This is a genomic window from Haliscomenobacter sp., assembly GCF_041740695.1.
Lineage (GTDB): Bacteria > Bacteroidota > Bacteroidia > Chitinophagales > Saprospiraceae > Haliscomenobacter.
Window position 1 is genome coordinate 1 of record NZ_JBGSLK010000038.1, and the last position, 57,671, is coordinate 57,671.

The window sequence follows — 57,671 nt, forward strand, 5'->3', positions numbered from 1 at the left end:
GGCCGCCATTTGGTCGCAGTTGTAGAATACTACTTTGTCCGTCCACTTCAGCGTAACCCGGCAACCACAATCGCGGCAGTTGTCGCGGAAGTAAGCATAGCCCAAGTTTTTGATCGCGTCAGAAACCAAACCTGGAGGAACCAGATTTGCTGCGCAAACAGGAAGTGCTGGTCCAACACCAACCACACCTTCAGCGTTAAGGATGGTCTGGTTGCCAGTAGCAGCAGGACGTGGAGAGCTAGTGGCACCTACGTTACCAATCGTCAAACGATTGTTCAAAACGTAGTTTACATCGTAGCAATCCAGGGTTACATCGAGAGGAGCACACACCAGGATGGGTGCCGTTTTGTCCTCAGCCGTGATTTTACCCCAGCAAGGAGTAAACACGAAACATCTTTCGTATTCTGGCTTCAGTTTCACCACATAAGTATAGGTACCTGCACAAGTGATAATGTTGCTGTTGCTGCCGCTCACTACTACTTCCAATGCCTCACGCAAAACTTCGCCATTTTCACAACGCGAAAAGTCGATTACGTGATTAGGGAGTACTGAAAATTTGCAATTGGCATCCAAGCTCACGTTCACCTCGTTCATACACGCAATACATGCTGGTTCGGTTGGCGCCAACACGGTAATGGTAATGTAGAACGGTTCACCTACACAGCCACCACCTACACTGGTAGGTACCACGCGGTAGATGATCGTTTGATTGACTGTAGTGGTATTGGTCAACAGATCGTTGATGGTGCTGCTAGTCCCGGCAGGGGCAACGGTTTCACCATCTACATTAGGGTTGTTGTACGCTACAGCAGAACCTACCGATGCTACGCTGTACCAACTGAAAGTGCTGGGCAGGTTACAGTCGATTTGGTTTTGTAGATCAACGTTCACCCGGTTACAGCTGTAAATGGTTTTGGCAAGTGCCTCACCAACTGGTTTGGCGTAAATGGTGAATTCAACATTGTCATCAGTGCCAGAACAGCCATTGGCATCGATAACGGTACCGCCAAAATTATAGGTACCCGCCGGAGATCCAGTAAAGCTAATTTCGAAGACACCGGTCTGACTGATCGCATTTCCAGTTGGACCATTGGCTAAGGGCTCACAATTTTCACCAACAAAAACGCGGGTATACCCAAAAGCAAGTGCGTAAGGTGCCGTACCACCGGTAGCAGTGACCACCACAGTGAGTGTACTGCCATCACCTTCACAAGAGTTTGCAGGGCCGGTGATCGTAACAACGGGTGCAGCAGCTACCGTAATATTGATAAAGTTGGTATCAGCATTACAATCGTTGATACCTATTACCCTGTAAGAAGTAGCAGGGCTTGCCGCAGTAGGTGTACCACTGATGGTACCCGTGGCGGCATCAAAACTCAAACCAGCGGGTAAAGCTGGCGTGATGGTAAAGGTTGTACCCACACCGCCCGCAATGGTTGGTGCCAGCGGCGTAATTGCCGTGTTTGCACAATAAACAATGGTATCAGGGCTATAAGAGAACGAATCAATCTCGGAATTGATGTTCAAGGTTATGATCATACTGGTGTCAGCAGTACCGCAGTAAGCATTGTTGGTAATAATGCGGCGGAAGTAATAGACACCAGGAGTATTGTAATCATCTAATACGTTGTTGTAGACTTGGTCGTCCGCTTCACCAGCATTTGCGCCCGCTACAAAGGGGCCAGCCGGAGTGGTAGTCGACACTTCCCAGGCATAGGATTGACCACCACTGGGGTCGCCACCTTCCAGGTTATCGGTCAACAAAACCAAAGGATTATCCACTTCATCTTCACAAAGCGTCACTTCGTTGAGGGTGGTCACAAAAAAACCAATGTTGTTGGCATTGGGTAAAACAGCCAGCAATCTTGGTGCGCTAGAGCCACAAGTATTGTTGGCTACAACGCTGACCGCACCACCTTCAAAAAGTGCACCTGATGTAACTGTAATGGAAGTGGTACCTTGTCCAGTAGTAATCTGCCAGCCAGTAGGCACCGTCCAGGTATAGCTGGTTGCTCCTGCAACTGCAGCAACAGAATATACCAGCCCAGGAGTATTGTCACAAACGCTTGTACCACCAGTAATGGCACCCGGTTGAGGTGGGCCATCATCCACTACAAAACTATCGGTATTGTTGCTTGGGACAGCACAACCCAGCAAATTGATGGTAATGGTTGTGTTGCCATCATTATTCAAGGGTGCAGTGGTAAAAGAACCAGTACCACCAGCGAAGGTAACCGAAGTATTCACATTGCTGGCAGTATTTGCACCAGAAACACTGTATACCACACTATAAGTACCGTCAGGTACAGTATTCGAACTCAGCGTTACCGTGGCAGGTGCATCTTCGCAAGCGGGTTCGGTTATGGCTACCGAAAAGTTGGAAACAACAAGTCCACAAGCCCAGCTGACCACTACGCGGCCATCGGCACCGTCGCCAGAGTCACTAAAAAGGCTTTCGGACATGCCGCCGCCGCCACCACCTGGGGCGAAGCCATTTTGTGCATCAGCAGCAAAACTATCATCAGCACCATTTCCACCGTCGCCGGGTTGGCCAGTTCCAGCACCAACGTTGCCATTGCCGCCAAATTGGCCGCCTGCACCAGGAGTACTGCTGGTACCTGCTGCGCCATTGCCACCATTGGCTGTAGAACTTGCAGCTCCACCGCCGCCGCCGCCAGCATCATCACCACCAGCTGCAACAGAACCGCCACCATTTCCGCCCGAAAAAGCGCCAAGGGTAGGAGTAGAAGCACTGGCTAAACCACCAGCACCACCTACGAGGCCACCTGGAGCGGCACTACCGCCTGCGGCAATGACAACAATGCCAAAGCTGGAATTTCCGCCATTGACCCCCGGTGCACCACCTGAGCCTACGGTAACCGTATAGCTGGCGCCGGGAACAACGGCAAAAGTACTGGTGGCAAAGGCACCGCCGCCGCCGCCGCCTCGGTTGGCACTACTACCGCTAGCACCGCCACCACCAGCTCCCCAGCTCTGTACGGTAATGCTGGTCACGCCGGTCGGAACGATAAAAGTGCCGCTGGAATTGAAAGTAAGGGATTGTGCATCGAGGCTGGTGACTAAACCACAGCAGGCCAGGATAAACAAGGGAATGCTCTGAAAGAGCAAGGACGGAAGTTTAGTCCATAAGGACAAACTCCTTCCATCAGGAAAGGTGTAATCTTTTTTCATTTAGGTCGTCGTATTAAATGTGTTCTAAAAAATTGACGTAAAAACATCAATATCAAAACCCAAAAAGCCGCTAATCGGCTAAAAGACAATGAGATTTGGGTCAAAGGTAAGCTAACTTTGGCGTTATTCCATCCAATTGCATTTAGGTTTTTGGGATGAAAACAAAAAAAACACGTGTAAGCATAATGGTAGTAATGTTTTCGGGATAAAACTCTTTTTCATTTACCTTTACCCCATTATCTTTCACCAAAATAAAGCAAATGGTTACCGTCTTGCTGGCCTTGGTATTGGCACTCTTTGCTGCCATGCTTTTTTTGAATGTCTACTTTCGGGTCAAAGTGTTCAAAGTGTACAAAATTCTGGTGCAAAACCGGGTTGAATTCGGTGCTGCCCACTTGTTCAACAAGCAAAAAATGGAAGAGGAGGTCATCTCCCGCTACCCGCACATGCGGGAGCACATTTGGGCTTTTGTCAACCACATTCAGTACTCCATGCGGATGGCCACGGTGCTCATTTTTTTAATCACGCTTTTCGGGGCTATTCTGATGTATTTCAAATAATTCGCTATGCTAAAAATAGGTGTACTTGGCACTGGCCATTTGGGTAAAATCCATTTAAAATGTATCCAACTGGCCGTAGAAACCTATGAACTGGTCGGTTTTTACGATCCCAATCCCCACATGGCTCAAAGTGTGGCCGAACAATTCCAGCTCAAAGCTTTTGACTCGGTAGAAGCGCTCATTCAGGCTGTAGACGTGGTGGACATTGTCACGCCTACCACGACCCATTACGAATTGGCACTAAAAGTCATTCAAGCAGGCAAACACGTTTTTATTGAAAAACCGCTCACCCATACCATTGCCGAAGCCGAGGAACTCATTCGTTTGAGCAAGGAAAAGGGGGTGCAGGTGCAAGTGGGGCACGTGGAACGCTTCAACCCGGCGTTTTTGGCCCTGGAAGACATGCCGCTTAAACCCATGTTCATCGAAGCCCATCGCCTGGCCGCCTTCAACCCGCGGGGTACCGATGTATCGGTGGTACTCGATTTGATGATCCACGACCTGGATATTGTTTTGAGTATGGTTGACGCGGTGCCGACCAAAGTAAGCGCCAACGGAGTTGCGGTGGTCAGCGAAACGCCGGATATTGCGAACGCACGCATCGAGTTTGCCAATGGTTGTGTAGCCAACCTTACGGCCAGCCGCATTTCGATGAAACAAATGCGCAAAGTGCGTTTCTTTCAACGCGATGCCTACATCAGTCTGGATTTTTTGGATAAAAATGCACAGATAGTGCGCCTCTACGACCAGGATGCACCCAATTTGCCACAAGAGGCAAACCTGCTGGAATGGCATACCCCCCAGGGCGTAAAAATGCTACACATTGATATGCCACCCATCGAATCGGTCAATTCCATCAAAATGGAACTGGAGTCTTTTGCGGAGAGCATTGTCCATCAAACTACGCCCAAAGTGAGCATTGAGGATGGTTATCAGGCACTGAAGTTGGCGTATGAAATCATTGCGGAGATTGATCGGGGGCCCTGGAAGGTGTAGCATGGCTGCTGACAACTCCACTGGGTCTGAAAAACAAAAATGCCCGTAGTGTGCTTACTGACTTTACATAAGCATAAACATTTGATCATATAGCCTTAACCTCAAAAAATGAGTACTCAGGAAAAAAAACCTGACTTTGCGGCTCTAAACCGAGTTCAATTGTTAGCCTGCTTTTTTTTGTGGTTGAGCGCAAGTGCCTGCGATCTGATCAATCCAGAAGAAGAAATTCCTTCGTACATATGGGTAGCTCCCTTCGAGGTACAAACCGCGGTGGGGACCCAAGGTAGCGCTTCGGCCAAAATCACCGAGGTATGGGTGAGTGTCGACGATGCATTTTTTGGGGTCTATCCATTGCCTGCAAAAATTCCCATCCTTAAAACCGGGAACAGCAAAATCAAACTGGAAGCGGGGATCAAAGACAATGGCATCAGTACTGCGCCAGAGATTTATCCTTTTTTTCAAGCTTTGGAGTACAACATCACGCTCAAAGCCAATGAAGTAGACAGCATTCGGCCCAAAGCCACTTACCGTAGTGGCATCCGTTTTGCTTTGCTTGAAAATTTTGAAAACAATTCACACGTTTTCCAAACCCTGGTCACTGGCAATGAGTCTAACCGGATGAGCATTGCCAACGACGGAGCTTTTGAAGGCAGTGGATCTGGTCTTATCCAACTCAGTACCCAATACCCGGCGGTAGAGCTTGCTACCCGCAATACCTACACCGGCCTGCTCGCCAAAGGGACGGCAGTGTATTTGGAACTCAACTACAAAGCGGAGGTTCCGCTGGTCGTAGGCGTAATTGCTTACAAGGCTGGAAACTTAAACGCAGGGGGGCAAATCCTCTATGCCGCCGGGTTTAACGCCAGTGAAAACTGGAATAAAATTTATTTTAACCTAAGTCAGGTAGTTGCAGACAGCAGATTGGACGAATACCAGATCATACTAAAAACAGAAATACCCAAAAACGCAGATGGTACAATCAATCGATCCAACGCGAAAATCTGGCTTGACAACGTCAAACTCGTCCATTTCTAAAGTTGACTACCTCAACACTACTCGCATCCGTAGGTGGGATACCCTGGTGTACAAGTTTGCCGATTTTTTGTCAGCCATGCTGGTTTGGGCGCTTTTTTTTAGCTATCGCAAGGTATTGGTTGAAAGTGGTACTTTCCCAGCAGATGTGGTGGCCGATGAAAATTTTTGGTACGGCATCGTGTTGATTCCACTGGGCTGGGTGGCCTTTTATTCGGTTTTTGATCAGTACAAAGACATTTATCGGCTTTCGCGCTTGTCCACCTTGGCGCGGACACTCTTTTTGAGCTTTTTTGGTGCAGTATTTCTGTTTTTTGCGGTCATTCTCGATGATGTCATCATCAGTTACCGCACTTATTACACTTCTTTTTTTACCCTTTTTACCTTGCATTTTTTAATTACCGCCACGATAAGAATGATCCTGTTGACCCGAGCCAGCAAACGCCTGAAGTCGGGAGTAGTAAGTTTTAATACCTTGATCATTGGAGGCAATACCAGCGCATTGGAACTCTATGAGGATTTAAAAACCCGCAAAAAAAGCCTGGGTTACAAGTTGTTGGGCTTTATTGATGCCAATGTTAAAAGCAATAACCCTTTGCACAAACATTTACCCAAATTGGGGTATGTCAACACCATTCCAGCCGTAGTGCGGGATTGCAACGTGGAAGAGGTCATCATCGCCATCGAAACCAGCGAACACAACCGCATCCGCGAAATCCTCAATACCTTATTTGAATTTACGCCGCCCGTACAAGTCAACATCATCCCGGACATGTACGATATTATGCTGGGTACCGTAAAAATGAACCACGTTTATGGGGCTGTATTGATTCAAATTCGGCAAGATCTTTTGGCCAACTGGCAAGTCATCATCAAACGGATGATTGATTTGGTGGCTTCTTCTTTGTTTTTACTGGTGTTTGCGCCACTTTATGCCTACATCGCACTACGGGTGAAAATGTCTTCACAAGGCCCAATTTTTTACGCTCAGGAGCGGGTTGGGCACAATGGCAAACCCTTTTTTATTTTTAAATTCCGTTCCATGTACACCGATGCGGAAAATCAAGGGCCCCAATTGTCCCAGGATGGCGACAACCGGGTTACGCCTTGGGGAGGCATCATGCGCAAATACCGCTTGGATGAACTGCCCCAGTTCTGGAATGTCCTGCGTGGGGAAATGGCCCTGGTTGGTCCACGCCCGGAGCGACAGTTTTACATCGATCAGATTGTATCGCGTGCTCCACATTACAAACACTTGCTCAAAGTACGCCCCGGTATCACTTCCTGGGGACAGGTTAAATACGGCTACGCTTCTAACGTAGACCAAATGATTCAGCGCCTGAAATTCGATTTGTTGTACATCGAAAATATGTCGCTTGCCTTGGATTTCAAAATCCTTTTTTATACGGTTCTGGTCTTGATTCAAGGAAAAGGAAAGTAGCTTTTTTAGTGCGCCAATGAACCAAACTAACGATTGGAATGTATATTTATGCAAGTCATTGCAAAGCATTATCTTTGCGCTTGATTTGATTGAATTTTTCATAAAAAACAACTTAACTGACACGATATGTATCCAATCGAGATTGTAGCGCCAATGTCCCAGGACCTGACTTCCTTTGGGTTCAAAAGCTTAGCTACTCCAGAACAAGTTATTGAGGCATTGGATCAGGCAACGGGCACCACCATGATTGTGGTGAATTCCGTATGCGGCTGTGCGGCAGCAAATGCTCGTCCGGGAGCAAAAATGGCACTGCAAAGCGCAAAAAAACCAGATAATTTGGTGACTGTTTTTGCAGGGGTTGATCAGTCTGCTACGGCTAAAGCCCGCGAATACCTGCTGCCTTATCCACCCTCTTCTCCTTCGATTGCGCTGTTTAAAGATGGCAAACTGGTGCACTTCCTGGAAAGACACCACATCGAAGGCCGCTCAGCTGAAATCATTGCCGAGAATTTGAAAATGGCTTTTGAAAGATATTGTTAAATGTAGAGACGCACCGCCGTGCGTCTCCCATTTTGGCGCACAACTGTAAGATGTTCAGTTGTGCGCCCATCCTTTCGCAAAGACGCACGGCCGTGCGTCTCTATATTTCCCTGTAAAGTTTTAAGATAATCTTGCCCTAAATCGCTTTTTGGTGCAATCCACTTTGTAACTTAGCATCAAATTCCACCGATGGCTAAGTCACTTATTAGAGTTATAACCTGCATCATTACCCTGCTTTGGAGCGTCTTTACCTTCGCTCAAGGCCCACTCAAAGTTAGTCCCAATCAACGTTATCTCGTCAAAGCCGATGGCTCAGCATTCTTTTGGCTGGGTGACACCGCCTGGGAACTGTTCCACCGCCTGAACCGGGAAGAGGCTACTCAATACCTGAACAATCGGGCCGCCAAAGGTTTTACCGTGATTCAGGCCGTAGCCCTGGCCGAAATGGACGGACTCAATACCCCGAATCCTTACGGGGACAAGCCCTTGCTGAACAATGACCCAAGTACCCCCAACGAAGCATATTTCAAACACGTCGATTTTATTGTGGACAAAGCAGCCGAGCTCGGCCTCTTCATTGGTTTATTGCCCACCTGGGGCGATAAGGTTTTTAAGGACCGCTGGGGAATGGGGCCAGAGGTCTTCAATCCGGAAAATGCAAAAACCTATGGCCAATGGATTGGTGCACGCTACAAAGACCGCAAAAACATCATCTGGATCATGGGGGGCGACCGCAATCCGCGCAATGAGCAGGACCTGGCGACATGGCGCGCCCTGGCCGCAGGGGTAACCGATGGAGTAGGGGGCGCAGATAAAGCCTTGATGACCTTTCATCCCCAACCTAATGACCTGCAAGACGGCGGTTCCGCCAAATGGTTCCACAACGATGCCTGGCTGGATTTCAACATGTTTCAAACCGGGCACTGCCGCGAAAACAACGTCTGGGATCGCATCCAGGTGGCCTATAAAAAGACGCCCATCAAACCCGTATTGGATGGGGAAACGATTTATGAAGACCACCCCGTTTGTTTCAATGCCAAAGACCTGGGGACTTCCAGCGCCTACGACGTACGCAAACACGCGTATTTGAATGTGTTTGCTGGAGCTTGTGGCCATACTTACGGCTGTCACGATATCTGGCAGATGTACGACAAAACCCGCGAGCCGGTCAATGGCCCGCATTTTGTCTGGCAGGAAGCAATGGATTTACCGGGTGCTGGGCAAATGCAATTTTTACGTCGCTTGATGGAATCCCGCCCCATGCTGGATCGGATTCCTGACCAAAGCCTGATCACCAGCGCCCTGGCGGAACACGATCGGGTGCAGGCCACCCGGGGTAAGGATTATATTTTTGTCTATTCATCTCAGGGCAAACCCTTCACGGTCAATTTGGCGAAAATCAGTGGCAAAACCCTCCAGGCCACCTGGTACAATCCGCGCAATGGGGAAACCAAAGTAGCCAATAAGTTGCCCAACGTAGGACAAAAAGTATTCACTCCACCCAGCAGTGGTTACGGCCAGGATTGGGTATTGTTGTTGGATGACAGTACCAAAGGGTATCAAGTACCAAAACAAGACCGCTATGGGCTACTTTGGAACAAATGAAGACCTACCTGCAACGACTTCATTCCGGGCAGGTGCCTGGACTGGCGTTTACGAAGCGGGCAAACTGCGCTACCTGAGTGTGGGCAATTGTGAAGTGCTGCGCATGATTTACCCGGCCATCCGCGACCAATACTGGCGCACCGCTCCGGCGCAAATCCTCAGTGAAAAGATCCAGATCGAAGCCCAATCCTTTTCCATTGAATACACGGCCCGTTACCAATTGGAAGCAGTAGATTTTCAGGCGCATTATGTGTTCGAAGGTGATGCAGAAGGTCGCTTGAGTGTAACAATGCGCGGGGAAGCACTAAGTGATTTCCAGCGCAACCGCATTGGCCTTTGTGTACTACACCCCATTGATTCCTGTATGGGAAAACCCGTGTCGATTATCCATCCGGATGGAAGCCGCGAAGCTTCAACTTTTCCCATCTTGATTGGTCCTCATCAGCCTTTTATCGGGGTGCAAGGCATGGAATGGAGCCCAGCTCCTGGCCTGCAAGTACAACTGCACTTCGAGGGAGAAATTTTTGAAACGGAAGACCAGCGCAACTGGACGGACGGCTCGTACAAAACTTACAGCACCCCTTTGTCGATCCCTTACCCGGTGCAGGTGCAAAAGGGGGAAACGATGTTGCAAAAACTCATCCTGCAAGCTCAGACCGAAGCCGTAGCAACACCTGAAACTACGCAAGTTGAAATAAAAGTGCTGGAACAGACCTATGCTTTTCCCAAGCTAGGAACAGACTGGAACCTAGATATCAATGAGTATACTCCAGCATTGCCCCTGGATTTTTTGAACTTGCTGTTGAAATTGAACGAGTCAACTTGGGCAGAAACCCTGGACTCAGCTTTGCAGACGGTAGCGTTGAAAAACATAAAAATTGGACTAAGTGTGGCCCTGACTTCCAATGATGATGTCTTGCAGTTGGTACAAGTATTGGAACCTGTTGTTGGCCAAATCCAACAACTTTGTGTGCTGTCGGCCACTGATCCGGTACCTGCGGCGGACTTAATGGAGGCAGCTTACAAGGCATTGAAAGCTCATTTTCCCCAAATCCCAATTGGTTTTGGCACCGACGGCTACTTCACCCAACTGAACCGCAATCGGCCCCAAACCACGGCTTTTGATTTTTTACAGTTTTCGCCCAACCCCCAGGTGCATGCCTTTGATACCCGCACGATCATCGAAAACCTGAGTGCCCAGCGGGATGTTGTGCGTACCGCCCAAAGTTTTGCCCCCGGAAAAGCCATTCATGTTGCGCCGATTACCTTGCGCTCGCGCTCCAATCCGAACCCAGCGGATGCGATTGATCCTCGGCAACATAGCTTGATGACTGCGGCCTGGACCTTGTTGAGTATAAAATACCTGGCACCTTGTGCGGCCTTGAGCTATTTTGAATGGGTGGGCGAAAAAGGGATTTTGCCCAAAAAAGGTACTTCGCCCTTGGCTGATTATTGGCAGCAAATTGCCGAATTTCAACCTGTACGTATCGTGGATACGCATTCCAGCGATCCGCTGAAGAAGGATTTACTGTTGTTGGAAAATGAGCGGAATGAACGATTGGGGTTTGAGGTGGATTTTGAACAGGGGGAAATTCGGGTGCTGTAGCAACGAGTACCTAAACTGGCATCGCCTTAAAATACAACTGCGCATACCGCGCAATGTACTTCCCGATCACATCAAACTCCAAATTCACTAAGTCCCCTTCACAGATTGATTTAAAGGTGGTGTGCTCATACGTATAAGGAATGATCGAAACTGAAAACAGATCATCCACCGGACTCACCACCGTCAAACTCACCCCATTGATACAAATCGAACCTTTGTCCACCAACAAATGCTCCTGGGTCGGTTTGTAGCGGAAATGAAAATTCCAACTGCCGTCGCGATCGTCCACTCGGGTACACACACCCGTGCCATCCACGTGGCCTTGTACGATGTGCCCATCCAGGCGGCCATTGGAGCGCATGGCGCGTTCCAGGTTGACCAGGCTGCCCACCTGCCATTGCCCGAGGTTGCTGCGTTTCAAGGTCTCTTCGATGGCTGTGACGGTATGGATGTGGTCTTCGATGGCTACCACAGTGAGGCAAACCCCATTGTGCGACACACTTTGGTCAATTTTGAGCTCGGAAGAAATGCTGGAGGCAATGCTGAAATGCACATTGCTGCCTTCCTGACGGATTTGTTTGATTTCGCCCAATGATTCGATGATGCCTGTGAACATACAGATTGAATTTGTGTGCAAACATAAGGAACGAGAACAAAATAAGTTGCCGAATTTACCGAAGCTATTTTGAACTTAGCCGAGTACCCGCTAGTCCAAGTCTTCTAAGCTCAGCAAATTTTTTTTGTAATTTTAGACGCCTATAAAAACCTGCATTAAGATGAAAAAGACCCATTTCTATGTTTTGTTTGTACTTGTATCGATTCTAATCAACTGCAAAACAAGCAATAAGATTGCCAGTCGTCTTTCTGTAAACGACGGGCCAGCTATCGAAAAAAATTTGGATCATGCAGGCTTTATCAGCGATTTTGACAATAAAGCATTGGCGCGGGGGGAAAGAATCTACAATGCCAACTGCATCAATTGTCATGGAGATGAAGAAAACGAAGGCTCTATTCCGATGTCCTTAAAGTTTTGGGCAGAGCCCTTTAAAGCAGGCAATGATGCTTATGCCATGTATCGAACCATTACCGAGGGCTATGGTGCCATGCCGCCGCAGGTGGTACTTACTCCCCAGGAGAAATACGACGTAATCCACTACATTCAAACCGATTTTGTATCAAAAAACAAAACTTCACCGCTTGCACAAGTAACCCCCGAATACCTTTCTGCGCTGCCCAAAGGTACATCGAGAGGCCCCGCCACTAAACCTTACCAGCCTTGGGCAGACATGGATTATGGGAATTTCTTGATGAACACTTACGAATTAGCAGACGAAAAAACGGGGATTCCACGCTATCATTCCCCCGGCCCTTCCCCTTTCCGCGACGAAGACTACTCGAAAAACAATTTTGCCTACAAAGGTATTGCGGTACGTTTGGACAAAGGTGCAGGTGGAGTTTCAAAAGGCAAAGCATGGATGATTTTTGACCATGACCTCATGCGCGTGGCGGGAGCATACACAGGCGCAGGTTTTATAGATTGGAACGCAATATTGTTAAACGACAAGCACGAGACTTACCCACGAACCATCGGTAAGCTACACTTTGAAACGCCCGTAGGCCCGGGTTGGGCAAATCCAAGCACCGGACAATTTGACGACCCTCGCTTTGTCGCTCGGGATGGAAGAAAGTTTGGCCCATTGCCTAAATCCTGGGCAAATTATCAAGGCCTTTATCATTTTGAAGACCAAATCATCATTGCTTATACCGTTGGTGAATCGGCTATTTTAGAAAAATTTGGGTTTGTCAACTCAGCCATTTTTACCCGCACACTGAATGTTTCGCCTTCCAACTCTATTTTAAAAATGCGGGTGGCCAATTTACCCGCCAAAGTAAGTATCGCGGGTAAAGGAGCTACCCTGGTAGAAGAAAATGGGCAAATTTTCATGCACATCAATGCCAAAAACCCGGTAAAAGTTTGTGTGATGATTGGAGACAAGGATGCCGACTTGTCTAAGCAGAATTGGGCTGAGCCCGAATCCTTGGTCAAATACACTTTGGGAAAAAGCCGTGCTCATTATCCCGAAACAATTAAAACCGCTGTGATCAAAGGGAAAGAAGATGGCCCATTTGCCATTGATCAACTGACCCCACCTTTCGAAAATCCCTGGGCTTGTCGCATGAAATTGAGCGGGATTGATTTTTTTAAAGATGCCAATACCGCCGCTGCATGTGCCACCGATGGCGACATTTGGTTGATCAAGGGACTTTTAGATCCCAAAGGTGTACTGACCTGGCAACGAATTGGTTCGGGGCTGTTTCAACCTTTGGGGATTAAAATAGTGGAGGAAAAAATATACGTCACTTGTCGAGACCAGTTGGTGCGCTTGCGGGATTTGAACGGAGACATGGAAACCGACTTTTACGAAAGTTTCAACCATGACCATCAGGTAACCGATCATTTTCATGAATTTGCCATGGGCCTGCAAACCGACCAGGCAGGCAATTTTTATTATGCCAAAAGTGGAAGACACGCCAGGGAGGCGCTCATTCCGCAACACGGTACTTTGCTAAAAGTCAGTGCCGACGGCTCCAGAACAGACATCATTGCCACGGGTTTTAGAGCAGCAAATGGTGTTTGTATCAATCCTGACGGCAGCTTTATAGTGACCGACCAGCAAGGATATTGGAACCCGATGAACCGAATAAACTGGGTTAAAGGGGTAGGGAAATTTTATGGCAATATGTGGGGGTACAATCCGCCCAAAGACTCGTCAAGGGCAGCCATGGAGCAGCCCTTGGTCTGGGTCGATATGCAATATGACCGCTCGCCCTCTGAAATGGTTTGGGTAGAAAGTAAAAAATGGGGCGCATTGAATGGTGGCCTGCTGAGCCTTTCTTATGGCTACGGCAAGATTCAGTATGTTTTAAAAGAAACCGTAAATGGACAAGAACAAGGGGCGGTGATAGATTTACCTGGAATTAAATTCCTTACGGGGGTCATGCGTGGCAGGTTCAATCCAGCCGATGGCCAACTGTATGTTTGCGGGATGTCGGCTTGGGGTACCAACCAAATGATGCGCGGGGGCGGGCTGTATAGGGTTCGGTATACGGGCAAAACACTCCCGATCCCGGTTAAAATGAAGGTACTCGAAAAGAGTATAGTGCTGGACTTTGCTACCCAATTAGACCAAACAGCTGCCGCCGATTTGACCAATTTTGAAGTAAAAACCTGGCAATTGTTGAGAAGTAAAAAATATGGTTCAGAACGATTAGACCAGAAAGTTTTGGAAGTAACCAAATCCCAAACGGAGGGAGGTAGTTTGACATTAAGCATTAAAAACTTGGAAAAAGTAGACGTAATCACCATCGATTACAACATCAAAAATTCCAAAGGTGAGCCGTTGAAAGGCTCAATACAAGGTACTATTCATCAACTTGGGCAATAGGATGATTTTACAATAAACCGATAAATGAGGAATTGACTTTGCTTGCCAACACAAACAAGCACAATGGAGAAAATAAGCAAGTGCAAATTTTAAGTAGGAAGAAAAAAAACCCTGCGGTGAGGATGAGATAGGGAGAAGATACTTTGATGTTCTATTGTTGCACCGCAGGGGAAGGAGGGAGGTGTTTGGTTTTACAAAAGTCAAACGGTTAATGGGAATTACATGTAGGGATCAGTGGTGTTTTAGCTCGATTAACTGGTGATTTAGCGTTACCTGAACTGGAGTCCTGGTTTCACTAGGTTTGAGATTTAGGTGTTTGGCGTCAGTTGTTTTTGACAATTCAAAAGTAAGTCATGTAAATAAGCATTTCTGTAAAAAGGGACAATTGCACGCAATAGCATAATGGTTGAAGTGTTTTTTAAAACACAATATATTTACGAAAAATAATACTAAGCGGTGTAGGCATCCAACCAGATCAAAAAATCGCGCAAACGCTGCTGTGCCACGGGTACTTTAGCCCCGGTGCTTAGTACGATACAAGACTCACGATTGTCGTATTGCCGGATGTATTTGTAGTTGACCAAGTAGCCATTGTGAACCCGGAAAAACCCTTTGCCCGCCAGCGAGCGCTCAAAAATACCCAGGTTTCTGCCCGCGCCTACCGGTTGGTTGTCGGATAGGAAAAAACGCGTAATGGGCCCATCTGCCTTCAAATAACAGATGTCGTCGATTTTTAGCAGGTCAAAACCCGACTGGCTGGAAATGCGGATAAAAGTGGGGGGCTTTTTATTCAATTCTGCAATCTGCCCTTCCAGGTTGTGGGTCATGAATTTTTCTACTGCCTGCCGCAAACGATCCGATTCAACGGGCTTGATCAGGTAATCCACAGCATCCACCTCAAAAGCTTGTGCGCCAAACTGTGGATAGGCCGTCACAAAAATAATGGCAGGTGCAAACCCTTCCGCCTTTAAACTTTTGGCCAAATCAACCCCCTTGATTTCGGGCATTTCAATGTCGAGAAAGACCAGGTCAGGTCGCAACTCCAAAATGCCTGCCTTGGCTTCAAGGGCCGACTGATACTGTTTGATGACCACCACATCCGGGCAATAGTTGCTCAGGTCGCGCTCTAGCACTTCCAGTGCGTCTTTTTCGTCATCTACCAATATGGTTTTGATCATCATAATATGCGGGTTTTGGGGGTGGAAAATGAATTTCAACGCGGGTGCCCGTGGTGGTTCCACGATCGGCAAGGTCCACGATATTGATGGCTGCGTCTTGGTTAAAACGTTCGTTGAACAATTTGAGGCGGTCGGCACACAAACCCATACCAACTCCGGAGCTAGCTAGGGACAGTTCTTTGCCCTTTTCACTGCTGGCTTTGCGTCCGATACCGTTGTCTTCGATGGCGAGAATGACTTCGCCGTTGAAGTTCATGTGTACCGCAACAACTAGGGCTTGGTGCGGTGAATTATCATTGAACGCGTGTTTGATGGCGTTTTCAGCATAAGGTTGCAACAAAAGTGGCGGCAACTGAATGGCATCAAGGTTGATCTCTCCATCAATGTCAAAAATGACTTTAAAACGATCCCGGAAACGCAACTGTTCCAGATCGAGGTATAACTTGAGCAAATCCAGCTCTTCGCGCAGCGAAATGGTTGATTTTTCGGTCAACTCAAAGATTTGTCCCAATAATATGCCCAGTTTGGACAGGTACAAACTGGCATCCCCGGCTTTGTCACGGGCAATGAGGTTGCGGATGGAATTGATGCAGTTGGCAACAAAATGGGGCTTGAGCTGCTCGCGCAGAGCGAGCAATTCCGTTTCTGCCAGGGCCTGTTGTTTTTGGGTTTCAATGACCTTGAGTTGCTGTTGGATGAGCCCTTTGCTTTGTGCTTGCAGATCCGATTTTCTTTGATCCAGTTCCAATTTCTTCGCAACGCTGAGAGTCTTCGCGTGTTTGGCGTTTTCTTTGGCCGTTTTTAAAGCGATGTTTTGAGCTTCATTGCGATCGCGTAAAATGGTGTGGTGTCGAAAACTCAGCGCGACCGCCAGACAGAGTACATCTACCACGATGGCTACGTGCAAGGGCATATCCCCCATGTGCAAAAAAGTCAGTGGGCTTTCACCTCCGAGTCGGGTGCCGATAAAATTGCCAAGAATGGTACCCACCGCCGCCAAAAACGAGCCGAACAAGACCCAACCTACCATCACGCCCAACTTGCGTTGGTACAACTTCACAAAATTCCAAATCCAAAAAATGGCCAGGGGCGCCAGCGCAGCCTGCATAAAATCCAGGCGCTCCCAATACAACTTCGTCAAGTAATGCACCGGAATCAGGCAGACCAGGGCCACATTGCTCCAAAGGATGAATTTTTCCAGCCACTTCAAATGTACCCTATCACGGAGCAGGTAAAAAATGAAAATTTGATAGGCCACAAAAGAAAGCAAATACGCCGGGGCCCGCAAGTGTTCCCACCACCAGGAAGTAGCTGGGAAGTAAAAACCCAGATCGAGGAAGGGGTTGATTTTTTCCAAGCGGCGAAAAATCAAAAACCACATCAAACTCAGGTAAATCACGTAGTAAATAAAAGCCACATCCCGTTGTTGCACGTATTGGATGATTCCCAACAGCATCGAAAAGCTTAAAAAACTCAACAAAGCGACATAAAACATCAGGTAATGTAAGGCGGGTACTCCGGTGAGTTGCTGATACCCCTGCGCACTGTACAATTGGAATTGGTGTTTTTTGGCCACCTTACACAGCACAAAGATGGTATCGTTTTGCTGCGGAAGAACCGTCAGTAGGACTTTGCCTGCTTCAGGGCGATAAACCAATTCGTGATGGGATTGCCGATCCCAACTATTGATTTCGTTGTAAAAATGTACCGATCGACCACTTTCACGCCGGATCATGCCAAATTTCAACTTGGTTTTCAGCGTGGGAAGAGGGAAAATGAGCCTGGCTGTATCCTGCCCTGGATTGTGGAGCACAAAAACGCTCAACACACTTTTGCCATCGGCCGGGAATTCATGGGTTTGGGTCTGGGGCGAATGGGCATTGGCCAGGTACCAATCCTTGATCGATGATGAGGTCACCTTGAGGTCGGCGGGAAAGTTTAATACCAATGGTTGAAAAGGAAAACCCAGGTCTTCTTGGGTCGTGGGGCGTTCCAATACCGCTTGTACATTAACCAGGGGTTGAGCAGGCAAAAGCTGAACCAACCCGCAGAGGCACAAACACAGCAGCCATTGAAGAGCCCCGTTCATATTGTATGTTTTTTGCTATGTTAAGCGATTTCGAGCGCTTGTGTTTTGGTTTTTTAACAACCGAGTCCTTTTATTGAATAAATCCCCGGTATCATCTTATGGTTGTTTTTTGCGAATGATCACCGTCCATCCACCCGGGCTTTGCTGTAATGCTCCACTAAAATCAGCACCCAGGTTGTAGTTTTTCAATTGCTCCTGGGCATCCATCCAAATTTCGGGCTGGACCTGGGCCAGATCAAAACCCAGGCTATTGCTTTGTAAACTGATTTTTATCCAACTTTCCGCTTCTTCCTGCACCAAACGCGGCCAGGGTTTGGACGGGGGCAAAGACTTCGCACTGTGGTACAACAAGGACAAAAACAACAAGGAAGGGCAACGCCACTGTGGCGGCAAGGGCAGCTCGGGCAATTCGATGGAAAAATCGTTGAGTTGTACCAACCGTTTGCACAGTTGTAATTCGGTTTGAATGGCAATGCTCGGTTCAGCAGCAAAAAACAATAAATCGCGCACAAAACCTCCAAAGCGAGTGAGTTGTTCATCCGCAGCTTGTACTTGGTCATTGGCCAGATGCTGGTTGAGCTGTTGTAGGATGTCATCGCTGGTTTTGGCCAAAAAACCGTAGCGCAAGGTGCGCAGTTGTAGTCGCTTGTAGGCCAGTTCACGCTGGTTTTTTGAATCCAGTTCCTGATTGCTGACAATGGCTCTTTCCTGCACTTCGAGTTGGCGTTTTACTTCTCCCAGTTCTTGTTCCAGGGCTACTTGTAAACGGTGCTCGTGGATGTGGCGGCGTTCCAGGGCCTTGGTTTCCCGCTCGCGAAAAGCGAGGTGTTCTTGCAACCAGTTTTTTTCCTGCTCGCCCAAACTCACCAAAAAGAACACACTTTCCAATAAACCGCCGATCCCAATGGGCAAAAAGCCCAATTCAACACCCTTGACGCTACTCAGTTGTTCTTCAAAAAAAGTAAAAGCAAGTAAAGACAGAAAAAAACCACCAATCAAGGCAAAAGCGCTGCGGAGGATAAACTTGGTGGGAGTATAATTGACTTTGCTCAAAAACCAGATGGCGCGCATGCTGAATAAAACCACGATCCACAAAAAAACATAAAACAAGACCCAACTGAAATACAATTGATTGAACCAGAGTAAAACCAGATCCAGGCAAAAATAGCCGAGCAAAAATAACCTAGCTTGCCCCTGCATGGATTCAATCCATTCCGCGCCAACCCGCTTTTTAACAAAGGTATGGATGAATTGTAAGTAGGTAAAAAAAATGGCCACCATAAGCCCAGCCTTGGTATAATTCCAATCGACCCAAGGCGCTTGTGCACTTTCGGTCGCATTGTGATCAATGATTTCTTGCAAAAAGTACAGCGCCAGGCTCCATTTGAAGGCCATGTACCAACCAAACACTTCGCGTCGGCGAGACAAGTAAAAAATAGAACTGACAATGGCTAAAGTAAAAAATAGGCTGACAAAAATGGTTTGGCCAAAAGCCAGGTTTTTTAGTTTAGTCGCCTGTGCGATCCCGAAAGTATCTAGGTTCCAAAGGGTGGGGGCAATGTCCAAACCCAGGCGATTGTCTTTTAGCAACAGGTAAAAAATCCCGGTTTCCCCGGCGGGTAAGGTGTATTGATAAACCTGATTGGCCGCCAAATTGAAGCCAATGTTTTGTTGCTTTTCGGCTTTGGGCTTAGATAGGATATAACTGCGTTGGTCCACTTCCACCCAGGCATTTTTGATGAAAGCCTGTTCAATGCCGAGAGTGAAATCTTTTCCACTGCGGTTTTCAACCCGAAAGGCCAGCCAATATTCGTACAAACCGCGTTGAAATTTCCCCTTAGGTCGGAGGCGATTGGGCCCCTGCAAAGGCAGCCCTTGGCCTCCGCGCAACCTGGTTTTGGTCAGACTAAAGGGAATGGACATTGATGAAGTCAAAACCCGAAGCTCTGGGCCCAATCGACAAGAATCAAAATCGGGATGAATGGCGCTAGCCTCCAAATAGGCCTGGCTTTGTGCAGCGGCGGAAGCACAGAAAAAACAACACAGCAAGAGGGTGTTCAGTAGGTGTAGATTTTTTTTTGCTGCTTTCATCAGGAACTGTTCATAAAATCTGATGCCAAAAGGTACTAAAAATTGGGGATAATTCATTAATGCTGGAATTTCTATCCTGAAAGCCGTATTTTTGGGAAATCGACATAAGTCCTTAAAATTGAGTAAAATTTAAACAGAAAAAAGAGGTATTTTCCTTTATCTTTGCCGCCTTTTCTGAATCCATTGTTATTATGAGCAGCAACATCGTCGCGATAGTAGGGCGTCCCAACGTAGGCAAATCTACTTTTTTTAACCGCTTGATTGGGGAACGCCAATCTATTGTGGATGACACTTCCGGAGTTACCCGGGATAGACAATACGGCAGTAGTTATTGGAACAGTAAAAACTTTACCGTAGTGGATACGGGAGGTTTTGTCCAAAACTCGGAAGATGTCTTTGAGGCAGCGATCCGCGAACAGGTCAAAATCGCCATTGAAGAAGCTACCGTAGTTGTTTTTATGGTGGACGTAACCACAGGCATCACTGATTTGGATGACCAAGTAGCCGACTTGCTGCGCCGCAGCAAAAAGCCCGTTTTTTTGGTGGTCAACAAAGTAGACAACAGTCAGCGCTTGTTTGAAGCCAATGAATTTTGGAGCCTCGGCTTTGAAAATACCTTTTTTCTGAGTTCGCTCACAGGGAGTGGGAGTGGCGAAATTTTGGACGCAGTAGCGGATCACCTAAGTCCTGACGAGCTGCCCGATGAAAATAGCCTGCCCCGATTTGCCATTGTTGGTCAACCCAACGTCGGTAAATCTTCGCTGACCAATGCCCTCTTGGGCGTGGAGCGCAACCTGGTGACAGACATAGCGGGCACTACGCGTGATTCGATCAATACGGTGTATTCCAAATTTGACAAGGAATTCATCCTGGTCGACACGGCCGGGATTCGCAAAAAGGCCAAGGTGCACGAAAACCTGGAGTTTTACTCCGTGATGCGCGCCATCAAAGCGATTGAGGAATGTGACGTGTGTATCCTGATGATCGATGCCCAAACCGGACTGGAAGCGCAGGATCAGGCCATTTTCCGCCTCGCCCAACGCCGCAACAAGGGGATTGTCATTTTGGTCAACAAATGGGATCTGGTTGAAAAAGAAACCAATACGGCCCGGGATTACGAAAAAGTGATCAAGGAACGTATTGCTCCATTTACGGATGTACCAGTTATTTTTATTTCGGTACTGGATAAAACCCGGATTTTTCGGGCGATTGAAGCAGCTCTGGAAGTGTATGAAAACCGCAACCGCAAGGTCAAAACTTCAGAACTGAACGAACTGCTCCTGGACGTGATTGAAAAAACGCCCCCACCTTCACACCGTGGCAAGTTCATCAAGATTAAATACATTACCCAATTGCCTCTGGCCTATCCGGCCTTTATATTTTTCTGCAATTTCCCGACCCACGTCAAGGAGAATTACAAGTATTTTTTGGAAAACCAGTTGCGGAAAAACTATAATTTCACGGGCGTTACGATCAGTATTTTCTTCCGCAAGAAATAATTGTTTATGCCGTTTATTCCAACTCCAATCCCCGATCTGTTGGTATTTGAACCCCAGGTTTGGGCCGACGAGCGCGGTTACTTTTTTGAAGCCTTCAATGCTCAAACGTTTAAAGCCGCCGGGATTGAAGCCAATTTTGTGCAAGACAACCAGGCGCGCTCCACCTTTGGCGTGCTGCGTGGCTTACACTACCAGCTGGAACCTTTTGCCCAAGCCAAATTGGTGCGGGTGTTGGAAGGAGAGGTACTGGATGTAGTGGTGGATATCCGCCGCCAATCGCCTACTTATGGCCAATCGTACAGCATTCGACTGAGTGCTGCAAACAAAAAGCAATTGTTCGTGCCCCGAGGTTTTGCGCATGGCTACGTAGTGCTCAGCCCTACCGCAGAGTTTTTTTACAAGTGTGACAATTTTTATTCCAAAGCTCACGAGGGAGGGATCCATTACAACGATCCACAGTTGCAAATCGATTGGGAAATTGACCTGAATGAGGCCGTTTTATCGGAAAAGGATCAGGTGTTGCCGTATTTTGGGGCGCATCGTTGAGCATCAATATACAATTATGACTATCCTTATCACTGGCGCAAATGGCCAAGTTGGTCGTGAACTGCAAGCGATCTCGGCAGAGTTTCCAACCCTAAAGCTCATTCCCGTTGATCGCAGCATGCTGGATATTTCCGATCCTGAAGCGATAGCGCATTTTTGCGATACCACCGAATTCGATGTTTGTATCAATTGCGCCGCTTACACTGCCGTAGACAAAGCGGAGCAGGAAAAGGAGCTCGCCTATGCCATTAACGCTGAAGCTCCGGGGCATTTAGCGGCGGCCTGTTTGGATAAAGGTGCCCAATTGATCCATTATTCCTCCGATTACGTGTACCACAATCAGGAGAACCGCCCACTCCAAGAAACGGATGCCACGACGCCGCGTGGTGTGTATGCACAAAGCAAGTTGGAAGGGGATTTAAAAGTATTGGCAGCGCATCCCGGAGCCCTGGTTTTTCGCACCTCTTGGGTATATTCTTCATTTGGGCACAATTTTGTCAAAACCATGCTGCGCTTGGGTGCAGAACGGGACTCACTACGTGTCGTTGTCGACCAAATCGGCAGCCCTACCTACGCCCGCGACATCGCGCGAATGACCCTGGAATTGATTCACAGTGGCCAGGCTGCTCAGTACTCAGGGATTTTCAACTACAGCAACGAAGGGGTTTGTAGTTGGTACGATTTTGCGCAGGCCATTTTTGAGCTGAGTGGGGTGAAGTGCAAGGTAGAAGCAATCCCGAGTACGGAATACCCAACCCCAGCGGCGCGGCCTCATTATAGTGTGTTGGATAAGGGGAAGTACAAGGCGGCGTTTGGAATCGACATTCCGTATTGGAAAGAGAGTTTGAGGGATTGTTTGGAATTGTTGGGGTATTGAGGTAGAGCAACTGTGGTTTTTAACATGAATTGTATTATCTTGGGGCTTGATTTTGAAACAAGTGCCAATGAATAATCTTTTGCAACAGATCGATGGCTTAAAAAAAGAATTAGAGGGCTTACAGCCTATCGAAGCTGAGTTTCAACGCAAATTAGATCGAAAATTTAGACTGGAATTTAACTACAACTCCAACCATCTGGAGGGCAACACCCTTACTTATGGCGAAACGGAACTGCTGCTTTATTTCGACCAAACGAAAGGGGATCATACCATGCGGGAGTATGAAGAAATGCAAGCGCATGATCTGGCCTTGAAGTTGGTAAAAGAATGGGCAGAAGACCTGGAACGCCCACTCTCCGAAGCGGATATCAAAGAACTGAACAAGGTTATTCTGGTAAAACCTTTTTGGAAGGATGCCATCACCCCAGACGGGCAAGGTACCCGTCGACAAATCATGGTGGGTGAATACAAAAAATATCCCAACTCCGTACGCTTGCAAAATGGTGAAATGTTTGATTACGCATCGCCTACCGATACGCCGATAAAAATGGGGGAACTCATTCAATGGTTTCGCTCAGCCTGTGAAAAAGTGGAAGTGAACCCGGTTGAACTGGCAGCTAAATTGCATCACCAATTTGTGCTGATCCACCCTTTTGACGATGGCAATGGCCGCATTTCGCGTTTGTTGATGAACTATGTTTTTTGGCGCTTTGGTTTTCCACCCATTGTCATCAAATCGAGCGATAAACAAAACTACCTGCGAGCCCTGAACTGGGCGGATGTGGGGGAAATGGAGTTTTTTGTGGAGTACGTTGGGAAGCAGGTGTTATGGAGTTTGGAGCTGTCGGTAAAGGCGGAGAAAGGGGAGGATATTGAGGAAGAGAATGATGTGGATAAGGAAATAGTGCTACTTAAACAAAAAGTAAGAACACTTCCTAAGCAAAAATCACCCAAGAGCAAAAAGAAAATTTTCAACCATTTTCAAGAAGAAGTTTTGAACGAATTTTGGCGTAGTGTCTCTCATTTTGATGAATTTTTTACAGAAAGCAAAAAAACCTATGCTGTTGACAATAATGAGTTAGAAGGGAATGGGATAGAAGAAAACCCTTTTGGTGTCAATGAATTTGTGCCAAAAATATATGAACACAATATATATAAAGAAGAAATTGATTCCATAGAATGGAAAGAAATTAAATATGGAGCTATAAAAGGCATCGAAAAAGACTATGTCATAATTCTAGGGATAGAATTTAATAATGAAAACTATAGAATTTATCTAAAAATAAATGGTAACGGAGTATATAGTTTGAAAAAAAAATATAGTGATTTACTGACACAAAGCAAATTAAATGAATTGATTTCTACGCTCAAAAAACAGCTTTTAGCGCGAATTTCAAATAGTATAGAGAACTCATAAAATTCGGTATAACATACTAACCTTGAAAATTTTCCTTCAATACATCTACCATCTTGAAACCCGCTGTTTCAACGGCGGGATTGAAGCCTCCCCGACACTCACATCTATCATCTTTGCCCGATCATGCATCAAAACGGAATGAAAGTAGATGTGTGATCGGGCAAAGATGATAGATGGAATGGTAGGTTGAGTCACCTATCCCGCCGATAAAGCGGCGGGTTACAAGATGTTGGATGTGATGTGAGCGTTGATTTAGCGAGTAGGGGCTTTTAACCCACCCACCTAATTCACGAGCTTCACTTCCGTCTCCGTCACCGAGGTCAACTGCTGCGTTTGCCCACTGTAACTCATGTTCATCTTCGCCTCCATCCGTTGGGTGGATTCACGGCAAATACCCGAGTGTAGCTCGATTGTGGCTGAGCCCGTAGTATTCATGGAGCCTTCCACTTTACCATCTGGCAGCATCGGTGGATGACCAGCAATGTTGCCGGTGCCTTTGGAGGAAAGAATGGCCAAATTGTCCTTGATTTCCTGAAGCGTCCAGGTTGTGTGAGCAATCGTCGTCATACCTTGGTTTTGAATGGTATCCACCACTGTCCAGGATTCCCCAATCTTGATGGCCTCGTCAAGAAAGCGCACCCCCCCAGTAATGTTGCGAAAATCTGAGGCACTACCTGATCCACCTGCCATACCTTCGAAGGGATTGTTGCCAGCTATAAATAGACCATTGGGTTTGAACCGCGAAACCATCTCTTTGCCCACCAATTGTTCCATTTGTGCATTCATGGTGGGGTTGCCCGCCGTGGGGTTGCTGGTGTCAAAATCAAAAGTGCGACCCATCGAGGTACTACTGCCTTTGATTTTTTCCACTTTTTCGGTCATGGATACCTCTGTGGCGCTGGAGGCGGTGATTTTTGATACAATATTTTGTGCCATATTGGTACTCATTACCGCTTCATCCCCACTGATTACCGAAATGTTCACATTGTTTATGAACCGGTATTCCGTTCCAGCTTTGGGTTGAATTTTCAGCAAATAGCTTTCCTGCGCACACAAAGGTTGCAGGCCAATGGCCAAACTGAGGAGTACAAAACAAACAGGGTTCTTCATCGTGGTTTTAATTTTTGCTTCAATTAACACGGAATTGGCCACAGGGATTTCTGTTTTTCGATCAAAAAACACCTTTTTCCTACCAGCCCCCCGTTTTGGTACGGACCTTACACAGGTACATGTCCGAAGTAATGTACAAAGTGCCCCCGTCTTCATCGCCCCAGCCACAATTGGCAGTAAACTGACCCAATTCAATTTGCCCCAGCGGTTTTCCCTCTGGAGAAAGAATCAATACGCCGTTCATCCCAGCGGCGAAGATGTTGCCGTGTTTATCAACTTTCATGCCGTCGAAGATGCCGTATTTGCCCTCCTTAAGGTGTTTAGAGCCATCAAAAATGACTTTGCCTTTGCCCGTTTTGCCATTGGCGGCAATGGGGTAAGCGGTGATGTAGGGTTGGGACCCACTGCTTTGGCCTACATAAAGGAGTTTGCCATTGGGCGAAACGGCGATGCCATTGGGGCGATCCAAGGTTTTGTCCACCAGGTTGACCTTACCCGCTTTGTCGATGTGGTAAACGCCAAACCAGGTCGTCTCCCGCAAAGGGGATTTTTCCTTCTGAGGCATGCCATAAGGTGGGTCAGTAAAGTAATAATCGCCGTTGGGATGTTGGGTAATGTCGTTGGGACTGTTCAAACGCAAGCCTTGATAATTGTCGGCCAGGGTGCGTTTGCCACCTAGTTGAATAGGCATGGCTGCGATACGTCGATCGCCGTGTTCACAAGTGACCAATTCCCCTTTCAAGTTGACCAAGAGGCCATTGCTGCCGGGTTCATCGCCATAAGGGAGAATGCCTGTGTAGCCACTAGGCTTGAGGAAAACGCTTAATCCTTCACCGGCTTTCCAACGGTGAATGGTGTTTTTGGGTACATCTGAAAAGAGGAGGAACCCTCCGTTTTTCACCCAAACGGGGCCCTCGGACCAATCAAAACCATCGGCAATGACTTCGATACTGGCTTGTGCATCGATTAGATTGGCACAAGCCGGATCAAAATGGGTCACTTTGCCGATGGTTTTGTTTTGGCTCCAAAGGCTGAAGCTGCAAAGCAGCAGGAAAAATACGAGCTGATGTTTCATGTTTGTTGGTGTTTATTCTTTTATCCTGGGAAGATAAAAGAATAGTTTTGACCAACAAAATGAACCAAGTATCAGACCACAATTAATACAAGACGCCCATCCAAACTCTTTCCCGGTATTTTTGCTCATAATTGAGGGTATACTGGGCTGCTTCCTCTTTGGTGGCAAACTCAGCCAGCACAATCCGGTATTTAAGCACTTCACTGAAATAGCGAATCCGAGCTTCCATAATGCCGTATTGATCGCGTACTTTTTTGAGCGTGCGTTGAGCGTAATAGTCATTGAGGTCAAAATCGCCGATAAAAACGATGTAGCCAGTGGGCTGACCCGCTTTATTGACCGTCCGGGCGGTTTTGTTTTCCAGTTCGGTATTGATCAAGTTCTTCATGACAAATTCCGGGGTAGGCGGCAAGGGCCGGTCTTCCTCCAGTTTTGCACGGGAGTGGGTAGCGTTGTTGCGCAAAGAGTTGCTTTCTTTTGAAGAGGTGGAAGCTTCGAGGCTGCCTGCGTTGGTCAAATCATTAGCGATGTTGGTGTTCGCATCGGTGAGCACTGCATTGCCGTTTGGGTCAAGCTGAGTCGTATCGGTATTTAATTGAATGGGTTCGTTGGGCAAAAGCACAGCTGCGTTATTGTCCACGTTTACCGTATTGTCTGCCGCTACAGGTTCAGGTTTTTCCAATTGATCCGGCCCCAGCTCTTTGGCGAGCTCCTTGGATTTTTTGCGCTCTTGTTCAGCCAGATCCAGTGCCTGGGCATAATTTTCCAGATCGGCCCGAATGCGCAAATAAGCTTCCCGTACGGCAACTGGAATCACTGCTCCATTGCCAAGGATACCTTCCGCATTTTCAAGGGCATTAAAATCGGCTAAATACGCTTCGGCGAAAGACTTGTATTTCCCAGCCCGGTAGGGTAGTGGTTTTAAGACCCGATAGATGGACTCTGCTACTTCAATCCGACCATTGAATAGGTTGGCGTGGGCAAGGCGCATCAGGCTGAGGCTGTCCTGCAAATCATTGAAAGCGGAGGCTTCCAGTAGGGGCAGGGCTTCCTGGTAACGGCCTGTGCGCAACAAGTCCCAGGGGTCTTTTTGCTCCAGCTGCGTGTCAACCAGCGCGGTGGCCTTTTTTTCCACCAAATCTGTTCTTTCTTGTTCATTGGCCTGGCGCAATAGTCGCTCACGGCGTTCGGCCACTTCTTCGTTGAAACGCGCTCGTTGGAGGTCCTTTTCCATGAGCGCAATTTTTTGCAACACTTCATCGCGCCGCTGGATGGCCTGTTCGCGCATTTGCATGAGTCGATATACGATGCGTTCTACGCGCATGTCGGTTTCGTATACTTTGGAAGGACAAGCCACTCGCGCTGCGCGGTAAGTTTTGATGGCTGCAACGTAGTTGCCCACCCGGCTTAGGCTATCTCCACGCTGGAGGATGTCCGCGTAGAGGGGACAGTTGTCGCCTTGAGCAATGCCCCAGCTACAGGCAATCAAGCCCAGGCACAGGGTCAGTATAATCGGTTTTAGTGCTTGCATGACGTTCAAGCTTTATGCACGCTAGTTTGAACAAGCGCAACTGTTCAGGGATGGTTATTGACAAATGCTCTCGAATCCTTTTTGTAGTTCAGGGTAATCACTGGCACGGTAACTGTAGCCCCACTCGGAAGAATTCCAAATGCGACAGTACTTTTTACGGATGGAGTCGAAAGATTGCTGCACGGCTTTGTTACGGTTTGCGGCTTTCTGGTTGTCTTTCAACAATTGGAGCGCTTCGGCCAGGCGTATTTTGGCCAGTTTGTACTCTTCGGCATCCAGGCAGGTGCGGACATCTTCCATGGAGCGTTCAAAAAGGTACAAATTTTGCTTGAGCGCTTGATCCTTGGTTTTTTTGAGTTTGGAGGTCGTGAAAAAGGAGCTCAAGCCCAGGCCAAGGATCACCACGAGTAGTACACCCAATACAATATTGAGTGCTTGGATTTTGCTGCGGACATTCATTGTACATTCATTTTAGAGGTGATGAAATGTACATGTAGCGCACTGATCTGGTGTTGCCATACGGGATGGGCAAACCAAAAGGTCTTGTTCATGGGTACTAAATGATTTAAATACGGAAATGGGATGACGTTCAGGTAGGTAGGTAGAAAAGCCTGATTCGATAAGAATTTTTCTCAATAGCAACGCTAAGTTATAAAAAGTATGCTAAACAGTAAAGCCTTTGCGTTGTTTTGACAAAAAAGAAGCAAAAGAAATGGAGTCAGTGGCAAAAAAATGGAAAAAATGGGGTCTGATCGGGATGGTTTTAGGCTTATTGGGCCTGGCATTCACCAGTTTACCCGAAGAATATTGCATCAAATGGGAGGATTTGGATACCCATAATTTTGGTGAAGTAGAAAGTGGAAAAGAGGCAGACTGTAGCTTTACTTTTCGCAATTGTTCTAGCGATTCGGTTACCATCGCCAATGTTCGCCCTTCTTGTGGTTGTACTACACCGGAGTGGCGCGAAACGCCCATTCCCCCCGATTCTACGGCTACGATCAACATCGAATTCAGCTCCCGCAAGGCTGGCTATTTTTACAAAATGGTTAAAGTGTATTTTAAGGAATTTCCGCAGGCGGAGCGCTTGTATGTGGAGGGGACGGTTAAATAGGTTCCAAAGTTCCAGGGTTGGCTGCACATTTTCGGAATAAGGTTTAATTTTTTAAATCAAAACGATTAATTTAGCGTTTCGAAAAAAACAAACAGCTTATGCCATTGCGGGAAGAATTCCCAGAGGCGGGTTCAGATTACATGGGCGGTACCAGTGATGGCTACGAATACCAGACCATCTTTGCGGGCTCTCGCCTGCATGCCACTTACGATATGGTGCGGCAGTTTTTGAAAGAAGAGGGATATGGAGAATTGCCCATTCCCAAAGATGCCGAAGAGCTCAAGCTGTTTCGCCTCCCTTCCCGCAACAAACAACTCCTGATGTTTGAAGACAATGGCTACATCCACAACCCGATCAAAATCCTCTTTCCATATGATGGGCGCAATAAAAATACCCTGATTCTGTGTGTGTACAATGAAAAGGACCCGCAGCATTTGTTGAAATTTCATCGGATTTTGGAGCGGAAGGCCGCGGCACAGGTATAAATTCAAGCTAATTTTGAACAGGATTAATTCAACCTATAAAAAAATAAATGCCTGAGCAGACGGTTAAACTTGTTGCTCAGGCATTTTTGTTTTGGCCGATCAGACCCTATCACTCTCCCTTCTCTGGCCGCATCTGCGGAAAGAACAGCACCTCCTGAATCGTATGATTATTCGTCATAAACATGGTCAATCGATCTATCCCAATACCCAATCCCGAAGTCGGCGGCATTCCGTATTCCAGAGACCGCAAGAAATCCTCGTCCATAGCCATGGCTTCGTCGTCCCCACGGGCCGCTAATTGGAGTTGGTCTTCAAAACGCTCGCGTTGGTCAATGGGGTCGTTAAGCTCGGAGTAGGCATTGGCAATTTCTTTGCCACTGACAAACAACTCAAAACGCTCCACCAAACCCGCTTTGCTACGGTGTTTTTTAGCCAGAGGGCTCATTTCGATCGGGTAATCGATGATGTAAGTGGGTTGGATCAGGTTCTTTTCCACTTTGGCCCCAAAAATTTCATCGATCAACTTGCCACGTCCCATCGAATTGTCGATGTCGACGTGCAACTGTTTGCACAAATCGCGGAGTTGAGCTTCGTCCATTTCCGAAATGTCCACCCCGGTGTATTCCTTGATCGAATCGTACATGCTGAGGCGACGGTAAGGCCCGGCATAGTTGATTTCGTGCTCGTCAAATTTGAGTACGGGATTATCCTGGTTGATGGCCCGTGCGATGTACTCCAGGCACTGCTCCACCATTTCCATCATCCAGTAGTAATCTTTATAGGCTACATAGATTTCCATGGCGGTGAACTCGGGATTGTGGGTCCGGTCCATGCCTTCGTTGCGGAACATCTTGCCGATCTCATAAACACCGTCAAAACCACCTGCAATCAAACGTTTGAGGTACAACTCATTGGCAATGCGCATGTACAACTTCATGTCCAGCGTATTGTGGTGGGTGTCGAACGGGCGGGCAGCAGCTCCCCCGTGGATGGGCTGCAGGATGGGCGTTTCAACCTCCAACCAACCTTTGCCATCAAAAAAGCTACGCATGGCCGAAATGATGCGGCTGCGGGTGATGAAGGCTGCTTTGATTTGTGGGTTCACCGTCAGGTCCACATAACGCATACGGTGGCGCTGTTCAGGATCGGTGAAGGCGTCGTAGACCTCGGTTTCACCCGTCGCTTCGTTCAAACGGGTTTTAACCATTGGAAGTGGGCGCAGCGATTTGCTGAGCAGTTTCAGCTCCTTGACATGTACTGTGATCTCGCCCATCCGGGTGCGGAACACAAAACCCTTGATGCCAATGTAATCCCCAAAATCGAGCAAACGTTTCAATACGACATCATACATTTCGAAGTTTTCTCCATCGGCGATGTCACTGCGCGAGATATAAAGCTGGATTCGCCCACTGCTATCCTGCAATTCGGCAAAAGTGACTTTCCCTTTTTCCCGTACCACCATCATCCGGCCAGCTACTGCAACTGTCTCGAACTGTTCAGGAGCGTCGTCGTTGAATTGCGCTTTGATGTCGCTTGCCAGGGCGTTGACTACAAATGCTTCGGCAGGGTAGGGGTCGATGCCCATGCTGCGCAATTCTTCCAGGTGTTCTCTTCGGATGATTTCCTGTTCGCTTAAATGCATGTGTGTTATTTTTGTGTCCAAGTACCCATCCAAACCCAGGTTTTAATTGTGGGTCGACGCGGTCCTTTTTTTTGCGCTGCAAAAATAGAAAAACTTTTATGCTTAAAATCGCTTACGATCCAATTTACAAGTATAAACTGCCGAAGGGGCACCGATTCCCGATGATCAAATACGAATTGATCCCCGAGCAGCTCTTGTATGAGGGTACCGTAAGTGAAAAAAACTTCTTTAGCCCGGCACCTTTGGATGAGGAAACTATTCTGCTCACCCATACTCGGGACTATTGGTTCCGCCTCCGCGACCAACAATTGACTGAACGTGAAATCCGGGCGATTGGGTTCCCGCTTACCCCGCAATTGGTACAAAGAAGCCGGGTAATCGCCAGCGGGACGCTGCAATGTGCCCTTTATGCCCAACAATATGGCGTGGCCCTAAATGTAGCCGGCGGCACCCATCACGCTTATGCTTTTAGAGGAGAAGGATTTTGCTGTACCAATGACATAGCGGTGGCTGCCAATTATTTGCTACACCATAATATAGTGCATAAAATTTTGGTGGTGGATTTGGATGTCCACCAGGGCAATGGCACGGCCCATATTTTTAGAAATGAACCAAGAGTATTCACCTTCAGCATGCATGGGGCCAAAAACTTTCCCTTGCGCAAGGAGGTATCTAATTTGGACATTGGCTTACCCGATGGGACACAGGATCGGGCTTATTTGTCGATTCTGAAAAAAACATTGCCAATTTTATTGGAAAAAGTCCAACCCGAATTGGTGTTTTACCTGTCTGGCGTAGATGTATTGGCTAGCGATAAGCTAGGGCGCTTGGGGCTTACGCCAGAAGGCTGTCGGGAAAGAGACCGCTATGTACTGGAAATGTGCAAACAAAATAGGCTACCCATCGCCATTAGTATGGGCGGAGGCTACTCCGAAAGTTTGGCGATTATTGTGGAAGCACACGCCAACACCTACCGCATGGCGCAAGAAATATTTTTTTAGGCACTCTAAGGGGCGATAAAAAAATAAATGTTCATTTTGCCAAAGGATTAGATAAGTAAACGATTCATTTAAAGTGTCTTATCTAATCCTTTGGCTCAAAAAAAATGAACATTTATTTTTGCCCCACTACTAAGTTCATAAAGTCTATTCTTTGCCAAATAATATGTGACTAATTTGCAGGTGTGCAGTCTGAAAGAATAGAAAAGTGCAGAAGAGGATGAGGTAGGGGCAAAAAAAAAGTCGCACTTTAAGCGCGACCCTTACATATAATCCCATGAACATATCCAAAAAAAAATCTCTTGAGTCCGTTGATAGAAATATTCTTCCTTTCTTGCACAGGCAGAATATTCCTTGTAACTTGGCCTCGAAATACAATGCTAATTCTTAACCCCAACAACAAATTGTAATCTCACGAAAATATCTTTTTGCAATAATTCCATGAGCATGACCTAGTTACTACTTGAGGGCATTTCGTTTGAGAAGTGCCCTTTTTTATTTTTGAGCATAAGGATTGTTTTTTAAAAGAAGTCTATCGTCCCGAAATCGCTTTCGGGACGACCGACCACTGACAAATTATAATCCCATGAACATATTCAACTTTGAGTGCTGATCCTTTTATCAGCTTGGTGATCCGCTCGCTTCATTTTCATTATCCCCTGATCACGATACAAATATGCGACGCTTATTTACACTCCACAAGGACATTTTTTTGGCATTGTGAAAAAAATATTTCAAATTAAAATTAAGATGTCCCTAATTTTGTTGAGTTTTAAAGGTTGTATTGTGAAAATAATAATTTTTTTGGATAAGAAAAAAGAATTTTTTCTTTTGGCAAAAGGAGGTTTTTGGGCGGTAAACGGTCAAAAAAAAGCAAAAAAAATAAAAAAAAACGACCGCGCTGCCTTTTCCAAGCAACGCGGTCGTTTTTTTTGTCAGTACAGGGTAAAAAAAATCGTTATTCGTTTGAGTCTTTTTTGTCGGATTCTTCGGTATCCGTAGTCTCATCCTCTTCAGGAACTGGAGTTTCGTCAGGAGAAACGGCTTCTTCAACTTCAGCAACAGTTTCTTCAACTGCCGCAGCGGCCTCGGTTTTGATTTCTTCAACTTCCTCAGCGATTTCTGTTGTGGTTTCTTCAACTACTTCAGCAACGGTTTCTTCAACTTCCGCGCTTGGTTCGGTCGTAGTTTCTTCCTCGGCTACAGCGGATTGTTCCCAAGCCTCTTTGAGGTCTTCAACCAAATCCCCAATTTTATCCCCCACTACTTCACCTACCGCTTTGATGGTATCGACCATGTCGGTCATTGAATCTCCTACCGTAGTGATTACTGCATCGAATAGTGATTCTTCTTTAGGACTTGCTGGTACCTCTTCTGCTTTGGGGGTCGGAGCCCCTTTTTCTACCTTGAGTTGCTCGGCAGCTTTGGACAATTTGTCATCGTCTTCTTTGCGGGCGTCGGCTGCTGCTTTGATTTCCGATTTGATTTTCTCTTCGGCAGCACGTTTGGCTTCATGTATTTTATCTTGCTCGGCTTTTTTGGCGTCGCGTTCTTTTTGCGATTCTACCCGGCGATCGAGTTCTTCGCGGGTTTGGGTCATTTCGCCCAATTTTTCCCGTTTGGAACGGATGCGCTCTTCAATCATCAGGATTTTGGCCTGACGAATTTGAGCCTCTAATTGGCCATCGGTTGAGGCAACTTTGCGTTTTTGGAAATCCAAATCGTCTTCATCCCTTTTGATGGATTTCTCCATTTTGTCTATGGCGGACATCAAACCTTCGTAACGGCGACTCAGGCGTTCGCCTGGGGAGCGATCATCACCAGCCCCAGGTGCACCAGTTGCTCCAGCGGGTGAGCTGCTGGTACCGAAACGTTTCTCTTTGATGACTTTGAAAGCATTGTCCAGACGATCCCAAATTTTGGTGCGGTGATCCTTGGTCAATTTGGCTTCGCGGAATTTGCGCTGCATCTCTTTGAGGTCATCAAAAAGAGGCTGTAAACGCAAACCGTCGCTGACCTTTTTTTCAACGTCGGTCAACATTTGGTTGAAACGTTCGAAATTATCTTTAGAAAGGCGTTCAAATTCTTCGTCCAGTTTACCGCGCAATTCTTTGAGGGAAGTGAACAATTCGTTGGTGCGGTCGCGCAGGGCGTCGGCGTGTTCACGGAAGAGGTTGCGGTCACGAACTTGTACCTGTACTTTGTCCCAGAAGCCTTTTAATTCATCCCAGAGGCTGGATTCGAAGCGCAGCGCTTTTTCGATGCGATCTTTGTATTCGCCCAATTCGGAGTGATAGGTATGGTAAAGGCGAGAAGACAGCACGATGAAGTGCCACTCGGTTTGAGCGCGTTGGACAATGTCTTCACGTTCAGCTTTAACCCCATCGGGCAAAATGCTGCCGCTGAGCGTGAGTTCTCTTTCCTCTACAGAAAAGCCGTCCGGAAATTCTACTGCATTGCCATCTCTCCATTCCTTGAGCATCAGTTGGCTGAACTCTTCGGTAGCAATTTGCTCCGGAAAGGTAAAAGCTTTCACTTTATTTTCTTCCGGCATCAATTCAAGGGCAATTAACAATCGTTCATTCTGTGCGTTAGTACCCCAAAGTACGAGCTTGGTCTTCATAAACTGGTGACAAATTTGCTGATTATCAATGAATTCTGAAACACATCAGAATTTTCATGACATACATTGTTCGTAAAAAACGGATAATGAATTCCGTTTATTAAATCAAAAATAGCATTTTTTTTAGTATTAACTAGTAGAGACGCGATTAATCGCGTCTCTACGGTTATATTACGCTGTAACTATTGATTGCCCAACCAAATTGTGGGCAGCCAGGTACTCAGCAATTTGTACGGCGTTGGTAGCTGCACCTTTACGCAGGTTATCGGCTACAATCCAAAGGTTCAACCCATTTGCAATGGAATCATCGCGGCGAATGCGGCCTACAAATACCTCATCGCGGTCTTTGGCCAACATGGGCATGGGGTACTCGTTTTTGGCTGGATTGTCTTGTACGATTATCCCCGGTGTTTCGCTGAGGATCTTTCTGATGTCGGCTACTTCAAAAGCTTGATTGAACTCCAGGTTGACCGACTCACTGTGGCCACCCAATACCGGCACCCGCACAGTTGTGGACGTAATGGCGATGCTTTGGTCGCCCAAAATTTTCCGGGTTTCGTTCACCAATTTCATTTCTTCCTTGGTGTAATCGTTGTCCAGGAATGAATCACAATGGGGGATACAGTTTTCAAAAATCTGGTAAGCATAAGCCATTTCATCGGCCTGGAAGCCCTTGCGCTCCATTTGGTATTGCTTCACCGCTTTCATACCCGTACCAGTAATAGATTGATAGGTAGAAACCACAATCCGCTTGATGCCGTATTTTTTGTGCAGCGGTGCCAAAGTCAAGACCATTTGAATGGTAGAACAGTTGGGATTGGCAATGATTTTATCTTCCAGGGTCAAGGTATTGGCATTGATCTCGGGGACAATCAATTTTTTGGAAGGATCCATCCGCCAAGCTGAAGAGTTGTCGATAACGGTTGTACCAACTTCGGCGAACTTGGGTGCCCACTCCAGGGAAGTATTTCCCCCTGCTGAAAAAATGGCGATGTCGGGACGAATAGCCACCGCTTCCTCCATACCAATAATGGTGTATTTGCCCCCGTTGTAGACGACTTCTTTGCCTACCGAACGTTCTGAAGCAACCGGGATGAATTCCGTGATTGGAAATTTATGCTCTTCCAACACTTTGATCATCACACCACCAACCATACCGGTTACACCGACTACTGCTACTCTCATGTTCACAAATGTTTAAAAATTGAGGAAAAAAATTGTGCAGGCTAGGGCGGCTAAATAGTGGGGCAAATATAAGTGCATTGTATCTTTATTGCTACCTTTGAACACATGAAAGCCACAATATTTTTTCCTATTCTGTGCTGTTTTGCCAGTTTTTTGCACGCACAGCTGAGTATAGACTTCTCCAACGGCAATTTTCAGGGCTGGAGTGGGGATTCCAGCAAGTTTGCGGTGGTAAACGGCGCGTTGCAGTTGAATGACAACAATCCTGCAGCATCCAATCAAACCTATTTGTCTCTGCCAGCAGCTACTACATCCGAAGCAGCTACAACCTGGGAGTTTTTAACCAACCTGGCCTTTTCACCTTCAACCACTAATTTTCCCAGGATTTATTTGTCTGCCAGTCAAAGCAATTTGAGCCAAGCGCTCAATGGGTATTTTATCCAGGTTGGCGGGATCAATGGGGATTTAGATGCGCTACAATTGTGCCGACAAGATGGCAACAATATCGTGGTACTGGTGAATGGGCGAACTGGCGGAGCTGGTACGGCCACCGTCAATGTGCGGGTGCGGGTCAAAAGAAGCCCTGCGGGTCTGTGGACCCTGGAGGCGGATTATACCGGAGGCCGAAACTTTGAAGCCGAAGGCAATGCCCAAGATCAAACTTACCCCACGGGTACTCATTTTGGCTGGATTTGTCGATACACGGCTACCCGCAACAAGTCCTTTTCACTAGACGATATTTTGATTGATCCCTTGTTTAGCGACCGTACGCCGCCCGTATTGTTCGGGGTTGAAGCCCAAAATGACCAACGCATCACGCTGCGTTTCAACGAAGTTGTGGATGCCAATACGGCTACTGAGCTCAACCACTACGACCTCAACCCCACCGCTGGAAGCATCAGCAGCGCCCAGCGCGATGCGGGCAACCCGAACAACATCATTTTGAGCCTCAGCGGAAAAATGCAAAACCTGACGGAATATACTTGCACCGTTACGGGCATCCGTGATGCTTTTGGCAATGTTGCTGGATTTCAATCGGCCAAATTCACTTATCTGGAAATTGGTAAAGCCGCTGAAGGAGACATTCTAATCAGTGAAATTATGGCCGACCCCACGCCAGCCCTGGGGAGATTGCCTGCCGTGGAATACCTGGAATTGTGGAACAATAGCACTAAAGTCATTGCCTTGGATGAATTACAAATCTCCAATGGCGGCACCCCGGTACGGGTAGGCACGGGTTTATTTTTACCCAACACTTTTTTGATCCTTTGTGCCCCCGAAAATGCAACAGGGTTTCAGCCTTTTGGCCCGGTGCAAGGGGTGACGGGTTTTCCTGCCCTGACCAATGCGGGTGATGATGTGAGTGTGCGTACTACCGCTGGACTTGTCCTGAACTTGGTTAACTATGACGACGATTGGTACCGCGATGAAGACAAAGCCCAAGGTGGCTGGGCCCTGGAGCTCATCAGCGCCAATGCGGCCAGCGATTGCCCAGGCAACTGGCGTGCCAGCGTAGACCCTACGGGTGGGACTCCGGGTAGAGCCAACTCCATCAACAACCAAATAACCGACCGCAATGGCCCTCGACTAATTACTGCGGTTTCACTCAGCGCTCAAGAGTTGTTGTTGACTTTTGATGAGCCTTTAGATCCTGAGACTGCCGAAGACCTGAAATATTACGCCTTTACGGATGGCATCAGCCCTTTAGATGCCGTATTGCAAAGCAACAAAACGACCCTGCGTTTGATTTTGAATACCCCCCTACAAAATGCCAAAGCCTACACCTTGACCCTGGCACCGGGGATTCGTGATTGTTTGGGCAATGCACAGAGCAGCGCACAACAGCTTTTGACGGGTTTGCCGCAGGCACCCGCAACGGGTGATTTGATTGTGAATGAAATCCTTTTTAATCCGCTGACAGGCGGTTCCGATTTTGTCGAATTGTACAACAAGTCCCAAAAGTTGATCAGCCTCAGAGGTATGGTGTTGATCAATCGGCAAAAAACTTCGGGGGGCATTCAAAGTACCATCACTGCTGATTACTTACTCGCCCCAGGGCGCTACGTGGCGGTGGCGGTTTCAAAAAACAATGTTCAACAACGCTACGTTGTCAAGGATTCTTCCGCCATTTTCAGCAATACCTTACCTACTTTGGATGACGATGCCGGAAACATTACCCTGCGGTTCAACAACATTACGCTGGATTCTTTCAACTACAGCAATAAATTACACAGCCCCTTGTTGGAAGATGAAGAGGGCATCTCTCTGGAAAGATTAAACTTTGATTTGCCCACCAATGCTGCGGGCAACTGGCATTCATCTGCCATTTCCGCTGGTGGGGCTACCCCGGGTTACACCAATTCTCAGGTTTTTCGCCCCAATCCAGCTAGTGGGGAAGAAACTGTTTTTCGTTTGGACGAAGCCAAGTTTTCGCCGGATGGTGATGGCTTTCAGGATGTACTCTTGCTCCCATATCAAACCGATAAGCCAGGTTATCTGGCAAACATCATTGTATTTGACATCAATGGCCGACAAGTCAAACGCCTGGCGCGCAATGAATCCCTGGCTGCCGAAGGGATCCTCAAATGGGATGGAACGACCGATGAACTGCTCAAGGGTAGGGTAGGGGTGTACGTGATCTGGATTGAGTTGTTTGAGCCGGATGGGGGGAAGGTGTTGCAGAAGTTGAGTTGTGTGCTGGCGGGGAGGCTGTAAATCTTTATTGCGTTTCTGTTCCTTAGGGTATACCCTTGCTCCCTGCTTAGGGTTTCCCCTGAGTTTTTCCAAAATTAAAATTTCCACATCATTTTCCGTTCAAAAGCTACGTTAGACAAGCACATATGAAGTTTGTTACCCGAGACTTTTGATTTTCTACCTCCCCAAAAAACCAAATGAAACGTGTTTTAGCGATGGGATGGGGCAAGGCAGAACGGTGCCTTGCCCCTTTTTTATTTTTGATACTTTCCAATTCCTTTTATTCCCAAATAATGTATCGCCACCCCGTCTTCCCATACTGTCGCATCGCGAGCATCGCCAATAAGGCGCAAACCGGGATGAGCCCCCATACCAACCAATTGAAACTCGAAATGGCATAATGGAAAATGCCAAACAGCCCAGCCAGAAACAGGGTCAGGAGGGTGAACCCAATATTCCCACCCCGGCTTGCCTCATCCCAGGATTTGGTGAAAGGCAATACATAGTGCGTCAGGATCGCCACACCCGTAACCATGGCCAGGATGCCAAAAAAGGCCAGTAGCGCATCATCCAAAATATGCCAGCCAAAAAAGAGTCCGGAACCCAGGGTAATCAAGCCGTAAACGGGTAGGTAAAACTTGACAATAATCGCCTTGAAAGAGCCCGTAAGTACCAAACCTGGCTGCGCCATCGGTACGGTACGGTAAAACCAACTGGCTTTATACTTCTCGGAAAACTGCAACATGCTCAGCCCGGAAATCAGGATAATCATCGAGAAATAAAACCCAAACAGGTACATATTGCCCTGTTGCATCTCCTGTAGCGCATCGTCGGAGCCACGGGTAGCCGGGAAAACAAAAATGAGCAAAAAATAAACGGGTAACATAATCAGGTTGGGATAAAACTTGAGTTTAAAATCCCGACTGCGACTGGTCATTTTCCAGGTAAGCTCATACATGGCACGTTCTTGTTTGTTGCTACAAAACCATTGCGCCGAGCGGGTAGCCCAACTAGATTGAGCTCGTTGATGTTGTTCGGCTTTGCGCTGGGGGGAACTTTCGGTGCCATTGCCTCCTTCGCCGATCGAAAACATCTTTTGGGCAAAATTGCGGCTCAATACAGTCCCCACTAAATATATAGCCAAAAAGGGAGTTACCAAACCAATGGTAGCCATCACATAAATCACGGGCTGCGCAGGCTGATAAAAAAACAAATCCCAAATGCTGGCCAGCCACATCGAAGGCAAGGGCCAGAGGTAAATTTTGGTAAAAAGATTGTTGCCCTCCATCACTTTAAAATCTATCAAACGAGGCAAAATCTGATATCCTAGGAAAACGACCGCGTAAAATATGATCTGAAAGTAATTGATGATTTCTTTGAACCTGCGTGGTGACAATAAATTGAGCATGATCAGATAAAGCAAGTTGACAAAAAAAATGGTCATCAACACACTCATCAAAATCAGAAAGGCCAATAAGAGTACAGTTAAAGGACCAAACTTGATCCCTACGCCAATCAGTCCCGGAATGCTAAAAGGAATTACGAGTTTGGTCAGATAAAAAAGGACGTGCAAAATGCGGGATACCGCCAGGGTTTTCCCCCCAACTGGGCGGGGCAACAGAATATAATTGTCGCGCACATCAATGAGCACATCCGTAAAGTCGCTGATCAAAGTGAGTGCCAGGATGGCCATCCAAAGGCTTAAATACATGAACAAGCCACTGGAACTGTGCTCGAAGAAGACAAGTATAAAAGTACCCCCCATACCCATAAAGGCCATCATCACCATGACCAGAATGTCCTGGCCTTTGACTTCTTTCTTTTGAGCGGAGCGCTGGTAGTTGAAGGCCGTTTTGCGTCGCCCATCCATTTTTAATTTGACCTCCAAAATGGTATGTAGGTGATCGGGATTGACGTCGATGCGCCGCCAAAAGCCATCAAAGAGGCGCAGGATGCGTAGCAGTATTTTATTCATGGGGCTTAGGGGTTAAAGGTTTGGGTAAAACCTTCGGCCAATTCATCGAAGTTGGTTTGGCCAGTCAATTGGGAAAAGAGTTTTTCCAGGGTGTCGCCCTCGTTGCGTTTGAGCTCCTGGAAGTTACCGTCTGCGACCACTTTACCTTCAGCAATCAGGATGATGCGGTCGGAGATTTTCTCGACGGTATCCATGTTGTGCGAGCAGTAGATGACCGTTTTGCCTTGTTCTACCAGACGGATAATGATTTCTTTGACCAAAATTACCGCGTTGGTATCTAGCCCACTCAGTGGTTCATCCATAAAAATGATCTCCGGATTGTGCAACAAACCTGATACCAACAGCACTTTTTGGCGCATGCCCTTGGAAAAGGTGTCCATGCGCTCGTGCAATTGATCCTTTAGCCCCAGGAAATCGAGCATGCGACTAGCGCGTTCTTCGATTTGGGCATCTTCCATGTCGTGCAATCGACCCACCAGCAGCAAAAACTCCATGGGGGTGAGTACATCGTACAAGTCGGCCAATTCGGGGATGTAGCCAATGATCCTTTTGACGGCCAAGGGATTCTCTTTTACATCAATCCCCTTGATTTTTACATTGCCTTTAAAGTTGTCGTCCAAGCCCGCCAGGATGCGCACCGTAGTCGATTTACCCGCACCGTTGGGGCCGATATAACCAATGATCTGGCCAGCCTGGATGTGCAAACTAATGTCGTGGAGGACCTGTCTTTTGCCATAAAATTTGCTGAGGTTGTCAATTTGAATGATGGGTTCCATTTTCCTATTTTTATAGGATCAAAGCTAAAAAAAAGCAAAGAGATAGCAGAAGTATTTTGTTGAATAAGGGAAATAGATAGACTAAACCTTGCCAAAATAAGACTCAATGGCTTTGCGACGGTGTTCAAAAATTTCATCTACCATATTGTTGACCATTAGCAAGTCAGCTATGGTGCCAATGGGGCCGTAAGGTACTTTATAATGCAGGATGTCGTGCATCAAAGTACCTCCGTCTTGGGTACTGAAGTGATGCTGGTGATGCCAAAAAGCATAAGGGCCTTCCTGTTGGACGTCGACAAAATAATGCATGGGGTCAATGTGCGTGATTTCCGTTGTCCATTTCATTTGGATCCCTAACAAAGGGCTGATGTAATAGGGGATGAGCATACCCGGATACATTTTTACCCCACTCATGTCGGTCAACATGGTGATGCCCACTTTGGCTGGGGTCAATTTTTTGAGATTTTCAGGTCTTGAAAAAAAATCCCAGATGGATTCTACTGGTTGTGGAATGAATTGTTGCCATTCCTTACGTTTGATTTGCATAATTTTTTACAAGTAAACTCGTTATTTATTTGTTTGTTCATAAGATAATGAAGCTTAAATCCATTAGCCGAAAAAAAATGTGAAATTTCTGTGACAAAAATGCACTAGGCTACGGGTTTAACCCCTATCTTTGTTCAACAACAAATGCAAAAGTCCAGTTGAGGACTAGATTTTGATCCCAAAACATTTTCCCATGACAACCGATTTCAAAAATTCGACTTCTATCTCCATTGCGTTCTATCCATACTTTCCTGACTTTATAATGCCCAAAGGTCAAAATGTAGTGTAGCCACAGGTGACCATCTTGCCCGATGTTCGTCTAATCCATCGTGTCTACCCTTAAAGTTTTGTCCTCATGTGCAAAGGTACTATAATCAGGATCACTTGGTTGTTTTGTAGTGCGTTCGTATTTGCCCTGCAAAGTAATCTTCTCTACAGCCAACAAGACTTGCAAGCAAGCCTTTCTGCTGTGGTAGAAAAAAAATCATCTAGTCCACAACAGGTCATCAGCCAATTTTCTCATCAAGCAAGCACTGATTATGTTTCAGTAGTTTGTACGGGAGAACTGGATTTGCGTGCCATTCCGTCGCCTCTTGCTCTGAAAGCGATCTCGGAAACTACGGCACTACTGGTACAGGATAAACGCTACGACCTCGGTTGTAATGCCAATGATTTTGTAGGTTATTTTGATCCATCTCGTTGGATGGACTCAAGTATAAAGAGTGCCGGTGGGGTAGATGTCACCGGAGCTCCCGGTCAATTATTGGTTGAAGGGACCAATAATTATCCGGTTGTTGTGGCTGACCGCCGGGCTCCGCGCTTCACAGTAAAGATGCCCAGCAGCGGGTACGTCTCTTTCAACTGGAACGATTTAGGGGGCTCCCTTTCTAACCCCACCGCACTTGCTGTTTTTGTCAATGCCCGACCAATTGCAGCTGAGAATGGTAAGGTATCGGTGTTTATGCGCGCTGGTGAGGAATTGCACTTGCAAATCACTTCAACAGTAGATAAGTCTATTATAATAAAAGAGTTTTCATTCCTTTCTGATCTGGCCTATCTGATTACCCGCGAATGGGTCAACGAAGCACGCCAGGTGATAGCCAGCCAATACATCGCCGTAGAAAAACCCAATTTGGGCGATATCCGTTTTCCTCGCAATACTCAAGTGACCAAAAGCGTTCAACCGGAATACACTGGTTACCCAGTACTTGATGCTGATGGCAATGCTAAAACCATTGACGATCAAATGGTACTGGCCGGAACCTTTAATGGCATGCAGGTTACTTTTGAGGACAAGATCGATGCCGAACAGCATCGTATCCTGAGAACCTGGACGATCAACGATACCTGTGGTGCCAATGTGATCAGTCATGTACAAGAATTGCGGATCGCACCTACAACAACTAAACCTGCTGTTCCAACTGAAGACAATAAAGTCAAACATAACTCCATTCCGAGTCAATCGGAGCGTGGAGGGTCTTATTCCAGTAGTTTTTTGGTTTTTAACTAGTTTCGCGTAACAAATCATAGTTTCTGCTCGAAGACGCCGGTTAGCGCTCAGTTTTGGGATGCTAATCAGCGTTTCGGACAGGAATAACAAAATGAGTAGTGGGCAAAAATGAGTGTTCATTTTTTTGTGGCCCCTAAAAACTAAACAACAGCAAGAATTTTTTTTGTGAAGGGTTTCTTAACGAGGATTTTCAGCGGGAGGTTTTTAACCTCCCGTTTTTTTTTCGGTCACCAAGCGAAGTCGAGGTGTCACTTTCTTAAGCTCACCAAGTTTTTGTTTATTTTTGCCCCCTACCAATTCCACAACCATGTCGATCGTAACCGAATTCAATGACTACCGTGCCAAAATGAACGAAGAGATTTTGGCTCAAGATAATCTTGTGCTCAAGCGCTTCTTCAACCTCGATAGCAATGCCTACCAGGATGGCGCTTTGGATAAAAAAACCAAAGAACTGCTGGGCCTCATCGCTTCGATGGTGCTGCGCTGCGATGATTGTATTCGCTACCACCTGGGCAAGTGTTTTGAATTAGGCGTTTCGCGCGAAGAGGTGTTTGAAGTTTTCGCCATTGCCAACTTGGTTGGAGGTTCCATTTGTATCCCACATACCCGTAGGGCGGTGGAGTATTGGAGCGCATTGGAAAGAGTTGAGGAGGTTGAGGGAGGTTGAGAGGGTTGAGGCTGCTGCAGATGCTTAGACGCGACCTTGTTCAAGTCGCTGCGGCAGCCTCAACTTTCTCAACCTCCTCAACTTCTCAACTTCACTCAACCTTTCATTATGTCTGCTTATCTCGATCAACTCAACCCCGTTCAACGTCAAGCCGTAGAAAACACCGATGGCCCGGTACTGGTCGTAGCCGGCCCTGGCTCGGGCAAAACCCGTGTGTTGACTTTTCGCATTGCTCACCTCATTGAAAAAGGGGTGGCACCCTGGGAGATTTTGTCATTGACCTTTACCAATAAGGCGGCCAAGGAAATGCAGGAACGGATTGGAAAGGTAGTGGGGGATAAGGCACGCAACGTATGGTCGGGAACTTTTCACTCCATTTTTGCCCGCATCCTGCGGGTGGAAGCCGATAAAATTGGTTACTCTCCTAATTTTACCATTTACGATAGCGAAGATACCAAAAGTGTGCTAGGGGCCATCATCAAGGAGATGAACCTGGATAAAACGGTATACAACGTCAATACCATCCGCAGCCGCATCTCTTCAGCCAAAAGTAGTTTGATCACCCCTCGCCTATATGCCGAAAATGAGGAGTTAAAAATGCAGGATCGGCAGGCTAAAATGCCTTACATCAGCGAAATCTACCTCAAATACGGCGAGCGCTGCAAACGGGCCGGGGCAATGGACTTCGACGACCTTTTGTACCGCCTTTACGAGTTGTGGCAAAAGAACCCGGAGGTGCTGGACAAATACCGCAAGCGCTTCAAGTACCTGATGGTCGACGAGTTTCAGGATACCAACACCCTGCAATACGGGATCATCCGCAAGTTGGTGCACTTTGAGGGGAGCCCGCGCAATATCTGTGTGGTGGGCGACGATGCGCAGAGTATCTACGCCTTCCGGGGGGCAACTATTCAGAACATTCTCGATTTTGAAAAGGACTTCAACCCTTACGGGATCAAGGTCTTTAAACTGGAAGAAAACTACCGCTCTACCGAGCACATCGTGCAGGCTGCCAACGAGGTGATCCGCTTCAACAAACGTCAGATCCAGAAAAAAATCTGGTCGAGTAAGGGCACCGGGCAAAAGATCAAGGTCATCAAAACCATGAGCGATGCCGAAGAGGGCAAACGGGTAGGGGATACGATTGTGGAGCAGCGCAACCGTTTTCACCTCAGCAACTCGGACATCGCCGTGCTGTACCGCACCAACGCCCAAAGCCGAGTGATGGAAGAATACCTGCGCCGCTACAACATCCCGTACCGGGTATTTGGAGGCCTGTCCTTTTACCAGCGCAAGGAAGTCAAAGACCTGATTGCTTACCTGCGCCTGGCCATCAACCCCCGCGATGAAGAAGCCTTGCGCCGGGTGATCAACTTCCCCAAGCGGGGCATCGGCGATAGTACGGTAGACAAAATAAGCGAAATGGGCGGCCAGCAAAACCTAACCATGTGGGAGGTGCTCCTGCATGTAGATGCGGCTACGCGCACCCAAAAGTCGATCCAGGAGTTCATCAAAATTGTACAGGAAAGTGGGCAAAAGGCAGAAACACTCAATGCTTACGAAGCGGCCATGTACATCGCGAAACAATCCAAACTGATTGAAGAATACAACCAGGATAAAACGGTAGAAGGTCTGGGGCGTCTGGAAAACCTCAACGCCTTGCTCGACGGGATCAAATCCTTTGTGGAAGACGATGAATTTGAAACTGCTGCTGAACAACAAAACAAATCCCTGGGTTCCTACCTGCAAAATATTGCCCTGCTGACCGATATGGACGATGAGTCCAAACAAACGGGGGATTACGTTACCCTCATGTCAGTGCACTCCGCCAAGGGTTTGGAGTTCAAATCGGTATTTGTAGTGGGTTTGGAAGAAAAGCTCTTTCCTTCCTTCATGTCGATGGACACGCCGGATGGGCTGGATGAGGAACGCCGCCTATTCTATGTGGCAATTACCCGCGCCGAGCAATTCCTGACCCTCACTTTTGCGATGAGCCGTTACAAATTCGGCCAAATGCAGTACAACGAGATGAGCCGCTTCATCGAAGAAATTCCCCGGGATCACCTAGAGAGTACTTCGGCGTTACGCAGTGGATTTTCAGCGGATTACGAGCCGACACCTAGCAAATCAGGGGGCACTTCGGGCGTGAGTGGCGCCTTCAAGCCGCGTCCATCGAGTGCGAATGCTGCACCCAAGATTGACCCGGCCCTGTTCAAACCCAGCCCTAGTGAACAAATCAAAGTGGGGAGCAAGGTGCTCCACCTCAAATTTGGCGAAGGCAAAGTGCTGAACATCGACGGAGGCAAGGATAACCGAATCGCAACCATCTTCTTTGAAGCTGCGGATGATGAAAAGGAGAAGCGGATTATGTTGAAGTTTGCGAAGTTGCAGATTGTGGAGTAGGGGAGGAAAGGGACAATTTGTTTCTTTCCTAGTCTTCATTGTGAATGGGTTAAAGGTTGATTGAACCGGTTTGGAACAGTTGTTCTGCCCAGTTTAGTTCTGTAGGTAGTGCTTGGTTGGAAAATTCAATGTGGATGACCCGCCGTTTTTTATGATTCGTCGTTCTGCTGGAACTGTGCAAAATCAGCGGCTTCATCAGCATGATTCCTCCTTCTTTTACGGGACAAGTGTACTCAGTTTCCACAGTCCAATCGAGGGTTTCAGGGCGGTATATTTTTTTCAGGTGGGATTTAGGAACCACTCTTAGTGCCCCATTGTGCTCATCGGTGTCATCCAGATGGATTCTAACGGTAGTGATGTTTTCTAAAATGTGGATCGGTGGTTGAACCGCAAATTGATTTTGTTTGCTTGTCCATGGCCCAAACCCTTCCAGTTCAAGTTTCTTATCAACCGAAATGGTCAAATCTTGATGATAAGGAACATACCAATTCGAAGTTTCTGGTTTGTCAAAATAGATACTTTTGACTACAAAAAAGCCGTCGCCTAGGAGTTGATAGATGAGTGATTTTAGCTTGTCTGTGAAAATAAACTCGACGACTCCTGGGATTTCCTTCAAGAACTGCCTGATGGCAAAAACGTCCGCCGATTTTCGAAAAGTTTCTTTTGAGGTGTCGGCTTGATTGATGATTCCTAAAATTTTTTCCACTTCTCCTGGTGAGTAGACGTTTTCGATGGTGGTGAAGCCGTCTTCAGCAAGTTTTTCACGGTGCGTTAAATTTCTAAGCATTGCTTATATTTTGTTGCAATTTTATCAATAAGTGTAAAAAATAAAAGCACTTGCCGGGAATCTTTTCCCAACCCCCACGGTTACCACCCCAAACAAAACTTAAACCAATGCAAACGCTGCACCCCTTAATTTTGAACAACACCGTAAAACTACTCCCGTTAAGCCCTTCACAAAACGAGGTCTACCAGAATTTACTTCAACAACTTCAACAACACCCACTTTGTGGCCTGGGGGTAACCCGCGGCCACGGTCGTACTTTTATGCTCCAACGCCTGGCTCAGGAAACAGGTGGCCACTTTTTACGCCTCGCCGATTTTTTTGACGAAATCCAATCCTTTCACCCACTGGCGCTGGAAGAAGGTATTGCTGCCACCTTGCACAAAGCCCTGAAAGCCCATAACCTGGTAATCGTCGACGATTTTCATCAGGTTCACAACATGTTGGAAAGCTGCTACGGTAAAGCTCGTCCAGGGGTACTCATTGCAGTGTTGGACGGTATTCTGCGCTGGCTGGAACAAAGTGGCAAACGTTTGGTCTTGAGCAGCGACCAGGGGTATTACCCCGAGCCACTCCAGAATCCCATTCAAAAAATCAATTTGCTGGAATTCAATGCCGAGGACCAGGCGTTTTTATTCAATGCGCTGAGTAAGGGGCGCTTAAAAGAGGTCGACTTTGAGCGCGTTTTTGTTTTTGCCCCGCACTTGAACGCGACTCAAATGGCTTACGCTTGCCAGTTGATGCCGGAGGACGCCCATTTTGATACAGCTACGCTGATCCAATTCCTGGAAACTTACGCGCTACACAGCAATGTAGACACTAGCGAGGTTGACCCCATGGATTTTTCCGACCTTTATGGCATAGAAGAGGTTGTTCGCCAACTCGAAATTGACATCATTGTGCCAATGGAGCGCGACGATCTGGCCAAAGAATTAGGGATTCGTGCCAAACGGGGCGTATTGCTCTATGGCCCTCCCGGAACGGGCAAAACCTCGATTGGTCGTGCGTTGGCGCACCGCCTGCACAGTAAATTCTTTTTGTTGGATGGCACCGTGATCAGCGGTACCGATCAGTTTTACAATAAAGTGCACCAAATCTTTGAGGCGGCTAAGCACAACGCGCCCAGTATCCTGTTCATCGACGACTGTGATGTCTTGTTTGAAAACCAGGATGAGTTTGGTTTGTACCGCTACTTGCTCACTATGCTGGATGGTTTGGAATCCCGATCCAACGCCCAGGTTACGGTGATGTTTACTGCGATGAACATCGGAAGTTTGCCACCTGCTTTGATCCGTAGTGGTCGGGTAGAGTTGTGGTTGGAGATGAAGTTGCCGAATGCGCTTGCCCGGGAGGCGATGTTGAAAGCCTTGATCACTGATAGTGTACTGCAACTCAAAGCAACTGAATTGAACCACTTGGCAGAATTGACTTACGATTGCTCGGGCGCGGATTTGAAACGTATCGTGGCGGATGCCCGAAATTTGCACGGCTTTGATGTGGCCAGAGAGCAAAGTGTTCGTACCCCTTTCGCTTATTTTAATCAAGCGATCGAGCAACTGCGCGCCAATCGGGAGCGTCTGGCGGCAGCACCAGCATTCACAGCAGCGCACAATCCGGCTGCGGCATTGAATCCGGGGATGGTGCTGGCGCAAATGGCAGAATAGATTTCGGATGTGGGATGTCGGATTTCGGTTGGTGCATTGCTTCAAAAGTATCAGGTCAATCCAATTTTAGTTTTTTACACTTGAAACTAAATTTTTGATTGCCGTTAATTGTCAAAGCAATGCACCAACCGAAATCCGAAATCATTTCACTCGATACACCGGGTACCGCATGTACTCCTTCTCCCAATACTTCGAGTTTTTGTAAACAAAATCCAACTGCGCCGAAGCATTTTCCGCAAAAGCCTTGTCACTCGACTTTTTTTCCTCCAGCTTCTGCTTTAAGGCCGGATCTTTTTGCAGCAACTCAGCGGCCAGGTCTTCAAAAACGTAGGCAGAATAGCCTCCTTTTTCCTGCAAAATCGTGTCAAAAAAGTTCCAGCGGAAATACGAATCCACCCCTTGTGGCTCCAGCACTTCCACAATGAAACGATTGCGCCATTGGTTGAGGGGGATGAAATAGTCTCCCTTGCGCAAGGCCACTTTGTGGCGTTCAGTATGTAAGTCCACACTGGTGTTTTGGTGATGCCCTTCGTAGGGGCTTGCTGCACTTTTGTACGCATCGATGATGTAGACGTCTACTTCGATGGTGCTATCCTGGGTTAGTTGCCGCATCTGTACCCCACTCACCTTGAGCCGTTCAATGACGTTGTGCCAACCTTGCGGAATGATATAGGCACTAGGCTTGCTGGTTTTTAAGTCTACATCGTAATGATCGTAAAAGGGGACAATTTTATTTAGGGGCTTATTGCGATTGTAGTATAGTCGTTTTTGGCCACTCACTGTGCTGATTGGGTATTCGGGTTCGTAGCCTTTGAATTCAATTTCCGAAAACTTCTCCCGGTTGAGTTTCCAGGTCAAGGGGAATTCACTTTGGGTTTTTACGGCTTCTTTGGTTGCCTTGCGCAGTGCCAGTAACTGTGCTCGGTGTTTCCCCAAAAACTTCAGTACCCCATCCAGCAGTGCGTAGGTTGATTTCACTCGCTGAGCATAGGGTTTGAGCATATGGGTTTCGGTCATCATGCCGATGGTGTGAAACAAGGCGGCATAGCCAGTGGAATAACGGGGCCAATCAGCAAACTGACTAAAACCCTTGTCGGGCGTTTGCCCAAAAGCATTGATGTAGGGTGTGGCTTCAAAACCGGAGCTTTTCATGTGCTCGTACAAAAAAGGCAAAAAAGTCCCCTTGTGAAAAGGCCCCAGTGTACCCCCTAATTTTTCCTCCTGCGCATAACAAAAGGTCATGGTATACTGGTAGTCGGCCCCATTGCTCACGTGGGTGTCGATGAAGAGATCAGGGTCGAGTTCCTGGAAAATGGCCGCAAAACTATGAGCGTTGCGGGTATCTGCTTTGATGAAATCACGATTGAGGTCGAAATTTCGGGCATTGCCCCTAAAGCCCTGTTCTTCGGGCCCATTCTGGCTCACCCGACTGGTCGCGCTGCGGTTGAGTGCCCCACCAATATTGTAAAAGGGAATAATCGCCACCACCACACTATCCAGCATGGGGTAACGTTCGGGGTGCAGCGCCAAATCGCGCAGGAGCATCATCGAGGCATCCACTCCATCGGGTTCGCCGGGGTGGATGGCGTTGTTGATGAAAAAAATCGCCTTGCCTTGGGCTTTGAGTTTGGCGATGTCGAACTTGCGATTTTTGGAATACAGTACCAAATGTAGGGGCTGCCCGCTGTCGGTCAGACCTTTGCTTTGGATGTCAATTTCTTTAAAATCGGCAGCGATGCGCTGGTACCAAGCCATACCTTCCTCATAAGTAGGGGTTTGGGTGCCATTGCTGCTCTCAAAACGCGTGGTGTATTGGCTCCATAAGCCAAGCGGGAATAAAAGGCTCAGCATCAGGCCCAACCCGATTGATTTTTTCATAACGAATCAAGTTCTATTTGGTGGTGAAGAAAAGTACAAAAAACTTTTAGAACTTTGGTTTTTTAGAAATGAAAGAGGAGAGATGAAAGATGAGAGCGGGTAACTCAAGTTTTCCCATCTCATCTTTCATCTCTCATCTTTCATCTTTCATCTTTTTCAAACATGCAACGTTCGCTTCGCAACATCTATCAATATTGCATCCGGCACAGTACCGCTCCCTCCGAAGTACTGCACGAGCTGGACCGCGAAACCCATCTCAAAACCCTGGCGCCACAAATGATGACCGGGCCTTTGCAAGGTCAGTTGTTGCGCTTCATCAGCTTGTGGGTCAAACCTAAATTCGCTCTTGAAATTGGCACATTTACTGGATATGGATCGATCTGTATCGCCGAAGGTTTGCCTGCGGATGGCATACTGCACACTATTGAGCCCAATCGGGAATTGGCCTACATTTTTCAAAAGTATGTTGCCAAAGCCGGGCTGAGTGAACGGATTCAATTGCACACCGGCCGGGCCGAAGCAGTGATTCCCGATTTGGATTGCCGTTTTGATTTGGCGATGATTGATGGCGGCAAACAAGATTACAGCCTGCATTACGATTTGGTCATCGAAAAAATGAACCTTGGTGGGGTCATTTTGGTGGACAATGTCTTGTGGGATGGGAAAGTAGCACTGGAAAAAAAAGACAAGGACACCACGTTGATCCATCAATTCAATGAAAAAATTCAGGCGGATTCACGGGTAGAAAATTTATTGCTGCCGCTACGCGATGGAGTCATGATCATTAGGGTAAAAGTATGAAAGCGCAATACCAGCAATTCTGCCAGTCTGAACCCGGCCTACCCATCTTTTTCCAGGATTGGTACCTCGATGCAGTATGCCAGGAAGGCGAGTGGGGTGTTGCAACGGTAGAAGAGGGAGGCAAGGTCAAAGGCATCTGGACGTATTTTATGAAGCAAAAAATGGGCTTCAAGTATGTGACGATGCCAAACTTTGTTAAATTTATGGGTCCTTATTTGCCAGGTAACCCCAGTACAACGGAACAACACCAGATTCTAGCAAAACTTTTAGCCCAAATCCCCCGAGTAGCCAGTATAAAGCAAGATTTTCATTACAGCATTACCAATTGGCTGCCTTTGTATTGGCAAAACTTTCAACAAACTACCCGTTATACCTATTTACTCAATGTCAGCGATTTGCAAAAAGTACTGGATGAGATCAATCGTAACATCCGGCGCAACATTAAAAAAGCGAGCGAACAAATAACAATAGAACACTGGGACGACCCAGAACGGTTTTATGTTGTCAATAAAATGAGTTTTGATCGGCAAAACATACCGATTCCGTACACATTAGAACAATTTCTTCACCACGATGCTGCCTTGAATGAACACAAACAACGCAAACTTTTTTTTGCAGTAGACCAACTAGGTCAGCTACATGGTGCGTCTTATGTGATATGGGATGATCAGGTTGCTTATTACCATTTGGCGGGAGACAATCCCCAATTTCGCCAGCATGGTGCAGGCATCTTGCTCATCTGGGAAGCCATTCAGTTTCTTCACAATGAACTGGGTCTCAAAACCTTGGACTTTGAAGGAAGCATGATAAAAAATGTGGAAGCCATCCGGCGGCAATTTGGAGCTATTCAGACCCCCTATTTTTCCGTTTCAAAGAACTTTTCCAAAACCTTCAACTTTTTGGAAAAAGTTCGTAACCTAAAAGGGCTATTTGTTTAAACTTGGCAAAAAAAAAGCCCTAAAAAGGAGGAACTGTGACATCTGGAGTTGTATATTTGAATCCTCAATTAGGATCAGAATAAGAACAATCTAGGTTTTACTTCACATTTTTCCTCCTTCTACTAGCAGCAGTCTGAACTACTACCTATGGACAACCATAGGACACCCACGAGTAAATTCGTGGGCAAAATAGCCCGGGATCATAATTGGTTTTCCACAATTTCACTGAAAACGATTAATTATGATACCCATTAAGTACCTCTTTCCAAGCCATTTGCGGCCTCTGAAAAACTTGATGCCTATTCTGTTTTTCTTAATGGGGATTCCTGCGTTTGCACAGCAGCCAAATCTAATCACTTGTACGACCAAAGTCGGAAAATTGGGAGATTTAAAAGTGTGTTTGAACAAGGATTCCGCCCTGATAGAAGCAAAGCAGATCGAGGCTTCAGTAGTACCACCAGGTTTTGCTCGAACCTATCTACTTTCCCAAGGAAGTGGGCAGCGAGTGCTTGCCAAAAATGCAAGCCCACTGTTCAAAGTGAAGGCGGAAGGGCTATATGGCATACACACCCTCGTGTATGATCCAACCAAGCTCAACCCGGATACTCTTTTCCCACCAAAAGATTACAAGGTGACACAGTTGGCGCGTCGTTTTGCTAATAGCGCTTCGCTCCTCTGTGCTGGAATCGACACCACTGGTGCTCAATTTGCCTTTAATGAATGTGATACCTGTGGCGTTACGGCAGGATCACTACGCATCCTGGCCCAAAACTGCCTGGATAATGGAACTGCTCGTTTGCAAGCGCTAAGTGTTACAGCGCCTACTTTCCCTGTACCATCGAACTACAAAGTTATTTATGTATTGACGAGTGGAGCTGACTTAGTACTAGAAGAATTGTCAGCTACTCCAGATTTTATCGTACGCAAGGCAGGGATTTTCACGATTCATACCTTAGTCTATGACCCTGCCAAACTCAATCTAGGCATTTTTGATCCCGGAGAATACAAAGCCGCCGATATTTTGAAACTACTCGTTCAGGGTGGGGGCAAGATATGTGGTGCTTTGGACGTTGTGGGAGCCAAGTTCAATGTTAGCATTTGTCCTTGTGCAGCCAACCCAGGTGCATTGGTGGCCGCAAGCCAACCCTGTATCAACAGTGGCTCTGTACAACTGACTGCAAACCGGGTTGTAGCAACGGTAGTGCCCGATGGCTACATCGTACGTTACGTACTGACCCGTGGTGAAGACCTCACCATCATGCAGATTCAACAGAACCCTCAGTTTACCGTCGCTCAAACTGGCCGTTACCGCATCCATACCCTGGTGTACAATCCAGCTACCCTGGATTTGAGTGGCGTGATATTTGGTACGACCAAGGCCTCCACCATCAACAGTAGATTGGTGCAAGGAGGCGGTTTGATTTGTGCTGCGCTGGATTTGTTTGGCGCTACTTTCGACGTTACAGCTTGTCCATGTGAACCAACTGCGGGTAAACTCAAACCAGAAATTCAGGTTTGTTACGACAACATCACCCCTGCAAAATTGACTGCATTGGTGGATGTTGCAGCGGTTGTTCCTGCGGGCTACCAGCGTCGTTATGTGTTGACTTTTGGACCGAATTTGGTCATTGAAAACGTTAGTTTAAACCCAACGTTCAATGTCACCAAAACGGGTACATTCCGCATCCATACGCTCATTTACAATCCGGCTGATCTGGATTTGAGCACCGTTATTTTTGGCTTTACCAAGGCTACCGACATCAGCAAGTTGTTGATCCAAGGTGGTGGTCAATTGTGTGGAGCCCTGGATTTGACGGGTGCACAATTTGATGTGACCAGTTGTGTTTGTTCCGCTAAGGCAGGTACTTTGGTCGCTATCGATCTGCCATGTTTGAACGCAGGATCGGCACGCATTCGGGCCAACGTAAGTGTGGCGTCGATTGTACCTGCTGGTTACAACCTGCGTTACATCCTCACGCAAGGTGATGTGCTGGTAGTTCGTCAAGTAAAAGAGGTAGCCGACTTTACGGTTACTACTGCTGGACGTTACCGCATCCACGCCTTTGTGTACAACCCAAGTACTTTTAACATCAATGATATCCAGTCTGGGGTTACTACCGCTCAAGGTATCCGCGATCGCCTAGTCGAAGGTGGTGGTGCCATTTGTGGTTCAATCCAATTGAGTGGGTTGGTATTTGATGTAGCTACTTGCTCTCCAACTTGTGCGGCAGCTGCCGGCACTTTGAAGGTGTTGGATCAGGCTTGTTTGCCAGCTGGTGGTACTGCTCGTATCCGGGCAACTACCCTTACGGCGCCATCAGTACCCGAAGGATTTTTACTTCGGTATGTACTGACCAACACTGACAATCTGGTCATCCAAAACATCTCCTCCACTGCTGATTTCACCGTAGCAACTACCGGTCGCTACCGGATTCATACTTTGGTGTACAATCCAGCTACACTCAATTTGACGGGTGTAATTTACGGAACCACCAGAGCTTCAGCCATTGTCAGCCAACTGATTCAAGGTGGCGGACAAATTTGTGGTGCACTAGATGGTACGGGTGCCATCTTTGATGTGGTCAATTGTACCAATTGTACTGCTTATTCAGGCACCTTAAAAACGGCCAACGGCCCATGTTTGGACAACTGGTGGGATGCTCGCCTGCGCGCTGCAACCAATATTGCTCCAGTGATTCCAAACGGCTATCAACTGCGTTATTTGGTTACGTTTGGTGCCAATAAAGTAATTACTGACATTGGCGACAAACCCGACTTTGTTGTACATACTACCGGTACCTGGCGTATCCACGCTTTAGTCTACAATCCAAGTACCTTCAATTTGAGCCAAATTGTGCTCAATTCTACCACCATTGAAGAGTTGAAAGTACTGTTGGTGCGTGGCATTGTACCAACTTGTGCAAGCCTCGATGAAAACGGAGCAGTATTCGTAGTGAAACCCTGCGAAGGCTGTGATGTAGAAGCGGGCACTTTGAAGGCCAAAGCTCAGGTTTGTCTGACTGCGGTTTCCGGTGCACGTTTGCAAGGTATCACCGATCGCGCTCCAGTGATTCCTTCCGGTTATGTTTTGAAATACGTATTGACGTATGGAGACAACATGACCATTTTGCTGGTAGGCAACAGTCCTGACTTTACGGTGGGCAATACAGGTGGGTACCGCATTCATGCATTGGTTTACCATCCAACTACCTGGAACCCTGCTACGGCCATCCAATATGGGGTGACCATGCTCAAAACGGTAAAACAAACCTTCATCCAGGATGGTGGTACCATTTGTGCAGCGGTTGACCCAGTTGGGGCGTATTTTGTCGTGAGCAATTGCCAGCAAACTTGTGGTGTCACTGCAGGTACTTTGATTCCGACAGGTGCGCCATGTATCGACAACTGGAATAGCACGCGCCTTTTGGCCAATGTAGGCACTCAGCCTAACGTACCAAGCGGCTATGTAGTCCGTTATTTGTTGACTACTGGTGACAACAAGGTCATCATAAAGGTCGGCAGCACACCTGACTTTACCGTGACTACTACTGGTAAATACCGGATTCATACCCTGGTATATCATCCAAATACGCTCAATTTCACCGTTTACCTGAACAGCACTCAGTTGAGTGAACTCAATGCGCTGCTGATTCAAGGAGGTGGAACGATCTGTGCCGCCCTTGACCTGGATGGTGCCTATTTCAACGTAGGGTATTGCAACACTTGTACCGTTACTGCGGGCAAACTGAAGGCGAACGTCCCCAACTGTATCGTTGCAGGTGGAGCGGTGACCCTTTCCACGCAGGTACTAATCGCACCAATTGTACCAACTGGCTACACGGTTTGTTATGCCATTGTAAACGCCAACGGTGTGATTGTGGATGTGACTGAAACCCCATCCGTAGTTGTACGCACTCCAGGTACTTACTGCATGCACACCTTTGTGTTCCCGACCAGCCAATTCAACTTGGGTCGGATCATTGAAAACAACACAACTTTGGCTCAGCTCAATTTGTGGCTCAAAGACTTGTGCTCTGCGATCGATTTGACTGGCGTATGCTTCAACGTTCAATCCTGTAGCCCGACCTGTGAAGTATTCGTAGGCAAACTTGTACCTCGGATACCGGTTTGTTTGCCAGCAGGCGGTATTTCTACTTTGATTGCTGACTTTACAATTCCAGCGATTATACCAACTGGTTATACTGTTTGCTACGCAATTACCAACGCCAATGGCGTGATTATTGATGTAACCGAACAGCCAAGCGCAGTGGTACGCAATACCGGAACTTACTGCATGCATACCTTTATTTTCCCAACTGCCTCTTTCAACGTTGGGCGAATCATCGAAAACAATACAACCATTGCACAACTCAAACTCTGGCTACAGGAATACTGTGCAGCGATTGATGTGAATGGGGTTTGTTTCACGGTGGTAGCATGCACGAGTACTTGTAATGTAAATGCTGGAAAATTGAGTGTGGGCACCATTCCATGTTTGATTGACTCTGTCAAAATCTGCGTTGGAGTAGTTACTCCACCTGCAACACCTAGTGGATTCACTGTTTGCTACGCCATGGTGAATGACAAAGGCATCATTGTAGATGTAGTAGAAGACAAGTGCTTCTGGGTGAAAAAAGCGGGTACTTACTGCATACACGTCTTTGTATTCCGCGCATTGACTTTCAACCCGAACAACATCATTAAAGGTGTAACCTCTTTACAACTTTTGAATACATGGTTGACGGGAGGAAGCATCTGTGGGCATGTGGATATGACGGGTGTTTGTTTCACGGTTAAGGAATGTACGCCACTTTGTGAAGCCAATGCTGGAACACTGGTACCTGAATTGGAAGAATGTTTGTCGGTAGGTTATGCCTGGATTAGTGCAAAACATCCAGCAAATGGAGCTTCGACCATTCCTTCTGGTTATGCCCGTCGCTACTTGTTGGTAACTCCAGATAACGTCGTTCGCCAAATTGAACTTCAACCTAAATTTGGCATCAACCAAACGGGTAACTACCGGGTACTTACGTTGGTATACGATCCGAATACCTTGCCATTGAATTCAATCATCATAGGTACTACTACAATAGCTCAGATCAATGCGAAGTTGATCCAAGGCGGAGGTACCATTTGTGGGGCATTGGATTTGATTGGAAC

General features: G+C 47.1%; 40 protein-coding genes (1 of these 40 running past the window's edge). 23 read left to right on the top strand and 17 right to left on the bottom strand.

The features are described from left to right. Positions 1-3,192, bottom strand: a 3,192-nt coding sequence (locus tag ACEW9O_RS08025) for a PKD-like domain-containing protein (protein WP_373549626.1), incomplete at its 3' end; no start/stop codon positions are given. Positions 3,193-3,452: 260 nt separating this feature from the next. Here ACEW9O_RS08025 and ACEW9O_RS08030 point away from each other — a divergent pair. The 7 genes from ACEW9O_RS08030 (at position 3,453) to ACEW9O_RS08060 (ending at position 10,972) form a co-directional block, all read left to right on the top strand. Beyond that, positions 3,453-3,752, top strand: coding sequence for a hypothetical protein (locus tag ACEW9O_RS08030; RefSeq protein WP_373549627.1), 300 nt, complete (start codon positions 3,453-3,455; stop codon positions 3,750-3,752). Positions 3,753-3,758: 6 nt separating this feature from the next. Beyond that, complete coding sequence (locus tag ACEW9O_RS08035; protein ID WP_373549628.1) at positions 3,759-4,748, top strand: Gfo/Idh/MocA family oxidoreductase; 990 nt, start codon at positions 3,759-3,761, stop codon at positions 4,746-4,748. 108 nt (positions 4,749-4,856) lie between these two features. Continuing rightward, a complete protein-coding gene (locus ACEW9O_RS08040; RefSeq protein ID WP_373549629.1) occupies positions 4,857-5,783 on the top strand; it encodes a hypothetical protein in 927 nt (308 codons plus the stop codon). Further along, entirely contained in the window at positions 5,755-7,221 is a 1,467-nt protein-coding gene (locus ACEW9O_RS08045; protein ID WP_373549630.1) for a sugar transferase, read from the top strand. The genes ACEW9O_RS08040 and ACEW9O_RS08045 overlap by 29 nt, the downstream gene beginning before the upstream one ends. A gap of 126 nt (positions 7,222-7,347) precedes the next feature. Continuing rightward, positions 7,348-7,761: a BrxA/BrxB family bacilliredoxin gene (locus ACEW9O_RS08050; RefSeq protein ID WP_373549631.1), complete on the top strand. Its 414-nt coding sequence runs from the start codon at positions 7,348-7,350 to the stop codon at positions 7,759-7,761. A 189-nt stretch (positions 7,762-7,950) separates the two neighbouring features. Beyond that, complete coding sequence (locus ACEW9O_RS08055) at positions 7,951-9,366, top strand: glycoside hydrolase family 140 protein (protein WP_373549632.1); 1,416 nt, start codon at positions 7,951-7,953, stop codon at positions 9,364-9,366. Continuing rightward, positions 9,344-10,972: a hypothetical protein gene (locus tag ACEW9O_RS08060; protein ID WP_373549633.1), complete on the top strand. Its 1,629-nt coding sequence runs from the start codon at positions 9,344-9,346 to the stop codon at positions 10,970-10,972. Before ACEW9O_RS08055 ends, ACEW9O_RS08060 begins: the two co-directional genes overlap by 23 nt. Positions 10,973-10,982: 10 nt before the next feature. Here ACEW9O_RS08060 and ACEW9O_RS08065 read toward each other — a convergent pair whose 3' ends face one another. Further along, positions 10,983-11,588, bottom strand: coding sequence for a riboflavin synthase (locus ACEW9O_RS08065; protein ID WP_373549634.1), 606 nt, complete (start codon positions 11,586-11,588; stop codon positions 10,983-10,985). A gap of 160 nt (positions 11,589-11,748) precedes the next feature. Here ACEW9O_RS08065 and ACEW9O_RS08070 point away from each other — a divergent pair, with 160 nt between their 5' ends. Next, positions 11,749-14,418, top strand: a complete 2,670-nt coding sequence (locus tag ACEW9O_RS08070; protein ID WP_373549635.1) for a DUF6797 domain-containing protein — start codon at positions 11,749-11,751, stop codon at positions 14,416-14,418. A gap of 449 nt (positions 14,419-14,867) precedes the next feature. Here the strand turns inward: ACEW9O_RS08070 and ACEW9O_RS08075 are convergent, their stop codons facing one another. The 3 genes from ACEW9O_RS08075 to ACEW9O_RS08085 all read right to left on the bottom strand — a co-directional run bounded on the left by ACEW9O_RS08075 (position 14,868) and on the right by ACEW9O_RS08085 (position 19,776). Then, entirely contained in the window at positions 14,868-15,599 is a 732-nt protein-coding gene (locus tag ACEW9O_RS08075; protein ID WP_373549636.1) for a LytR/AlgR family response regulator transcription factor, read from the bottom strand. Beyond that, positions 15,571-17,685, bottom strand: a complete 2,115-nt coding sequence (locus tag ACEW9O_RS08080) for a sensor histidine kinase (protein ID WP_373549637.1) — start codon at positions 17,683-17,685, stop codon at positions 15,571-15,573. The genes ACEW9O_RS08075 and ACEW9O_RS08080 overlap by 29 nt, the downstream gene beginning before the upstream one ends. Positions 17,686-17,781: 96 nt before the next feature. Beyond that, a complete protein-coding gene (locus tag ACEW9O_RS08085; RefSeq protein ID WP_373549638.1) occupies positions 17,782-19,776 on the bottom strand; it encodes a hypothetical protein in 1,995 nt (664 codons plus the stop codon). 191 nt (positions 19,777-19,967) lie between these two features. Here ACEW9O_RS08085 and der point away from each other — a divergent pair, with 191 nt between their 5' ends. The 4 genes from der to ACEW9O_RS08105 all read left to right on the top strand — a co-directional run bounded on the left by der (position 19,968) and on the right by ACEW9O_RS08105 (position 24,115). Beyond that, positions 19,968-21,275 (top strand): ribosome biogenesis GTPase Der, encoded by a 1,308-nt coding sequence (gene der / locus ACEW9O_RS08090; RefSeq protein WP_373549639.1) that lies wholly within the window; start codon positions 19,968-19,970, stop codon positions 21,273-21,275. 6 nt (positions 21,276-21,281) lie between these two features. Next, positions 21,282-21,821 carry a dTDP-4-dehydrorhamnose 3,5-epimerase gene (rfbC, locus tag ACEW9O_RS08095; RefSeq protein ID WP_373549640.1) on the top strand — a complete coding sequence of 180 codons (540 nt, stop codon included), beginning with the start codon at positions 21,282-21,284 and terminating at the stop codon, positions 21,819-21,821. A gap of 16 nt (positions 21,822-21,837) precedes the next feature. Next, entirely contained in the window at positions 21,838-22,698 is an 861-nt protein-coding gene (rfbD, locus tag ACEW9O_RS08100) for a dTDP-4-dehydrorhamnose reductase (RefSeq protein ID WP_373549641.1), read from the top strand. Positions 22,699-22,765: 67 nt separating this feature from the next. Next, positions 22,766-24,115 (top strand): Fic family protein, encoded by a 1,350-nt coding sequence (locus ACEW9O_RS08105; RefSeq protein WP_373549642.1) that lies wholly within the window; start codon positions 22,766-22,768, stop codon positions 24,113-24,115. Between the two features lie 282 nt (positions 24,116-24,397). On the opposite strand, the gene ACEW9O_RS08110 is transcribed toward ACEW9O_RS08105, so the two are convergent. From ACEW9O_RS08110 to ACEW9O_RS08125, 4 genes are all read right to left on the bottom strand, one after another. Next, on the bottom strand, positions 24,398-25,225 hold the full coding sequence (locus ACEW9O_RS08110) for a DUF6263 family protein (protein WP_373549643.1): 828 nt from the start codon (positions 25,223-25,225) through the stop codon (positions 24,398-24,400). Between the two features lie 79 nt (positions 25,226-25,304). Further along, a complete protein-coding gene (locus ACEW9O_RS08115) occupies positions 25,305-26,300 on the bottom strand; it encodes an SMP-30/gluconolactonase/LRE family protein (protein ID WP_373549644.1) in 996 nt (331 codons plus the stop codon). An 82-nt stretch (positions 26,301-26,382) separates the two neighbouring features. Then, complete coding sequence (locus tag ACEW9O_RS08120) at positions 26,383-27,831, bottom strand: hypothetical protein (RefSeq protein ID WP_373549645.1); 1,449 nt, start codon at positions 27,829-27,831, stop codon at positions 26,383-26,385. A gap of 54 nt (positions 27,832-27,885) precedes the next feature. Further along, positions 27,886-28,290 carry a hypothetical protein gene (locus ACEW9O_RS08125; RefSeq protein ID WP_373549646.1) on the bottom strand — a complete coding sequence of 135 codons (405 nt, stop codon included), beginning with the start codon at positions 28,288-28,290 and terminating at the stop codon, positions 27,886-27,888. A gap of 253 nt (positions 28,291-28,543) precedes the next feature. Between ACEW9O_RS08125 and ACEW9O_RS08130 the strand changes: the two genes are divergently transcribed. Together ACEW9O_RS08130 and ACEW9O_RS08135 are read left to right on the top strand one after the other, a co-directional pair. Next, on the top strand, positions 28,544-28,942 hold the full coding sequence (locus tag ACEW9O_RS08130; RefSeq protein WP_373549647.1) for a DUF1573 domain-containing protein: 399 nt from the start codon (positions 28,544-28,546) through the stop codon (positions 28,940-28,942). Between the two features lie 98 nt (positions 28,943-29,040). Continuing rightward, the gene (locus ACEW9O_RS08135; RefSeq protein ID WP_373549648.1) at positions 29,041-29,427 is read left to right on the top strand and encodes a hypothetical protein; all 387 of its coding nucleotides are present in this window, start codon (positions 29,041-29,043) and stop codon (positions 29,425-29,427) included. 109 nt (positions 29,428-29,536) lie between these two features. Here the strand turns inward: ACEW9O_RS08135 and lysS are convergent, their stop codons facing one another. After that, entirely contained in the window at positions 29,537-31,069 is a 1,533-nt protein-coding gene (gene lysS, locus ACEW9O_RS08140) for a lysine--tRNA ligase (RefSeq protein WP_373549649.1), read from the bottom strand. Positions 31,070-31,167: 98 nt separating this feature from the next. Between lysS and ACEW9O_RS08145 the strand changes: the two genes are divergently transcribed. After that, complete coding sequence (locus ACEW9O_RS08145; RefSeq protein WP_373549650.1) at positions 31,168-32,070, top strand: histone deacetylase; 903 nt, start codon at positions 31,168-31,170, stop codon at positions 32,068-32,070. A gap of 955 nt (positions 32,071-33,025) precedes the next feature. Here the strand turns inward: ACEW9O_RS08145 and ACEW9O_RS08150 are convergent. Together ACEW9O_RS08150 and ACEW9O_RS08155 are read right to left on the bottom strand one after the other, a co-directional pair. Next, on the bottom strand, positions 33,026-34,690 hold the full coding sequence (locus tag ACEW9O_RS08150) for a hypothetical protein (RefSeq protein ID WP_373549651.1): 1,665 nt from the start codon (positions 34,688-34,690) through the stop codon (positions 33,026-33,028). A gap of 171 nt (positions 34,691-34,861) precedes the next feature. Beyond that, the gene (locus ACEW9O_RS08155; RefSeq protein ID WP_373549652.1) at positions 34,862-35,875 is read right to left on the bottom strand and encodes an aspartate-semialdehyde dehydrogenase; all 1,014 of its coding nucleotides are present in this window, start codon (positions 35,873-35,875) and stop codon (positions 34,862-34,864) included. A gap of 105 nt (positions 35,876-35,980) precedes the next feature. Between ACEW9O_RS08155 and ACEW9O_RS08160 the strand changes: the two genes are divergently transcribed. Further along, complete coding sequence (locus tag ACEW9O_RS08160; protein ID WP_373549653.1) at positions 35,981-38,590, top strand: lamin tail domain-containing protein; 2,610 nt, start codon at positions 35,981-35,983, stop codon at positions 38,588-38,590. Positions 38,591-38,849: 259 nt separating this feature from the next. On the opposite strand, the gene ACEW9O_RS08165 is transcribed toward ACEW9O_RS08160, so the two are convergent. From ACEW9O_RS08165 to ACEW9O_RS08175, 3 genes are all read right to left on the bottom strand, one after another. Next, a complete protein-coding gene (locus tag ACEW9O_RS08165; RefSeq protein WP_373549654.1) occupies positions 38,850-40,544 on the bottom strand; it encodes a hypothetical protein in 1,695 nt (564 codons plus the stop codon). Positions 40,545-40,549: 5 nt separating this feature from the next. Continuing rightward, positions 40,550-41,320 carry an ABC transporter ATP-binding protein gene (locus ACEW9O_RS08170; RefSeq protein WP_373549655.1) on the bottom strand — a complete coding sequence of 257 codons (771 nt, stop codon included), beginning with the start codon at positions 41,318-41,320 and terminating at the stop codon, positions 40,550-40,552. An 81-nt stretch (positions 41,321-41,401) separates the two neighbouring features. Continuing rightward, positions 41,402-41,866, bottom strand: a complete 465-nt coding sequence (locus ACEW9O_RS08175) for an SRPBCC family protein (protein WP_373549656.1) — start codon at positions 41,864-41,866, stop codon at positions 41,402-41,404. Between the two features lie 355 nt (positions 41,867-42,221). On the opposite strand from ACEW9O_RS08175, the gene ACEW9O_RS08180 reads away from it, so the two are divergent. From ACEW9O_RS08180 to ACEW9O_RS08190, 3 genes are all read left to right on the top strand, one after another. After that, the gene (locus ACEW9O_RS08180; protein WP_373549657.1) at positions 42,222-43,376 is read left to right on the top strand and encodes a hypothetical protein; all 1,155 of its coding nucleotides are present in this window, start codon (positions 42,222-42,224) and stop codon (positions 43,374-43,376) included. A 307-nt stretch (positions 43,377-43,683) separates the two neighbouring features. Continuing rightward, positions 43,684-44,043, top strand: coding sequence for a carboxymuconolactone decarboxylase family protein (locus tag ACEW9O_RS08185; RefSeq protein WP_373549658.1), 360 nt, complete (start codon positions 43,684-43,686; stop codon positions 44,041-44,043). A 108-nt stretch (positions 44,044-44,151) separates the two neighbouring features. Further along, positions 44,152-46,446: an ATP-dependent helicase gene (locus tag ACEW9O_RS08190; protein ID WP_373549659.1), complete on the top strand. Its 2,295-nt coding sequence runs from the start codon at positions 44,152-44,154 to the stop codon at positions 46,444-46,446. 49 nt (positions 46,447-46,495) lie between these two features. Here ACEW9O_RS08190 and ACEW9O_RS08195 read toward each other — a convergent pair whose 3' ends face one another. After that, positions 46,496-47,233 (bottom strand): phytanoyl-CoA dioxygenase family protein, encoded by a 738-nt coding sequence (locus ACEW9O_RS08195; protein WP_373549660.1) that lies wholly within the window; start codon positions 47,231-47,233, stop codon positions 46,496-46,498. A 107-nt stretch (positions 47,234-47,340) separates the two neighbouring features. Between ACEW9O_RS08195 and ACEW9O_RS08200 the strand changes: the two genes are divergently transcribed. After that, on the top strand, positions 47,341-48,894 hold the full coding sequence (locus ACEW9O_RS08200; RefSeq protein WP_373549661.1) for an AAA family ATPase: 1,554 nt from the start codon (positions 47,341-47,343) through the stop codon (positions 48,892-48,894). 141 nt (positions 48,895-49,035) lie between these two features. Here the strand turns inward: ACEW9O_RS08200 and ACEW9O_RS08205 are convergent, their stop codons facing one another. After that, positions 49,036-50,772: a M14 family metallopeptidase gene (locus ACEW9O_RS08205; RefSeq protein ID WP_373549662.1), complete on the bottom strand. Its 1,737-nt coding sequence runs from the start codon at positions 50,770-50,772 to the stop codon at positions 49,036-49,038. 162 nt (positions 50,773-50,934) lie between these two features. On the opposite strand from ACEW9O_RS08205, the gene ACEW9O_RS08210 reads away from it, so the two are divergent. From ACEW9O_RS08210 to ACEW9O_RS08220, 3 genes are all read left to right on the top strand, one after another. Beyond that, a complete protein-coding gene (locus ACEW9O_RS08210) occupies positions 50,935-51,573 on the top strand; it encodes an O-methyltransferase (RefSeq protein ID WP_373549663.1) in 639 nt (212 codons plus the stop codon). Next, the gene (locus tag ACEW9O_RS08215; protein ID WP_373549664.1) at positions 51,570-52,511 is read left to right on the top strand and encodes a GNAT family N-acetyltransferase; all 942 of its coding nucleotides are present in this window, start codon (positions 51,570-51,572) and stop codon (positions 52,509-52,511) included. The genes ACEW9O_RS08210 and ACEW9O_RS08215 overlap by 4 nt, the downstream gene beginning before the upstream one ends. 241 nt (positions 52,512-52,752) lie before the next feature. Beyond that, on the top strand, positions 52,753-57,671 hold the 5' portion of the coding sequence (locus ACEW9O_RS08220; protein WP_373549665.1) for a T9SS type A sorting domain-containing protein. 2,128 nt of this gene lie beyond the right edge of the window; 4,919 of the gene's 7,047 nt are visible here — the first part of the coding sequence; its start codon is at positions 52,753-52,755; its stop codon lies off the right edge, out of view.

Coding starts and splice junctions, on each gene's coding strand:
- ACEW9O_RS08110 (WP_373549643.1), bottom strand. CDS start 25,225: ATGAAGAACCCTGTTTGTTTTGTACTCCTCAGTTTGGCCATTGGCCTG.
- ACEW9O_RS08200 (WP_373549661.1), top strand. CDS start 47,341: ATGCAAACGCTGCACCCCTTAATTTTGAACAACACCGTAAAACTACTC.
- ACEW9O_RS08050 (WP_373549631.1), top strand. CDS start 7,348: ATGTATCCAATCGAGATTGTAGCGCCAATGTCCCAGGACCTGACTTCC.
- ACEW9O_RS08060 (WP_373549633.1), top strand. CDS start 9,344: ATGGGCTACTTTGGAACAAATGAAGACCTACCTGCAACGACTTCATTC.
- ACEW9O_RS08085 (WP_373549638.1), bottom strand. CDS start 19,776: ATGAAAGCAGCAAAAAAAAATCTACACCTACTGAACACCCTCTTGCTG.
- ACEW9O_RS08215 (WP_373549664.1), top strand. CDS start 51,570: ATGAAAGCGCAATACCAGCAATTCTGCCAGTCTGAACCCGGCCTACCC.
- ACEW9O_RS08055 (WP_373549632.1), top strand. CDS start 7,951: ATGGCTAAGTCACTTATTAGAGTTATAACCTGCATCATTACCCTGCTT.
- ACEW9O_RS08065 (WP_373549634.1), bottom strand. CDS start 11,588: ATGTTCACAGGCATCATCGAATCATTGGGCGAAATCAAACAAATCCGT.
- ACEW9O_RS08195 (WP_373549660.1), bottom strand. CDS start 47,233: ATGCTTAGAAATTTAACGCACCGTGAAAAACTTGCTGAAGACGGCTTC.
- ACEW9O_RS08170 (WP_373549655.1), bottom strand. CDS start 41,320: ATGGAACCCATCATTCAAATTGACAACCTCAGCAAATTTTATGGCAAA.
- ACEW9O_RS08070 (WP_373549635.1), top strand. CDS start 11,749: ATGAAAAAGACCCATTTCTATGTTTTGTTTGTACTTGTATCGATTCTA.
- lysS (WP_373549649.1), bottom strand. CDS start 31,069: ATGCATTTAAGCGAACAGGAAATCATCCGAAGAGAACACCTGGAAGAA.
- ACEW9O_RS08190 (WP_373549659.1), top strand. CDS start 44,152: ATGTCTGCTTATCTCGATCAACTCAACCCCGTTCAACGTCAAGCCGTA.
- ACEW9O_RS08040 (WP_373549629.1), top strand. CDS start 4,857: ATGAGTACTCAGGAAAAAAAACCTGACTTTGCGGCTCTAAACCGAGTT.
- der (WP_373549639.1), top strand. CDS start 19,968: ATGAGCAGCAACATCGTCGCGATAGTAGGGCGTCCCAACGTAGGCAAA.
- ACEW9O_RS08160 (WP_373549653.1), top strand. CDS start 35,981: ATGAAAGCCACAATATTTTTTCCTATTCTGTGCTGTTTTGCCAGTTTT.
- ACEW9O_RS08080 (WP_373549637.1), bottom strand. CDS start 17,685: ATGAACGGGGCTCTTCAATGGCTGCTGTGTTTGTGCCTCTGCGGGTTG.
- ACEW9O_RS08105 (WP_373549642.1), top strand. CDS start 22,766: ATGAATAATCTTTTGCAACAGATCGATGGCTTAAAAAAAGAATTAGAG.
- ACEW9O_RS08180 (WP_373549657.1), top strand. CDS start 42,222: ATGTGCAAAGGTACTATAATCAGGATCACTTGGTTGTTTTGTAGTGCG.
- ACEW9O_RS08155 (WP_373549652.1), bottom strand. CDS start 35,875: ATGAGAGTAGCAGTAGTCGGTGTAACCGGTATGGTTGGTGGTGTGATG.
- rfbC (WP_373549640.1), top strand. CDS start 21,282: ATGCCGTTTATTCCAACTCCAATCCCCGATCTGTTGGTATTTGAACCC.
- ACEW9O_RS08210 (WP_373549663.1), top strand. CDS start 50,935: ATGCAACGTTCGCTTCGCAACATCTATCAATATTGCATCCGGCACAGT.
- ACEW9O_RS08205 (WP_373549662.1), bottom strand. CDS start 50,772: ATGAAAAAATCAATCGGGTTGGGCCTGATGCTGAGCCTTTTATTCCCG.
- ACEW9O_RS08135 (WP_373549648.1), top strand. CDS start 29,041: ATGCCATTGCGGGAAGAATTCCCAGAGGCGGGTTCAGATTACATGGGC.
- ACEW9O_RS08185 (WP_373549658.1), top strand. CDS start 43,684: ATGTCGATCGTAACCGAATTCAATGACTACCGTGCCAAAATGAACGAA.
- ACEW9O_RS08130 (WP_373549647.1), top strand. CDS start 28,544: ATGGAGTCAGTGGCAAAAAAATGGAAAAAATGGGGTCTGATCGGGATG.
- ACEW9O_RS08165 (WP_373549654.1), bottom strand. CDS start 40,544: ATGAATAAAATACTGCTACGCATCCTGCGCCTCTTTGATGGCTTTTGG.
- ACEW9O_RS08175 (WP_373549656.1), bottom strand. CDS start 41,866: ATGCAAATCAAACGTAAGGAATGGCAACAATTCATTCCACAACCAGTA.
- ACEW9O_RS08150 (WP_373549651.1), bottom strand. CDS start 34,690: ATGAAGACCAAGCTCGTACTTTGGGGTACTAACGCACAGAATGAACGA.
- ACEW9O_RS08075 (WP_373549636.1), bottom strand. CDS start 15,599: ATGATGATCAAAACCATATTGGTAGATGACGAAAAAGACGCACTGGAA.
- ACEW9O_RS08035 (WP_373549628.1), top strand. CDS start 3,759: ATGCTAAAAATAGGTGTACTTGGCACTGGCCATTTGGGTAAAATCCAT.
- ACEW9O_RS08125 (WP_373549646.1), bottom strand. CDS start 28,290: ATGAATGTCCGCAGCAAAATCCAAGCACTCAATATTGTATTGGGTGTA.
- ACEW9O_RS08120 (WP_373549645.1), bottom strand. CDS start 27,831: ATGCAAGCACTAAAACCGATTATACTGACCCTGTGCCTGGGCTTGATT.
- rfbD (WP_373549641.1), top strand. CDS start 21,838: ATGACTATCCTTATCACTGGCGCAAATGGCCAAGTTGGTCGTGAACTG.
- ACEW9O_RS08145 (WP_373549650.1), top strand. CDS start 31,168: ATGCTTAAAATCGCTTACGATCCAATTTACAAGTATAAACTGCCGAAG.
- ACEW9O_RS08115 (WP_373549644.1), bottom strand. CDS start 26,300: ATGAAACATCAGCTCGTATTTTTCCTGCTGCTTTGCAGCTTCAGCCTT.
- ACEW9O_RS08030 (WP_373549627.1), top strand. CDS start 3,453: ATGGTTACCGTCTTGCTGGCCTTGGTATTGGCACTCTTTGCTGCCATG.